Annotated in this window: 54 protein-coding genes and 1 pseudogene (1 of these 55 only partly in view); 22 read left to right on the top strand and 33 right to left on the bottom strand. The window is 68.5% G+C overall.

Features of this window, described 5'->3' with window-relative positions:
* The 3 genes in view from pdhA to AB8K43_RS07980 are tightly spaced (at most 1 nt apart) and all read left to right on the top strand, a layout consistent with a single transcriptional unit that may run on beyond the window.
* Positions 1–117, top strand: the final stretch of a protein-coding gene (gene pdhA / locus AB8K43_RS07990) for a pyruvate dehydrogenase (acetyl-transferring) E1 component subunit alpha (RefSeq protein WP_370893211.1). 1,080 nt of this gene lie to the left of the window's left edge; only the last 117 of its 1,197 coding nucleotides appear in the window; its start codon lies off the left edge, out of view; it ends in the stop codon at positions 115–117.
* A gap of 1 nt (position 118) precedes the next feature.
* Entirely contained in the window at positions 119–1,144 is a 1,026-nt protein-coding gene (locus tag AB8K43_RS07985; protein ID WP_370893209.1) for an alpha-ketoacid dehydrogenase subunit beta, read from the top strand.
* Positions 1,141–2,502, top strand: a complete 1,362-nt coding sequence (locus AB8K43_RS07980) for a dihydrolipoamide acetyltransferase family protein (RefSeq protein ID WP_370893207.1) — start codon at positions 1,141–1,143, stop codon at positions 2,500–2,502. Before AB8K43_RS07985 ends, AB8K43_RS07980 begins: the two co-directional genes overlap by 4 nt.
* On the opposite strand, the gene AB8K43_RS07975 is transcribed toward AB8K43_RS07980, so the two are convergent.
* Both AB8K43_RS07975 and AB8K43_RS07970 read right to left on the bottom strand, forming a co-directional pair.
* Complete coding sequence (locus AB8K43_RS07975) at positions 2,499–5,624, bottom strand: AAA family ATPase (RefSeq protein ID WP_370893205.1); 3,126 nt, start codon at positions 5,622–5,624, stop codon at positions 2,499–2,501. The genes AB8K43_RS07980 and AB8K43_RS07975 overlap by 4 nt on opposite strands.
* Positions 5,621–6,799: an exonuclease SbcCD subunit D gene (locus AB8K43_RS07970; protein ID WP_370893203.1), complete on the bottom strand. Its 1,179-nt coding sequence runs from the start codon at positions 6,797–6,799 to the stop codon at positions 5,621–5,623. The genes AB8K43_RS07975 and AB8K43_RS07970 overlap by 4 nt, the downstream gene beginning before the upstream one ends.
* Before the next feature lie 117 nt (positions 6,800–6,916).
* Here AB8K43_RS07970 and AB8K43_RS07965 point away from each other — a divergent pair, with 117 nt between their 5' ends.
* The 4 genes from AB8K43_RS07965 (at position 6,917) to AB8K43_RS07950 (ending at position 10,683) form a co-directional block, all read left to right on the top strand.
* Positions 6,917–8,398, top strand: coding sequence for a glutamate--cysteine ligase (locus AB8K43_RS07965; protein ID WP_370893201.1), 1,482 nt, complete (start codon positions 6,917–6,919; stop codon positions 8,396–8,398).
* 91 nt (positions 8,399–8,489) lie between these two features.
* The gene (locus tag AB8K43_RS07960; RefSeq protein ID WP_370893199.1) at positions 8,490–8,945 is read left to right on the top strand and encodes an OsmC family protein; all 456 of its coding nucleotides are present in this window, start codon (positions 8,490–8,492) and stop codon (positions 8,943–8,945) included.
* Between the two features lie 12 nt (positions 8,946–8,957).
* On the top strand, positions 8,958–10,037 hold the full coding sequence (locus AB8K43_RS07955) for an ArsO family NAD(P)H-dependent flavin-containing monooxygenase (protein WP_370893197.1): 1,080 nt from the start codon (positions 8,958–8,960) through the stop codon (positions 10,035–10,037).
* Positions 10,038–10,059: 22 nt separating this feature from the next.
* Entirely contained in the window at positions 10,060–10,683 is a 624-nt protein-coding gene (locus AB8K43_RS07950; RefSeq protein ID WP_370893195.1) for an L-threonylcarbamoyladenylate synthase, read from the top strand.
* On the opposite strand, the gene AB8K43_RS07945 is transcribed toward AB8K43_RS07950, so the two are convergent.
* The 3 genes from AB8K43_RS07945 to tdh are packed head-to-tail and all read right to left on the bottom strand — an operon-like array spanning position 10,680 to position 13,686.
* A complete protein-coding gene (locus AB8K43_RS07945) occupies positions 10,680–11,417 on the bottom strand; it encodes an NYN domain-containing protein (protein WP_370893194.1) in 738 nt (245 codons plus the stop codon). The two genes, AB8K43_RS07950 and AB8K43_RS07945, sit on opposite strands and share 4 nt — an antisense overlap.
* A gap of 21 nt (positions 11,418–11,438) precedes the next feature.
* Entirely contained in the window at positions 11,439–12,629 is a 1,191-nt protein-coding gene (locus AB8K43_RS07940) for a glycine C-acetyltransferase (protein ID WP_370893192.1), read from the bottom strand.
* Positions 12,630–12,648: 19 nt separating this feature from the next.
* Entirely contained in the window at positions 12,649–13,686 is a 1,038-nt protein-coding gene (gene tdh, locus AB8K43_RS07935; RefSeq protein ID WP_370893384.1) for an L-threonine 3-dehydrogenase, read from the bottom strand.
* 116 nt (positions 13,687–13,802) lie between these two features.
* Between tdh and AB8K43_RS07930 the strand changes: the two genes are divergently transcribed.
* Positions 13,803–14,210, top strand: coding sequence for a hypothetical protein (locus AB8K43_RS07930; RefSeq protein WP_370893190.1), 408 nt, complete (start codon positions 13,803–13,805; stop codon positions 14,208–14,210).
* A 19-nt stretch (positions 14,211–14,229) separates the two neighbouring features.
* Here the strand turns inward: AB8K43_RS07930 and AB8K43_RS07925 are convergent, their stop codons facing one another.
* On the bottom strand, positions 14,230–15,096 hold the full coding sequence (locus AB8K43_RS07925; protein ID WP_370893188.1) for a DUF1206 domain-containing protein: 867 nt from the start codon (positions 15,094–15,096) through the stop codon (positions 14,230–14,232).
* A gap of 10 nt (positions 15,097–15,106) precedes the next feature.
* The gene (gene arfB, locus AB8K43_RS07920; protein WP_370893186.1) at positions 15,107–15,559 is read right to left on the bottom strand and encodes an alternative ribosome rescue aminoacyl-tRNA hydrolase ArfB; all 453 of its coding nucleotides are present in this window, start codon (positions 15,557–15,559) and stop codon (positions 15,107–15,109) included.
* Between the two features lie 54 nt (positions 15,560–15,613).
* On the opposite strand from arfB, the gene AB8K43_RS07915 reads away from it, so the two are divergent.
* Positions 15,614–16,123 (top strand): acyl-CoA thioesterase, encoded by a 510-nt coding sequence (locus AB8K43_RS07915; protein WP_370893184.1) that lies wholly within the window; start codon positions 15,614–15,616, stop codon positions 16,121–16,123.
* Between the two features lie 59 nt (positions 16,124–16,182).
* A complete protein-coding gene (gene ppk2, locus AB8K43_RS07910) occupies positions 16,183–17,034 on the top strand; it encodes a polyphosphate kinase 2 (RefSeq protein WP_370893182.1) in 852 nt (283 codons plus the stop codon).
* A 351-nt stretch (positions 17,035–17,385) separates the two neighbouring features.
* On the opposite strand, the gene AB8K43_RS07905 is transcribed toward ppk2, so the two are convergent.
* The 5 genes from AB8K43_RS07905 to AB8K43_RS07885 form a co-directional block, all read right to left on the bottom strand.
* Entirely contained in the window at positions 17,386–18,585 is a 1,200-nt protein-coding gene (locus AB8K43_RS07905) for an MFS transporter (RefSeq protein ID WP_370893180.1), read from the bottom strand.
* Positions 18,586–18,832: 247 nt separating this feature from the next.
* Complete coding sequence (locus tag AB8K43_RS07900) at positions 18,833–19,618, bottom strand: GNAT family N-acetyltransferase (protein ID WP_370893178.1); 786 nt, start codon at positions 19,616–19,618, stop codon at positions 18,833–18,835.
* A 15-nt stretch (positions 19,619–19,633) separates the two neighbouring features.
* Entirely contained in the window at positions 19,634–20,158 is a 525-nt protein-coding gene (locus AB8K43_RS07895; protein WP_370893176.1) for a glycine cleavage system protein R, read from the bottom strand.
* Positions 20,159–20,192: 34 nt separating this feature from the next.
* A complete protein-coding gene (locus AB8K43_RS07890; protein WP_370893174.1) occupies positions 20,193–20,534 on the bottom strand; it encodes a single-stranded DNA-binding protein in 342 nt (113 codons plus the stop codon).
* 95 nt (positions 20,535–20,629) lie between these two features.
* Positions 20,630–21,955 (bottom strand): MFS transporter, encoded by a 1,326-nt coding sequence (locus AB8K43_RS07885; protein WP_370893172.1) that lies wholly within the window; start codon positions 21,953–21,955, stop codon positions 20,630–20,632.
* A gap of 323 nt (positions 21,956–22,278) precedes the next feature.
* Here AB8K43_RS07885 and AB8K43_RS07880 point away from each other — a divergent pair, with 323 nt between their 5' ends.
* Positions 22,279–22,635, top strand: coding sequence for an RNA polymerase-binding protein RbpA (locus AB8K43_RS07880; RefSeq protein WP_370893170.1), 357 nt, complete (start codon positions 22,279–22,281; stop codon positions 22,633–22,635).
* An 87-nt stretch (positions 22,636–22,722) separates the two neighbouring features.
* On the opposite strand, the gene AB8K43_RS07875 is transcribed toward AB8K43_RS07880, so the two are convergent.
* Genes AB8K43_RS07875 through AB8K43_RS07860 form a run of 4 tightly spaced genes read right to left on the bottom strand, consistent with a single transcriptional unit; the run spans position 22,723 to position 26,101 of the window.
* Positions 22,723–23,280 (bottom strand): FxsA family protein, encoded by a 558-nt coding sequence (locus AB8K43_RS07875; RefSeq protein ID WP_370893168.1) that lies wholly within the window; start codon positions 23,278–23,280, stop codon positions 22,723–22,725.
* The gene (locus tag AB8K43_RS07870) at positions 23,277–24,053 is read right to left on the bottom strand and encodes a polyprenol monophosphomannose synthase (RefSeq protein WP_370893166.1); all 777 of its coding nucleotides are present in this window, start codon (positions 24,051–24,053) and stop codon (positions 23,277–23,279) included. Before AB8K43_RS07870 ends, AB8K43_RS07875 begins: the two co-directional genes overlap by 4 nt.
* A 9-nt stretch (positions 24,054–24,062) precedes the next feature.
* Positions 24,063–25,688: an apolipoprotein N-acyltransferase gene (lnt, locus tag AB8K43_RS07865; protein WP_370893164.1), complete on the bottom strand. Its 1,626-nt coding sequence runs from the start codon at positions 25,686–25,688 to the stop codon at positions 24,063–24,065.
* Entirely contained in the window at positions 25,679–26,101 is a 423-nt protein-coding gene (locus AB8K43_RS07860) for an Lrp/AsnC family transcriptional regulator (RefSeq protein WP_370893162.1), read from the bottom strand. The genes lnt and AB8K43_RS07860 overlap by 10 nt, the downstream gene beginning before the upstream one ends.
* A gap of 42 nt (positions 26,102–26,143) precedes the next feature.
* Here AB8K43_RS07860 and AB8K43_RS07855 point away from each other — a divergent pair, with 42 nt between their 5' ends.
* On the top strand, positions 26,144–27,073 hold the full coding sequence (locus AB8K43_RS07855) for a 5'-3' exonuclease H3TH domain-containing protein (protein WP_370893160.1): 930 nt from the start codon (positions 26,144–26,146) through the stop codon (positions 27,071–27,073).
* Here the strand turns inward: AB8K43_RS07855 and AB8K43_RS07850 are convergent.
* From AB8K43_RS07850 to AB8K43_RS07830, 5 genes are all read right to left on the bottom strand, one after another.
* Positions 27,070–29,784, bottom strand: coding sequence for a DEAD/DEAH box helicase (locus AB8K43_RS07850; RefSeq protein ID WP_370893159.1), 2,715 nt, complete (start codon positions 29,782–29,784; stop codon positions 27,070–27,072). The two genes, AB8K43_RS07855 and AB8K43_RS07850, sit on opposite strands and share 4 nt — an antisense overlap.
* Positions 29,781–30,551, bottom strand: a complete 771-nt coding sequence (gene tatC, locus AB8K43_RS07845) for a twin-arginine translocase subunit TatC (RefSeq protein ID WP_370893157.1) — start codon at positions 30,549–30,551, stop codon at positions 29,781–29,783. The genes AB8K43_RS07850 and tatC overlap by 4 nt, the downstream gene beginning before the upstream one ends.
* A 62-nt stretch (positions 30,552–30,613) precedes the next feature.
* Positions 30,614–30,901: a Sec-independent protein translocase subunit TatA gene (gene tatA / locus AB8K43_RS07840; RefSeq protein ID WP_370893156.1), complete on the bottom strand. Its 288-nt coding sequence runs from the start codon at positions 30,899–30,901 to the stop codon at positions 30,614–30,616.
* A gap of 68 nt (positions 30,902–30,969) precedes the next feature.
* Positions 30,970–31,941 (bottom strand): helix-turn-helix transcriptional regulator, encoded by a 972-nt coding sequence (locus tag AB8K43_RS07835; protein ID WP_370893154.1) that lies wholly within the window; start codon positions 31,939–31,941, stop codon positions 30,970–30,972.
* Positions 31,938–32,933, bottom strand: a complete 996-nt coding sequence (locus AB8K43_RS07830) for a helix-turn-helix transcriptional regulator (RefSeq protein WP_370893152.1) — start codon at positions 32,931–32,933, stop codon at positions 31,938–31,940. The genes AB8K43_RS07835 and AB8K43_RS07830 overlap by 4 nt, the downstream gene beginning before the upstream one ends.
* Positions 32,934–33,014: 81 nt before the next feature.
* Here AB8K43_RS07830 and AB8K43_RS07825 point away from each other — a divergent pair, with 81 nt between their 5' ends.
* Positions 33,015–34,121, top strand: coding sequence for a DUF3866 family protein (locus AB8K43_RS07825; protein ID WP_370893151.1), 1,107 nt, complete (start codon positions 33,015–33,017; stop codon positions 34,119–34,121).
* Here the strand turns inward: AB8K43_RS07825 and AB8K43_RS07820 are convergent.
* The 3 genes from AB8K43_RS07820 to AB8K43_RS07810 all read right to left on the bottom strand — a co-directional run bounded on the left by AB8K43_RS07820 (position 34,118) and on the right by AB8K43_RS07810 (position 35,991).
* Positions 34,118–34,504, bottom strand: coding sequence for an FKBP-type peptidyl-prolyl cis-trans isomerase (locus AB8K43_RS07820; RefSeq protein WP_370893149.1), 387 nt, complete (start codon positions 34,502–34,504; stop codon positions 34,118–34,120). The two genes, AB8K43_RS07825 and AB8K43_RS07820, sit on opposite strands and share 4 nt — an antisense overlap.
* A 49-nt stretch (positions 34,505–34,553) precedes the next feature.
* The gene (locus AB8K43_RS07815; protein ID WP_370893147.1) at positions 34,554–35,522 is read right to left on the bottom strand and encodes an FKBP-type peptidyl-prolyl cis-trans isomerase; all 969 of its coding nucleotides are present in this window, start codon (positions 35,520–35,522) and stop codon (positions 34,554–34,556) included.
* A gap of 121 nt (positions 35,523–35,643) precedes the next feature.
* Positions 35,644–35,991, bottom strand: coding sequence for a hypothetical protein (locus AB8K43_RS07810; protein WP_370893146.1), 348 nt, complete (start codon positions 35,989–35,991; stop codon positions 35,644–35,646).
* Positions 35,992–36,054: 63 nt separating this feature from the next.
* Between AB8K43_RS07810 and AB8K43_RS07805 the strand changes: the two genes are divergently transcribed.
* Positions 36,055–36,678, top strand: coding sequence for a maleylpyruvate isomerase family mycothiol-dependent enzyme (locus AB8K43_RS07805; protein WP_370893144.1), 624 nt, complete (start codon positions 36,055–36,057; stop codon positions 36,676–36,678).
* 45 nt (positions 36,679–36,723) lie between these two features.
* Here AB8K43_RS07805 and pafA read toward each other — a convergent pair whose 3' ends face one another.
* From pafA to dop, 5 genes are read right to left on the bottom strand one after another with little or no spacing between them, the layout of a single operon-like run.
* Positions 36,724–38,112, bottom strand: a complete 1,389-nt coding sequence (gene pafA, locus AB8K43_RS07800) for a Pup--protein ligase (RefSeq protein ID WP_370893142.1) — start codon at positions 38,110–38,112, stop codon at positions 36,724–36,726.
* A 5-nt stretch (positions 38,113–38,117) separates the two neighbouring features.
* Entirely contained in the window at positions 38,118–38,819 is a 702-nt protein-coding gene (gene prcA, locus AB8K43_RS07795) for a proteasome subunit alpha (RefSeq protein ID WP_370893140.1), read from the bottom strand.
* Positions 38,816–39,619 (bottom strand): proteasome subunit beta, encoded by an 804-nt coding sequence (gene prcB, locus AB8K43_RS07790; RefSeq protein WP_370893138.1) that lies wholly within the window; start codon positions 39,617–39,619, stop codon positions 38,816–38,818. The genes prcA and prcB overlap by 4 nt, the downstream gene beginning before the upstream one ends.
* Positions 39,616–39,816, bottom strand: coding sequence for a ubiquitin-like protein Pup (locus tag AB8K43_RS07785; protein WP_370893136.1), 201 nt, complete (start codon positions 39,814–39,816; stop codon positions 39,616–39,618). Before AB8K43_RS07785 ends, prcB begins: the two co-directional genes overlap by 4 nt.
* 32 nt (positions 39,817–39,848) lie before the next feature.
* Positions 39,849–41,387, bottom strand: coding sequence for a depupylase/deamidase Dop (gene dop, locus AB8K43_RS07780; RefSeq protein WP_370893134.1), 1,539 nt, complete (start codon positions 41,385–41,387; stop codon positions 39,849–39,851).
* A 34-nt stretch (positions 41,388–41,421) separates the two neighbouring features.
* Between dop and AB8K43_RS07775 the strand changes: the two genes are divergently transcribed.
* The 4 genes from AB8K43_RS07775 (at position 41,422) to AB8K43_RS07760 (ending at position 44,842) form a co-directional block, all read left to right on the top strand.
* Entirely contained in the window at positions 41,422–42,405 is a 984-nt protein-coding gene (locus AB8K43_RS07775; protein ID WP_370893132.1) for an alpha/beta hydrolase, read from the top strand.
* Positions 42,402–43,397 (top strand): alpha/beta hydrolase, encoded by a 996-nt coding sequence (locus tag AB8K43_RS07770; protein WP_370893130.1) that lies wholly within the window; start codon positions 42,402–42,404, stop codon positions 43,395–43,397. Before AB8K43_RS07775 ends, AB8K43_RS07770 begins: the two co-directional genes overlap by 4 nt.
* Before the next feature lie 66 nt (positions 43,398–43,463).
* The gene (locus AB8K43_RS07765) at positions 43,464–44,453 is read left to right on the top strand and encodes a ribose-phosphate diphosphokinase (protein ID WP_370893128.1); all 990 of its coding nucleotides are present in this window, start codon (positions 43,464–43,466) and stop codon (positions 44,451–44,453) included.
* Positions 44,450–44,842: a DUF3054 domain-containing protein gene (locus AB8K43_RS07760; RefSeq protein ID WP_370893126.1), complete on the top strand. Its 393-nt coding sequence runs from the start codon at positions 44,450–44,452 to the stop codon at positions 44,840–44,842. Before AB8K43_RS07765 ends, AB8K43_RS07760 begins: the two co-directional genes overlap by 4 nt.
* 3 nt (positions 44,843–44,845) lie before the next feature.
* Here AB8K43_RS07760 and arc read toward each other — a convergent pair whose 3' ends face one another.
* Genes arc through AB8K43_RS07745 form a run of 3 tightly spaced genes read right to left on the bottom strand, consistent with a single transcriptional unit; the run spans position 44,846 to position 48,659 of the window.
* Positions 44,846–46,501, bottom strand: a complete 1,656-nt coding sequence (gene arc, locus AB8K43_RS07755; RefSeq protein ID WP_370893124.1) for a proteasome ATPase — start codon at positions 46,499–46,501, stop codon at positions 44,846–44,848.
* Between the two features lie 26 nt (positions 46,502–46,527).
* Positions 46,528–47,511: a tRNA (adenine-N1)-methyltransferase gene (locus tag AB8K43_RS07750; protein ID WP_370893122.1), complete on the bottom strand. Its 984-nt coding sequence runs from the start codon at positions 47,509–47,511 to the stop codon at positions 46,528–46,530.
* Between the two features lie 11 nt (positions 47,512–47,522).
* Positions 47,523–48,659: a site-2 protease family protein gene (locus tag AB8K43_RS07745; protein ID WP_370893120.1), complete on the bottom strand. Its 1,137-nt coding sequence runs from the start codon at positions 48,657–48,659 to the stop codon at positions 47,523–47,525.
* A 171-nt stretch (positions 48,660–48,830) separates the two neighbouring features.
* Here AB8K43_RS07745 and metH point away from each other — a divergent pair, with 171 nt between their 5' ends.
* Together metH and AB8K43_RS07735 are read left to right on the top strand one after the other, a co-directional pair.
* Positions 48,831–52,478, top strand: coding sequence for a methionine synthase (gene metH / locus AB8K43_RS07740; RefSeq protein ID WP_370893382.1), 3,648 nt, complete (start codon positions 48,831–48,833; stop codon positions 52,476–52,478).
* A 34-nt stretch (positions 52,479–52,512) separates the two neighbouring features.
* Positions 52,513–53,358: a RecB family exonuclease gene (locus AB8K43_RS07735; protein WP_370893118.1), complete on the top strand. Its 846-nt coding sequence runs from the start codon at positions 52,513–52,515 to the stop codon at positions 53,356–53,358.
* A gap of 27 nt (positions 53,359–53,385) precedes the next feature.
* On the opposite strand, the gene AB8K43_RS07730 is transcribed toward AB8K43_RS07735, so the two are convergent.
* A complete protein-coding gene (locus AB8K43_RS07730) occupies positions 53,386–54,024 on the bottom strand; it encodes a winged helix-turn-helix transcriptional regulator (protein ID WP_370893116.1) in 639 nt (212 codons plus the stop codon).
* Between the two features lie 69 nt (positions 54,025–54,093).
* On the opposite strand from AB8K43_RS07730, the gene AB8K43_RS07725 reads away from it, so the two are divergent.
* On the top strand, positions 54,094–54,480 hold the full coding sequence (locus tag AB8K43_RS07725) for a hypothetical protein (RefSeq protein WP_370893114.1): 387 nt from the start codon (positions 54,094–54,096) through the stop codon (positions 54,478–54,480).
* A pseudogene (locus tag AB8K43_RS07720) lies at positions 54,477–54,660 on the top strand (hypothetical protein); the annotation flags it as partial. The gene AB8K43_RS07725 and the pseudogene AB8K43_RS07720, both read left to right, overlap by 4 nt.

Raw genomic sequence — 54,660 nt, 5'->3', positions numbered from 1 at the left:
GTGGCCCCATCGAGCCTCTTCGAGCATGTGTACGCCGAACCGACCGCTCAACTGCGCGAGCAGCAGGAGATGGTCGATTCCGAGATCGCCGCCGAGGCCGAGGCGGAGGAGAACTGACATGGCAGCGGTGACCTTTGCGTCCGCCCTCAACCAGGCCCTGCGCGACGCCTTGACCGCCGACGAAGGGGTCTCGATCTTCGGCGAGGATGTCGGCGTCGCCGGCGGCGTCTTTCGGATCACCGACGGGCTCGCGCGCGACTTCGGCGACGACCGCTGCTTCGATACCCCCTTGGCCGAGTCCGGGATCGTGGGCCTTGCGATCGGGATGTGCATGACCGGTCTGCGCCCGGTGGTGGAGATGCAGTTCGACGCCTTCGCCTATCCGGCCTTCGAGCAGATCACGAGCCATGTCGCGAAGATGCGCAATCGCACGCGCGGCGCCATCGGTCTTCCGATAGTGATCCGCGTCCCCTACGCCGGCGGGATCGGTGGGGTCGAGCATCACTGCGACTCGTCCGAGGCGTACTACGCGCACACCCCGGGCCTGCGGGTCTACGCGCCGGGCACCGTCGAGGACGCGTACTCCCTCCTGCGGGCGGCAATCGACGACCCAGATCCAGTGGTCTTCTTAGAACCCAAACGGCTCTATTGGTCCAAGGCGGAGGTCGATCTGGCCGCGCTCGCCGAGGGAAGGGGGGTCACCGCGCCTGGGCAGGCCGTGGTGCGTCGTCCCGGCGAGGATGTCACGCTCGTCGCCTATGGCCCGAGCCTGTCGGTGGCGATGGATGCCGCCGAGGCCGCGCAGGACGAAGGGTGGTCGGTCGAGGTCGTCGACCTGCGGACGATCAACCCCTACGACGATGACACGGTGATCGAGTCCGTGCGGCGGACCGGACGCTGCGTCGTGGTGGCCGAGGCCCAGGGTTTCGCGAGCGTCGGCTCCGAAATCGCCGCCCGGGTCCAGGAACGAGCCTTCCATTCCCTCGCCGCGCCGGTCCTGCGCGTGAGTGGCCTGGACATCCCGTACCCGCCGCCGAAGGTCGAGCACCTTCACCTGCCGAGCGTCGAGCGGGTGCTCGATACGATCGCCCGACTCCAGTGGGATGACACCCCGGACCTGCGCTATGTCGGGGGTGCCCGATGAGCGAGCGCACCTTCCTCCTACCAGACCTTGGCGAGGGGCTGACCGAGGCCGAGGTCGTCTCCTGGGAGGTCGCCGAGGGCGACACCGTGGTCGTCGACCAGATCATCGCGACCGTCGAGACCGCCAAGGCGCAGGTCGAACTCCCGTGCCCGTTTGCCGGGGTCGTCGCCAGTCTCCATGGGGATCCCGGCGAGACCATGGACGTCGGGGCCCCCTTCATCACCGTGCTGGTCGCGGATGAGGCCACCGATGCCGACCTCGACCCATCCGGTGAGGGCAAGCCCCGCGACTCGGCGACGACCGAGCGGATGATTGAGGAACAGGCGGGCTCGGGCAATGTCCTGATCGGCTATGGCACGTCCGAGGCGAAGCGGGGACGACGCCGCCGGGTGCAGCGGGCCGCGCGCGAGGCGACGCCGGTCGGCTCGCGACCCGGCCAGGCGGTGCGAGTCATCGCGCCGCTGGTGCGCAAGTTGGCTGCCCAGCACGGGCTCGATCTGCACCAGATCACCCCGAGCGCTCCGGGCGGGATCATCGTCAAGAAGGACGTCGAGGCCGCCATCGAGAACGCCTCGGGGGGTGCGACCGAGGTGAGTTCGCCGCCCACGCCCGCGGAGGGCGATGGCGCGGCGCGGCCCTCCCGCCTCGTCGACGAACGGATCCCGATTACCGGCATCCGCAAGGTCATCGCCGAGCGGCTCGCGACCTCCCGCCGCGAGATCCCCGACGCGACGACCTGGGTCGATGTCGATGCGACCGGGCTGCGCTCGCTCAAGGCCGACCTCGCCCATGTCCTGCCCGACGCGCGGATTGGCTACCTGGCTCTGCTGGCCCGAATCGTCACCACGGGCCTGATCCGCTACCCGGAGCTCAACGCCCGGGTAGATCTGACGGGGGTTGACGAAGGGGGTCCGGCGCACATCGTGCGGATCGGCTCGGTCAACCTCTCCTTCGCGGCTCAGGGCCCGCGCGGCCTGGTCGTTCCGGTCGTGCACGGGGCCGACACCATGAGCACCGAGGAGTTGTCGGTCGCCCTCCGGGGCCTCGTCGAACGAGCCAAGCTCGGCACGCTCGCGCCCAATGAGATGACCGGCGGCACCTTCACGCTCAACAATTACGGCGTCTACGGCGTCGACGGGTCGACCCCGATCATCAACCATCCGGAAGCGGGGATGCTCGGCGTGGGTCGCATCGTCGACAAGCCCTGGGTGGTCGATGGCTCCCTGTCGGTGCGGCCGGTCACTCAGCTGAGCCTCACCTTTGACCATCGGGTCTGTGATGGTGGGGTCGCTGGCGGGTTCTTGCGTTATGTCGCCGACTGCGTCGAGCGCCCGGGTGCCCTCCTCGCCACCCTCTAGCTCGCGACGACCTCAACGGATGAGCCGCGCGGGGTCTTGGTGACCCTGACCTGCGTCGGAATCCGCCCGCGCATCTCCGCGACGTGGCTCACCACACCGACGGCTCGACCGCCATCGCGGAGGCGGTCGAGCAGGTCAAGGACCTGATCCAGGCTGTCCTGGTCCAGGCTCCCGAAGCCCTCGTCGACGAAGAGGGTGCCGAACTCGATCCCGCCGGACTCCTCCCGCACGGCGTCGGCGAGCCCAAGCGCCAGCGCGAGCGACACCGCGAAGGACTCGCCGCCGGAGAGGGTCCCGGTCGGGCGGTGCTGACCGGTCCACCGATCCTGGACGAGCAGGCCGAGACCCCCCTTACGGCCGTGGCTGGCTCGGCTGTCGTCATGGACGAGCTCGTAGCGGCCATCGGCCATCGACTCGAGGCGTTCGTTGGCGAGCTCGACGATCCGCTCCAGGCGAGCGGCGAGCACGTAGGTCGTGAGCGGCATCCGGCGATCGTTGTCGCCGCCGGAGCCATTCACCAGATCGGCGACCCGGCGCACCACATCGGCTCGTTCGGTCGCCGGACCGATGAGCGCGCATTCGGTCAGCACGCGTTCGCGGGCCTTGGAGAACTGAGCGAGGACTGCCTCGGCCTGCGCGTGGCGCCGCGCCGCGCCGTCACGGTGGGCTCGAGCCTCGGCGGCAGCGGCCTCCAACGCATCGAGGTCTGGGGGCTCTGCTGCGAGCGCGGCACGGATCTCGGGTTCGGCGAGAGTGGCCGTCGCAGTGGCGTGGGCCCGCTCATAGGCGGCGCACTGGTCGCGGAGCTCCTCCTGCTGCTCCCCACTGCGATAAGCGGAGGTCGCCTCGAGGGCGTCAGCGAACCCGCGCTCACCGAGGGCGCGGTCTCGAACGGTCTCGGCATCGGCGGCAGCGAGGCGCGCCTCGTCCACCTTGTGGTCTGCGTCGAGCAGCGCCCGCACGGCCGCGACGGCCTGCTCATGCGCGGCGGTGGTCGCATCCAAGGTCGCGACGAGGGTCTCAGCGGGGATCTCGTCGTCGCCATCGCGCTCGGTCCCGAGGCAGCCGCACCTCTTGGCGTGCGCCCGCAGCGCATTGGTCAACCGGGTGGCCGCGGCGTCGACCTCGTCGGTAAGGCCCTCCTTCGAGGTTCGGGCTCGGGCCACCTCGACTCGCGCGTCCTCGCTCGCTTCGGTGAGCTCGCCCAGGCGCACGCGAGCCCGCTCGACTCGCTGCTCGGCCTCGGGGCGGTCCTTCGCCACGGGGCGTAGCGTCGCCTGGTCGGTGATGAGCCGCGCGGTCTCCTCGCGCAGTTCGCCGATCGCTTCCTCATCGATCGGCCCGTCCTGCTCGGCGGAGGGCATCGCCGTCGTCACTAGGTCATCGAGGCGGGCGGTCAGCTGGTCGATGCGCCCTTGGAGGCCATCACGCCGGGCTCGCCGCTGCGCATGGGTGGCGGCGGCCGCATCGACTCGGGCTTGCGCGCTCGCAATCTCCGCCGAGGTGACCGCCTGGGCGGCCTGCGCCGGTGCCGGATGCTCCAGCGCTCCGCAGACCACGCAGGGTGCGCCGTCGAGGAGCGATCCCGCCAGCTCACCGGCCATATTGTCCAGCCGGGCCTGGACGAGCCCGAGATGGTCCTCACGCGTGGCCAACTCCTCATCGTGAGCGACCCGGACCGCATCGGCGGCCTCGTCCAGTGACGAGCGGAGGTCCGCGCGCTGCTCATAGGTCTCGACGAGATCGGTGAGCAGGGCCAGTCGGGGGCCGATCTCGGCGAGGCGCCGCTCGGCGTGGCGGGCGCGATGAAGGCTCGCCTCCGCGGTCGCGACGGCAGCTGAGGCATCCTCGCGCTGGTCCGCGATGGCCGCGACGGCGGCCTGCGCCCGGTCGACTCGCTCGCTCGCCGCCGCCACCGTGGCCTGCGCGCGGGTGAGGTTTGCCAGCTCATGGTGGGCCCGCCGAAGATCCTCGCTCGCCTCGTCGGCCTCATCCGCCCAGGCGGCGAGGTCGGCGCCAGTCTCGATCACCTCCGGCAGGGCAGCACGCGCGAGATCACGCGCCGCGTGAACCGCCTGGACCTGCGTGCGGGAGCGCTCGGCGAGCCTCACGACGTCGATCACGGCATCGGCGTCGCGGGCCCGATCGGCCTCGCGACGCCGGCTCTCGTGCTGGGCCTTCGAGGCGGCGAGATCGTTAAGAGTGGCTTGCGCTGCCTCGGCGCGTCGACGCGCCGTCGCGAGGGCGAGCGCCTCCTCACGCCGGGCGGCGGCGGAGCGGTCCGCGCGCTTGGCCTCATCGGCCCGGCTCATGCACTCGGTGGCCCGATCGAGCAGCACCGCGGCGATGTCGTCGACTGCCGCGGGGAGCAGGCTCGGCTCCGCGGCGAGCCACGGCTGCTCGCCGCCGACGAGATCGACCTCCGGCAGATCGACCTCGGGCAAATCGACCTCGGAGCCAGCGAGGATGTCGCTCAGGTGCGCGAGGTGCTGTTCGAGGCGCTCCCGGCTTGCGCGCACGCTCGCCGAGGTGCGGCGCGCCTCGTCGGCGAGCCAACGCTCGACGGCCGCGTAGTCGCTGATATCGAAGAGCTTTTCGAGCAGTGAGCGACGCGCGGTGGCGTCCGAGCGCAAGAAGGCGGCGAACTCACCCTGGGGGAGGAGCATGACGCGACGGAACTGAGCCAGGCCCATCCCGAGGATGTCGTGGATCGTCTCGGCCGTCTCATCGAGTCGGGTACTGAGGGTGGTCCAGGCGTGATCGACCCGCTCTTCGAGGACCACCCTCGCCTGCTGGGTGGTGGTACCAGTGCCGCTCTTCTTCGCTCGGGCGTAGGCCGGCGAGCGGGTGATCCGCAGGTGCCGCCCGGCGGCGGTGAGTTCAAGGACGACCTGCGGGTGAGCCCCTTCGGCAGCGTGGTGGCTGCGCAGAGAGTCCTTGGTGCGATCCCCGGGGACTTCGGCAAAGAGCGCGAAGCACACGGCGTCGAGCAGGCTCGTCTTCCCGGCACCGGTCGGGCCGTGGACGAGGAAGAGCCCGGACTGGCCGAGGGCATCGAGGTCGATCTGCACCGGCTCGGCGAAGGGGCCGAAGGCGGTGATCGCGAGATGGTGGAGCTTCATGCCGCGCCCGCGGCCGATCCGCCGCGGACACCCCCTTCGTCCGCCTTCTGGTCACGCCGCCCCGCCTCCAGGGCGAGCCGCAAGAGCTCGCGCTCGGCCTCATCGGCGACCGCTCCGTGGCGGACCTCGGCGACGAAGTCACAGCAGACCTCGAAGGGCTCCCGGCGGGCGAGCTTGGCGGCGTAACTGCGGATCGCCGTCGTGGCGCCCTGCGGATCAAAGTCGAGGTCGACCAGGTGCGGGAAGCGGGTGCGCAGGCGGTCGAGGGCCGCGCGCGGCCGGACCGGATCAGTGAGCACCGCGCGAACCCACGCGCCCTCGGCCTCGGTGAAGGCGTCATCGGTGAGCAGCGTGTCGATCTCCCCACGGATCACCCGAAGGGGGCGCAGCACCGGTGCTGCCAGGTGCTCGACGGTGAGCGAGCCATCCTCGGCGAGATCGACCACGAGCGAGCCCTTGGTGTACCCCGCCTCGGAGAAGGACATCGCGACCGGAGAGCCGCTATAACGCACCCGCTCGCTCACCTGCTGCGGTCGGTGGAGGTGGCCAAGGGCGGCATAGGCCACACCGTCGAAGGTCGTCGGAGCGACGATCTCGACGCCTCCGGTCGAGATGCTGCGCTCGGAATCGCTGCTCGCGCCACCACCGGCGAAGCAGTGGGCCATCACGACCGTGCGCGGCCCACGGCCAGCGGCGTCGGCGCGCACTCGATCCATCGCCGCCGAGAGGACGGCGGCGTGCGAGCGCTCCTCAACGCCGAGGGCCTGAAGGACACTGGTCGAGGTCGGTTCCAGATAGGGAAGAGGGTAGATCGCGGTATCGGCGAGGAGCACGGGCGTGCCGATCGAATCCAGGTCGGAGCGGATATGCAGACCGGCCCGAGCGAGCAGGTCCGCGGCGAATCCGAGACGAATCGCGGAGTCATGGTTACCGCTGGAGATCACCACCGCGGCGCCGGCGTCGATCAGACGAGTGACGGTGCGCGAGAGCAGCTCGACCGCATCGGGCGGGGGCAGCGCCCGGTCGTAGACGTCCCCGGCGATCAAGACCGCGTCCACCTGCCGCGCGGCGACCTCTTCGACCAGATGATCCAGGTACGCGGCCTGGGCAGGGAGCAGTCCGACGCCGTGGAAGGAGCGCCCGAGATGCCAGTCCGAGGTGTGGATCAACCGCATGCCCACCACGGTAGGAGCGAGGACCGACAACCCTTGAGATTTCCCCCCGCGAGCCGGTGACCTTCTGCTCCTTCGACGGCTAGCCTGACCGCAGACCGCGACAACGAGGAGGTCACGATGGGCAAAGAGGTGGCCGCGCAGAGTTACAGCCGCGAGGAACGCCAGCAGTATCGCGAGAAGGTCCACCAGGACCTGGACGTTTTTGAACGGATGCTCGCCGAGGCTCACTTCGAGGCCGAACGGCCCCTCACGGGACTCGAGATCGAACTCAACCTCGTCGACGACTCCTATGACCCGGCGTTCGCCAATGACACGGTCCTCGACGCGATCGCCGACCCCGAGTACCAAACCGAGCTCGCGCAGTTCAATATCGAGCTCAACGTCGCACCGCGCCCCCTTCCGGGCGATGAGGCGCTCAAGCTCGAAGAGGCGCTGCGCGATTCGCTCAACGACGCCGAGGCCAAGGCCCGCGGCGCGGGCGCCCGCATCGTCCCGATCGGGATCCTCCCGACGATCCGCCCTGAGCACTTCGAGGGCGACTGGATTAGCAAGAACAACCGGTACACCGCCTTGAACGACTCGATCTTCGTCGCGCGCGGCGAGGACATCGTGCTCGACATCGAGGGCCCGACGGGGGAGCGGCTCCACACCTTCGCCGAATCGATCGCTCCGGAATCGGCCTGCACCTCGGTGCAACTGCACCTGCAGGTCTCGCCGAGTGAGTTCGCCGATCACTGGAACGCCGCCCAGGCGGTCTCGGCGGCCCAGGTGGCGCTCGCCGCGAACTCGCCCTTCTTCTACGGTCGGCGCCTCCACGCCGAGACCCGCATCGCCCTCTTCGCGCAGGCCACCGACACCCGCCCGATCGAACTGAAGAATCAAGGGGTCCGTCCGCGCGTGTTCTTTGGCGAGCGGTGGATCACCTCGATCTTCGACCTCTTCGAAGAAAATGTGCGCTACTTCCCGGCGCTGCTCGCCGAATCGACCGACGAGGACCCGGTCGCGATGCTCGATCGCGGCGAGACCCCCGAGTTGCCGGAATTGAGCCTGCACAACGGCACCGTGTATCGCTGGAATCGCCCGATCTACGCGGTCGTCGACGGCAAGCCCCATGTGCGGGTCGAAAACCGCGTCCTGCCAGCCGGGCCGTCGATCCTCGACACCCTCGCCAATGCCGCCTTCTATTACGGCGTGGTGCGGACCCTCACCACCGAAGACCGCCCGGTGTGGACGCGGCTCTCCTTCGCCGCCGCGCATGCCAACTTCCGCGAGGCCTCGCGCCGCGGGATCGATGCTCGGCTGTACTGGCCCGGGATCGGGGAGGTCGGTGCCGATGAACTCGTCCTGCGCCACCTCCTGCCGATGGCGGAGGCGGGCCTCACCGATTGGGGCGTCGCCCAGTCGGTGCGGGATCGCTACCTGAGCGTCATCGAAGGGCGCTGCACGACGGGGATGAATGGCGCCACCTGGCAGACCGAGGCCGTGCGACGCTACGAGGAGAAGGGGGAGGACCGCGCCTCGGCTTTGCACCGGATGCTCGCCGACTACGTCGAGTTGATCCACGACAACCAGGCGGTCCACACCTGGCCCCTGCCGTGACCTCGCCTGGCGCGGCGGCGGACGTCGAAGCCTGCAATGATGTCCCACGACCATCGCCCACCGTTGCTGGAAAGGCTGTGCCGAAGCGAGCATGACGACGACCGAACCAACGGGCGGAACCGGCCAGGGTCCGCGCAGTGTCGAACTGGTGCGGACCGACCTCGGCCACTACACCGCGCGCAATGAACGCGGCGGGGTCATCTCGATGGGAAGCGGTGAGGGCGAGGACTTCACCCCCGTCGAGCTGCTCCTCGCGGCCCTCGCCGGCTGCAGCGCCGTCGACGTCGACCACATCACCTCCCGGCGCGCCGAACCCGAGGTCTTTGAGGTCGTGGCCTCGGGGGAGAAGGTCCGCTCCGATGCCGACGGCAATCACATGAGCGACCTCGAGGTCACCTTCCGGCTGCGCTTCGCCGATGGCGAAGACGGCGACCGAGCCCGCGAGGTGTTCCCGCGCGCGGTGGCGCAGTCCCGCGACCGGCTCTGCACGGTCTCGCGGACCGTGCAACTAGGCACGCCGGTCCAGATGACCGCCGAAGACGTCTAAGAGTTCCTGCGCGTGCCCGACCGCGAGCGTCCCAGCCTGCCCGAGCGCGCCGATGTGGTGGTCATCGGTGGTGGTCAGGCGGGTTTGGCCTGCGGATACTGGCTCGAACGCCAGGGCGTGGACTACCTGATCCTCGACGACCAGTCGGGACCCGGCGGCGCCTGGCAAAGCACCTGGACCTCGCTTCGCCTCTTCTCACCGGCGAGCTTTTCCTCCCTTCCCGGTCGGCCCATGCCGGCGCACCCGGATACCTTCCCTCCGGTCGAGCACGTCCTTGACTACCTCGCCGATTACGAGCAGCGCTACCGGCTCACGATCGCGCGACCGGTCCGAGTTCTCGATACGACGGCCGATGACGAGGCGGTTCGAGTCCGAACCGATGCCGGGACGATCGCGGCGCGCTACGTCATCAACGCGACCGGGACCTGGCGCGCCCCCTTCGTCCCGCAGATCGAAGGCCAGGATCGCTACCGGGGGCGGCAACTCCACAGTGCCCACTACCGCGGGCCGGACGACTTCGCGGGGGAGCGGGTCGCGGTCGTCGGCGGCGGGAACTCCGGGGTGCAGATCGCTGCCGATCTGATCCAACAGGCGAGCGCGGTGCACCTCGTCTCGCTCACCCGGCTGCGCTACCTGCCCGACGATGTCGATGGGCGCCACCTCTTTAAGTCCGCCACCGAGCGGATCGCCGGCAATGCCGCTGAGCAGGAGAACCAGCTGGCCGGCAAGATCGTCGCGATGCCGGCAGTCCGCGACGCCCGGGAGCGCGGCGCGCTACGGCTCCGAGCGATGTTTGACCGGATGACCCCCGAGGGGGCGGTGATCGGTCGGAGCCAGATCGAGGTCGACTCGATCATCTGGTGCACCGGCTACCGGCCGGCGCTGCGCCACCTTCGGTCGCTGAAGCTCCGGACCAAGGACGGCGTCCCGGCGGTCGAAGGCCAGCGATCAGTCAAGGACCCGCGGGTCGCCTTCGTCGGCTACGGGGATTGGACCGGTCCGGCCTCGGCGACGATCATCGGCGTCGGTCGCACGGCCAAGGCGGTCGTCCGCGAGATCAGCGCGGAGCTTGGACACGCCGAAGGGGGATAGCCGCGGACGTACCCTGGACCTCATGGCCACCTTCCTTGAGGTTCACCCGGTCGACCCCCAGCCGCGCACCGTCCGTCAGGTCGTCGAGCGGATCCGCGAGGGGGCGCTCGTCGTCTTCCCCACCGATTCGGGGTGGGCGCTCGGTGGGCGCCTGGACGACCAGCACATCAAGGACCGGATCCGCGAGATCCGCCGTCTCGATGCGCATCACCACTACACCCTGCTCTGCCACGATTTTGCCCAACTCGGCCAGTTGGTCCAGGTCGACAACCACATGTTCCGGGCGATCAAGGCCGCCACCCCCGGCCCGTACACCTTCATCCTCCCCGCGACGAAGGAGGTGCCACGGCGGCTACTGCATGCGAAGAAGCGAACGGTCGGCGTGCGGATCCCCGACAATGCCGTGGTCCAGGCGCTGCTCGCCGAACTCGGCGAGCCGATGCTCTCAAGCACGCTCATCCTGCCGGGCGATGAGGAGATTCCGACGTACGGCTGGGATGTCAAGGAGCGGCTCGATCACGTCGTCGACATCGTGATCGACGCCGGCGATGTCGAGATGCGTCCGACGACGGTCGTCGACTACTCGAGCGGTCTGCCCGAGATCGCCCGCTATGGAGCAGGCGACCCCGACCCCTTCGAGGCCTAAGAGCGCCGGCGCGAGCGGAGCCGAACCTCGCTCCGCGGGCCCTCGCTGCGGGTCTGCAGATAGGGCTGCTCGGCAACGAGAGCGGAGAGCTTTTGGTGGCCGAAGTCGCGGGGGTCGAAGTCGGCGTGCGCGCGGCTCAAGTGCTGCCCGACGGTCCCGAGGCTCGCCCACCCGTCGTCATTGGACGTCGCGTTGATCGCCTTGGTGAGGGCGCTTTGCAGGTTGATGGTGGGGGAGTCAGCCGCGTCGACGGAGCGCTGCGGTGGTGGGCTCGCGTCGTTGGCCTGGTCCTGGAGGATCTCCAAGAAGATGAACTGGTCCACGGCGCGCCGCAAGGACTCCGGGGTCTTACGGCGGCCGAGGCCGTAGACCCGCTTGCCGGATTCGCGCAGCCGGGTCGCGAGGCGGGTGAAGTCCGAGTCCGATGAGACGAGCGCGAAGGCCTCGACATTGCCCTGCCAGAGCAGGTCCATCGCATCGATAATCAGGGCCGAATCGGAGGAGTTCTTCCCGACCGTATAGGCGAACTGCTGGACCGGTTGGATGGCGTGCCGGTGGAGCTCGGCCTTCCACCCCGCGAGGTGCTGGGTGGTCCAGTCACCGTAGGCGCGCTTGACGGTCGGGGTGCCGTACTTGGCGAGTTCTTCCAAGACGTCCGCGGCATGCTTGGCCGAGACGTTGTCGCAGTCGATGAGCACCGCGATCCGGGTGGTGGTGCGCGCGTCGGTATCCACGATTCCCCAGCCTAATGACGGTTAACGGACCTGATCGCGGGCGGTCACGAAGGCCGCGACGCAGGCCCGCACGTCGTCCTCGCTGTGGGCCGCCGAGAGCTGGACGCGGATGCGCGCCTCCCCGCGCGGGACGACCGGGAAGCTGAACGCGATGACATAGATCCCGAGCGCGAGCATCGCATCGGCGATCTGCGCGGCCTGGCGCGCACCGTCCTCGCCGGGGAACATCACCGGGACGATCGGGTGATCGCCGGGGAGGAGGGTGAACCCTTCGGCTTCCATGAGTTCCCGGAAGAGGGTGGAGTTCCGAGCGAGGCGCTCGCGAGCCTCACCCGACTCACGCGCGAGCTCCAGAGCGCGCAGGGATCCCGCCACGGTGCTCGGGGCGACCGCATTGGAAAAGAGGTAGGGCCGCGCGCGCTGGCGGAGCAGGTCGACGATCTCTTTGGTGGCGCTCACATAGCCGCCGGAAGCCCCGCCGAGTGCCTTGCCGAGGGTGCCGGTGATGATGTCGACCCGACCGAGGACGCCGCAGGCCTCCGGGCTGCCGCGCCCATCGGCGCCGACGAAGCCGACGGCATGCGAGTCGTCGACGAGGACGAGCGCGCCGTATTCGTCGGCCAGATCGCAGATCTGCTCCAGGGGAGCGAGGTACCCATCCATCGAAAAGACCCCGTCGGTCACGATGACCGTGCGGCGGGCCCCCTTCGCAGCCTCCAGCTGGGCCCGCAAATCGTCCATATCGGCGTTGGCGTAGCGATAGCGGGAGGCTTTCGAGAGGCGAATGCCGTCGATCAGCGAGGCGTGGTTCAGCGCGTCGGAGATGATCGCGTCCTGCTCGCCGAAGAGGACCTCGAAGACTCCGCCATTGGCATCAAAGCAGGACGAGAAGAGGATCGTGTCCTCCATCTGCAAGAAGTCACTGAGCGCCGCCTCCAGGTAGGTGTGCAACTCCTGGGTGCCGCAGATGAAGCGCACGCTCGCCATCCCGAAGCCCCAGGTGTCCAGGGCGTCGCGAGCGGCCGCGAGCACCTCAGGGTGATCGGCGAGCCCGAGGTAGTTGTTGGCGCAGAAGTTGATCACCTCACCGGTGGTCTCCGCGGTCGAGATGTGGGCGCGCTGCGGGCCGGTCAGGCGGCGCTCGCGCTTGGTGAGTCCGGCCTGCTCGATCGCGTCGAGCTCGGCGCGCAGGTCCTCGCGGATGGTGCTCATGAAGGGGGTCCTTCCTCTCCTAGCTGAAGTCGATGATGACCTTGCCGTGGTGACCGGAGCGCACGGCGTCAAATGCCTGGCGCCAGTCCTCGGCAGGGAAGCGGCCGGTGATGACCGAGGCCACGGATTCCCGCAGCGTGGGGGAGGTCGCGAGCATGGCGCTCATCGCGTACCAGGTGTCGTACATCTCGCGCCCATAGATGCCCTTGATCGTGATCATGTGCGTGATCACCTTGGACCAGTCGATCGCGTAGGGCGCGGACGGCAGACCCAACATGGCGACCCGGCCGCCGTGATTCATGTGCTGCAGCATGTCGGCGACCGCTGGGGGAGAGCCGGACATCTCCAGGCCGATATCGAAGCCCTCGCGCATCTTCAGCGCCGCGATCGCGTCTCCGAGGTTTTGCCGGGTGGCGTTGATTGCGAGATCGGCTCCGGCGCGCTCGGCGAGCGCGAGTCGCTCGTCGTTGATATCGGTCGCGACGATGTAGCGGGCTCCGACATGGCGGGCGATGGCGACGGCCATGACCCCGATCGGGCCCGCGCCGGTGACGACGACGTCTTCCCCCGCGATGGGGAAGGACAAGGTGGTGTGCGTCGCGTTGCCGAGGGGGTCAAAGACCGCACCGAGGTCGGGATCGAGATCGGGCGGTTGCACCCAGACGTTTTGCGCCGGGATCACGACGTAGTCGGCGAAGGCTCCATCGCGGTGCACGCCGATGCCCTCGCTGCGGATACAGAGGTGCCGTCGGCCTGCCCGGCAGTTGCGGCAGCGGCCACAGACGACATGGCCCTCGCCGGAGACGCGGTCGCCGACCGCGATGTCCGCGACGGCGCTCCCGATCTCGGCGACTTCGCCATAGAACTCGTGGCCGGTGATCAAGGGGGTCTTGACGAAGGAGGCCGCCCAGTCGTCCCAGTCGAGGAGGTGCAGATCGGTCCCGCAGAGCCCCGCGCGCAGCACCCTGATCTTGACCTCGGTCGGACCGGGGGAGGGTTCGGGGACGTCGATTAACTCCAGGCCGGGGCCGGGGGCGGTCTTTACCAGGGCGCGCACGTCGGTGGGGCCTCTCGCTTCCTTGTCGATCGTCGTGATGGTCGTTGTGACGATCATCACCGCAGCCCCCAACGTACTATCTGCCAGCTCACGACCAACGACGTACGCTGTCGCTCATGACGACGCCACCGGTCGGCCCCTCCTCGGACGCGTTCCCCTCGGCAGAGGTCCCGCCCGCAGACCGGCCGGGACCAATGTCCGGTGGCTACCCGCAGCAGCCCTACCCGCAACAGCCGTATCAACCATCGCCCTACCTCGTGCCGCCGACCATGGATCACCCCCAAGGCACGACGATTCTGGTCTTGGGGATCCTCTCTCTGGTAGCGGTCCAGATCCTCGGCCCGGTCGCCTGGATCATGGGCAGTAAGGCGCTCGCCGAGATCGACGCCGATCCGACGCGGTACCGCAACCGGGGCACCGTCCAGGCCGGACGGATCATGGGGATGATTGCGACGATCTTGGGGGCCGCGGTGATCATCTTCTTCGTCGTGGTCTTCGGGGCGCTGCTGGCGGCCGGTTCCTAACGGCTGCTCGGGGCGAGCCCTACGCGTGCTTGGCGTGCTTGGCCCAGTAGAAGCACCAGATGCCAAAGCAGCCGATGCCGAGCGCGATCGCAAACAAGATCACGACACCGAAGGGCTGACCGCGCAGGGCCTGCAGGGCCTGATCCATCCCGCCGGCCTCATCGGGGTTGTGCCGGATCGCGGCAAGGACGAAGAGGCCGCCGATCGCGACGAAAGCGGCCCCCTTACCGATGTGACCAGCCGTGGCGAAGGCTCGGCCGGCGCCGCGCAACTCGGTCTCGAGCTCCTCGTTGAACTTGGCCTTCACGCCCCGGTAGCCCTGATAGATCCCGTAGCCGATCACCGCGAGGCCCGCGATCCCGACGAGGAAGACCCCACCGGGTAGCCCGAAGAGCCCCTTCGCGGCCTCTTCTTCGGTCTCGCCACCGCCGCTGCTGCTCGCGCCCTTGATCGCGGCCATGATCGCCGAGGTCCCGAGAGCTCCATAGATGACGGCGCGGCCGACGGCACTGATCCGCTTGCGCAGGCGCTTGCTCTCCTCGAACTCGGGGAAGCCGACGATGGCGGCGATGACCTGCCAGACGACGAGGGCATAGAGTCCGACGCCGATCACGCCGAGGAGGATCTCACCGCCGGGAGCCTTGGCGACTTCGGCGATGGCGCCCGTGTTGGAGGTCTCGCCCGAGGAGTCGCCGAGCGCCAACTTCACGATCAGCCCGGCGACGAGCAGGTGGATGATGCCGTACGCGGTGAGGCCGACCTTGACGAGGACTTGGTAGGCCTTGGAGGACTGGACATTCTTGGCCGCGTCCTGCGCTCCGTCCTTGGCCTGACCAGCCGCATCGCTGGCCTTATCTGCTGCCTTGCTCGCCGTGCCGTCTGTCATGTGCGCGATGTTAGTCAGTTGTCTCGCCGCGCGGTCGCGAACGCTCCCGCTTGGTCTGCGCCCGGCGCTTCTTGGCATCGAGACGGCGCAGTTGCGACCCTCGGGTGCGCTTCGTCGGGCGGCGTCGTGGGGGAGGGGGAGCGAGGGCCTCTCGGATCGCCTCGGCGAGGCGCTCGCGGGCGGCGGTTCGGTTGCGCCGCTGCGACCGGTGCTCGGAGGCATCGATCGTCAGGGTGGTACCGATCAGGCGGGGACGAAGGGCGGCGAGCGCCCGCTCGCGTTGGGTGTCGGTCAGGGCGGTTGTCGCGGCGAGATCGAGCGAGAGCTGGACGCGCGAATCGGTCGTGTTGACGCCCTGCCCGCCGGGGCCGGAGGCGCGCGAGAAGCGCTCGGTGAGGTCGGAGGCGGGGATCGTGAGGCCGGTCGGGATCCCCGGACCCGGTGGCACTCGCACATCGCTCACCGGCCTATTCTCCCTTCCAGTAATCGAAACCGCATGCCAAGGAGACACCACCTGATGACCCACCAGAGCCCCGAGACCGCGACTCCGTCCGAAACCAGCGTGACGCTCGCGCACATCATGGGCGGCAACGACACCAACCTCATGGGGACCGTGCACGGTGGGATCATCATGAAGCTCGTCGACGACGCCGCGGGGGTGATCGCGGCGCGCTACACGAGCGGGCCAGCGGTCACCGCGTCGATGGACGAGATGCTCTTCCTCGCGCCTGTGCGCGTCGGTGACGTCGTGACCGTCAAGGCTCAGGTGAACTGGGCCGGGCGAACCTCGCTGGAGGTGGGCGCACGCGTCGAGACGACCCGGTGGGATGGCCTGAGCGCCCCGGTGCACGTCGCCTCGGCGTACCTCGTGATGGTCGCTGTCGACACCGAGGGGGTGCCCCGCGCCGTCCGCGATCTCGTCCCCGAGACCCCGACCGATCGGCGGCGCTTCAAGGAGGCGACGATCCGCCGCGAAAACCGGCTGGCCCGACGCGAGGCGATCAAGGCGTCCCGCCAGGACGGCTGAGGCGTGATCGGCGCCTCCGCTTCGCGCCCGGCGTGGCCGGGGGAGTAGATTCCGGAGCCATGGGCAAGGGCAAGAAGCACGGGTCAGGCGGCCATAAGAAGCTCGCATCCGGTTTGGAAAAACTTCCGAAAGAGGCGTACGAGAAGGAACTCGAGCGACTCCAAGCCGACCTGGTCGAGATGCAGGCCTGGCTAAACCGCACCGGCAACCGTCTCGTCGTCGTGTGCGAAGGGCGGGACGCGGCCGGTAAGGGTTCGGCGATCAAGCGGGTCATGCAGTACCTCAACCCGCGCTCGGCGCGCGTGGTCGCCCTTCCGGCGCCCTCGGAGCGCAACAAGACCCAGTGGTACTTCCAGCGCTATATCGAGCACCTGCCCGCCGCGGGGGAGATGGTGATCTTCGACCGCTCCTGGTACAACCGCGCTGGGGTTGAGCGGGTCATGCGCTTTTGCACCACCGATGAGTACCGCCGCTTCTTGCACCAGGCACCGATCTTCGAGCGGCTCCTCGTGGAGGACGGGATCATGCTGCGCAAGTACTGGTTCTCGGTCTCCGATGAGGAGCAGGAGCGACGCTTTAAGTCCCGCGCCGGCGACTCGATGCGCCGGTGGAAGCTCTCGCCGATGGACCTGCAGTCGATCACCCGGTGGGAGGACTACAGCCGCGCCAAGGACGAGATGTTCGTCCACACCGACATTCCCGAGGCGCGCTGGTACACGGTCGAGTCCGAGGACAAGAAGCGCTCGCGGATCAACATGATCTCGCACCTGCTCTCGACCGTCCCGTGGGAAAAGCTCGACCCGCCGGAGATCGAGATCCCGAAGCGTCCGGCGGCGATGAACTACGCGCGCCCGCCGCGCGATGAGTTCAAGTACGTCCCGGACGTCGCCTCGAAGCTGCTGGGGGACTAGGGGAGCTTTTTGCGATCCGTGCTGGATACCCACTGAGGGGACCAGGGCGGGGCGCAGACCTTCGGGTCTTTGAGTTAATCGGACATAATGTAGATTATCGGCGTTAAACCAACGGGAGTTGCAACAGATGCAGGAACTCCCGTGCAGCGACAACTTCGACGTTTGCGCTGGGCCCGTGCCGATCATCGCGGACGCGCTTGGTTATCACCCCGCGACCATTGAGCGCCATGCGGTCGGCTCCGCCAGCGTGTACGCGCAATACGTCGCGACCCGGCGCGAAACGCAATGAGCCGAGCGACCAGGTGTCTTCTGCTGCAACTAGCGACCAGTGGCAGAGTCGTGCGGGTCACTTCAGCGCGAGGGCGGCCCTGGGCGGTGGGCCATGGTGGCCGCGAGGGCGAGCAGGGCTGCTGAGCCGGCGATCGCTGCGGCGAGGGTGACGGGTGCTGTGGGGCGGTTTGTGGCCGCGAGCAGACCTGCCAGGGCTGTGCCTCCAGACCCGCCGAGGTTGGCCATGGTGGTCACCCAGGTACTGGCTTCGGTGCGCGCCGAGGGCTTGACGGCTCGGTCGGCTGCCTCGTAGGTGATAACCCACAAGGGTGAGCCTGCGGCACCGGCGAGCAGGAGCGCGATCAGTGCCCAGCTGTCCAGGTCCACGAGTGTTGAGATGGCGACGAGGACTGCCCAGCTCCCCAGCAGTGCGATGACGGATCTCTTGGCTGGCCCCATGACCCGTGCGCGTCCCCAGAGCAGTCCACCGGCGACAGCCCCGACCCCGATGACGGTCTCGGTCACCGCGGCCAGCGAGGGCTGATGAAGACTGTCGGCGCGGGCCGCCACTCCGGTGAACAGCAGCGCGCTGGCTCCTCCGAAGGTCGCCATGAGGCCGAGCGCGGGCCACAGGCGTGGTTGTCGTAGAACTCGAGCCGCGACGCCCGCCTCAGCCTCCGGGAGCGTCCCTTGGACCGGGGACCAGGCTAGACCGAACGACCCGACGAGAATGAGCGCGGGGACGACGAGCAGGCCGTGCTTGGCGTGCCCAAGGGCAAGCAGGAGTCCGGCGACGGCGGGTCCCAGCAGCCACAGCACTTCTTCGGTCACTGCATCGAGCGCGTACGCAGTCCGGGTTGACGCGGGGGCCAGCGCACGCCACTGGGCGCGCATCGCTGGACCCAGAGGTGGTGCCAGCAACCCCTGGGCGACGGCGACCGTCCACCATGCTGCGGGGCTGGTGACCTCGGCTGCCGCCATCCCGGTTGCGGCAACCAAGGCCAGTGCCACGCCGACTCCGAACGGGACTAGTACGCGACGCTGGCCGTGCCGGTCGATCAGCCGGGACTTGACCGGCATCGACAGTGAGGTCAGAGCCACCAGGGACATGGCCGTCGCCGCGACGGCGAATGAGCCAGACGCCTGGCGGACAGTGAAGAGGAAGAGCAGCGGCAGCATCGCGTACGCGCTCCGACCTAGCGAGGACAGCACATACGTGCGTCGCGTGGTCGAGGAGGCGAGAAGCTGGCGATAACTGCCGACACCAGAGGTGCCGGTCATGGGAGGACTCCGCATCAGAACAAGCCCACAGTCAGCAGCGGGCAACGGCTCAGGGACACAAGCGCCGAAGGTCAGCGCCCGTGCGGCCTAGTGCGGAGATGCGGTCATGGCCCCAAAGTAGCGCAGCACCGTGATCACGGTCTTACTCAACTCGGCAGAAGCGTGAAGTCGCGACGGCGTCGATGTGGGCCACTCCCGTCTCATGAACTCCCGTTCCTGCCAGTTTCTCGAGCTGGCCGGATAGGGCTTAGATCGTGAGGACGTACGGCGTGGTCGTCGAGATGCAGACCAGCCCGGCGCGCTCCAGGATCGGGCGCGAGCGCTCCGTCGACTCACTGTGGATCAAGGTCTTGCCGAGGTCGAGCGCGGCCCGGGCCCGCGCCGCGGTCAGCGCACGATAGATGCCTCGTCCGCGCCATGGCGCCAGCGTCGCGCCACCCCAGATCCCCGCGACATCGCTCCCGTCCACCGGCTCCAGGCGGCCCGCGCTCACGATCTCGCCCTCGGCCTCGGCGACCCACACCTGCAGCGGATCTCCCCCGGCGAGCCGCCGAGTGATTTCACCGACCATCCGGTCGGCCAAGTGCGAGCCGAACACCTCGTCCTGCATGACCGCCATCGCGCGAATCGTCGGTTCATCGAGGACCTGGCGCACCGTCACTCCGGGGACGTCCGGAGCGCCCGCGAGACCTCGCGCCTCGCCCAGCATGATCGACTCCGGTGCCTCAGGGACAAACCCCGCGGCGGCGAGGGCGTCGCCGAGCCCCGGGGCCACATCGTGGCCGCGCGTCTTCCACTCGACCTCGACGAACCGCGGGTCCGATCGGTAATGCCGCGCCGCGCCCCGAACCCACGCCGCGATCTGGTCGGCGTCAGCTCCGTCGAGATCGCGATAGGTGACAAACCCGCGCCCGCCCTCGTACCTCGCGAGGTGAAGGGGGCCAAGCCGCCGGACAGATTCCGCCGAGGCGGTCTCGGCGACGGTGCGGAGCTGCGCGTCGTAGGCCGCCAGCAGGTGTTCGGGTGAGGTCATGTGGCGGTTGAGTGCTCAGTCGTCTTCGGCACCGAGCGAGAGGTCGACCATCAGTTCATCGGCGAGGGCCTCGAGCGCGTCCTGGATGGCCTGGTCGGAGACGCCGCCCGGTACTCGCAGGTGCAAGGTGGCCTGGAAGAGTCCCCCTCCATCCCAGGGTGTCGCCGAGGTTGATGTGGTCATCTCATCGATGGTGACGTCGATGTCGGCCAGCGCGGAGGACACGACGGCCACGATGCCCGAGCGATCCTGCCCGACGAGGTGGGCTGTGAGCGTGCGCCCGGTAGGCGCAGGGCGCTCGTCGCCGGGCTTGATCACCAGTTCCAGATCGACGCTGGCGCAGGCGCTGCGCAGGGCGCTCTCGAAGTGGCTCAGGCGATCAGCGGGGAGGTCGACCAGGACGACGCCCGCGAACTGGCCGGCGAGGTGCGCGAGGCGGCTGTCGAGCCAGTTGCCCTCATGCTCGGCGACCACTTGAGCCACCGCGGACACCAGGCCCGGTCGGTCCGGGCCGATCACCGTCAACGCGACATTCGTCATGGGCCTAAGGGTAGGGCTGCGGTGATCGCGACGGCTATGGCGCTCGACGGATCGCGCGCGCCTCCACTTCGTATCGACTCGCCGCTCCCCCGCCGGCGCGGAAGAACCGGCGATGGAGCAGCCCGGTCACCTCCACGCGCTGATCGGTCTGCAAACTCAGGGCCCGCTTGCGCGCGGCAGGCGTCCAACAGGCGATATCGATGGTGTCGACCTGCGCGCGCTCCTCCCCCTTCCTCTTCGACCGGCGCACGATGAGTCGCCAGGTGACGAGTTGATCGCCACTAGGGAGCTCTCGGGTCTGCGGTTCGGCGGCGACTCGCCCGACGAGCCGCACCTCGTTGATATCGGTCTCGGACTGCTCCACATCCACGCTCATGGATTCATCGTGCGCCGCACCCTCGTCGGCCGGGGCCAGGTGACCCGCGTCTGTGGACGAGTGCCCGTAAGCAGCAGGGCCCGGTGGATAAGGCCCTACGAGAAGGAGTGCTCGGTGTGCTCCTTGACCGGGATCATGACGGCGAGGCCCGCCGTGAGGACCAGGGCGATGCCGAGGATCCCCCAGTACTGGGTGTTGTCCTGGCCCGTCACCCACTCACCGATCACGATGAAGGCGGCGAAGGCCGCGGGCGAGAGGAAAGACACGACCCGGCCGGTCGTCGCGTAGAGACCGAAAATCTCGCCATTCTTCCCCTCCGGGATGACCCGCGCGAGAAAGCTGCGCGAGGCGGCCTGGGCCGGACCGACGAAGGCAGTCATCGCCAGGCCGAGGGTCCAAAAGACGCTCTTGCCGCCGCTGTGGAGGACGAAGATCGCAAGGCCCAAGACGACGAGCGCCCCGAGCGAGATCATGATCACCCGCTTCGGGCCGAGCCAGTCGTCGAGCACCCCAAAGGCCATCGTCGACAGGCCCGCGAGGATGTTCGCGACCGCGCCGAAGATGATCACTTCGCCAGCGCTGAGCTTGAACGTCCCGGCGGCGAGGACCGCACCGAAGGCGAAGACCCCCGCGAGGCCATCGCGAAACAGCGCCGACGCCATCAGGAAGAACACCGTGTGGCGCGAGGTCTGCCAGAGGCCCCGGATTGAGGCCCACACCAACTGGTAGGACCGCACGATCCCGACCGCAGGGGCTGGCGGTCGCGGCTTGTCCTTCAACACCAGGAAGGCCGGGATGGTGAAGATCATCGTCCACGCGCCGCAGAGGATCATCGTGAGCCGGATGCCATCGGAGTCGATATCGGCGCTGAAGATCGCGACCATGAGCAGCAGCACGAGGATGCCGCCGAGGTAGCCCATCCCCCACCCGAAGCCCGAGACCCGCCCAACGGTCTGCTGGTTCGCGACCTGATCGATCGTGGCGTTGTAGTTGACGCCCGCAATCTCGGAGATGATCGACCCCACCCCGAGCAGGATCAGCCCAAGCCACAGGTAGGCCGGTTCGGGCTTGACGAAGTAAAGGGACGCAGAGAGCGCCGCGAGCGCCCAGGTCTGGATGCGCAGGTTGCGCACGGTTCGTCCCGACCGGTCGGAGTTCTGTCCAAGGACCGGAGCGAGCAGAGCCACGAAGAGCCCGGCGATGGCGGTCGCGATCGCGAGCCGCTTGCTCGTGTAGTTCTCCGAGCCGAAGGCCGAACTGGTGAGGTACACCGAAAAGACGAAGGTGGTGATCACCGTATTGAAGGGCTGGGTGCCCCAGTCCCACATGGACCAGGCGAGCACGCGGCGCTTCGAACTCGGCGGGGCCTGGTCGAGTGCGGTCGGTCCCGATAGGTCAGGGGCCGGCGGAGTTGTCGTCACGGGAGCAGACGCTATCCACTCTTGCTCGCCGTGTCAGGGCTTTGCCCGACGGGGAGTGTCGGGGTCCTGATCCCCCTTCGGCCAAGTGGCGGGGGCGAAGGGAGGTGCGCTACCCTGCTATGTCCGCTTACGCCGCCCGCTCCCCCAATGTCGTGGGGACGGCAACGTCAGCACCGGGCATGAAGCGGGCGGGGGAAACGCACGTCCACCACGCCGGAACACCCGGCGCCCGATCGACGTTGACTAGATGTGGTTCCGGTCAGCAGGGGACGCGGAACGCTAGAGACGACACGACGGTCCTTTTCGACCCGCAGGGAGTAGTTATGGCAGAGCGCACGTTGCGCGGCACGCGCATGGTCTCGTTCAGCATGGAGACGACCGAAAACGTCGTCCCGAGCGAGCGACAGATCACCACTTATGTCTGTGACCAGGGGCACCGCACCGAGCTCCCGTTCTCGGTCGAGGCCGACATCCCGTCCACCTGGGAGTGCCGCTGCGGTCTGCTCGGCAAGCTGCTCGATGGCCCCGAGCCGGAGCCGAAGAAGGTCAAGCCGGTCCGCACCCACTGGGACATGCTGCTCGAGCGCCGCTCGGTCCCCGAGTTGGAGGAGTTGCTCGAAGAGCGCCTCACCCTGCTGCGCGAGCGTCGCGGCGAGAAGCCGCGCAAGCGCTCGGCCTGAGCACGACGACGAAGGGGGTGGACGACCAGTTGGTCGTCCACCCCCTTCGTCATGCGCGATACCGGTCGACCGGCGTCCGCTGCGGTGCTACCGGTCGTCGACGATCTCGCCTTCGATGACATCGTCACTGGGCGCGTTCGGCGGCGCCGGCTCCGACGGGGTCCACCCGAGGTTGGTCTCCGTGGTCCGGGTGGTGCGGGTCGTGCGCGTGGTCGACACGCCCACCACTCCCCCGAGCAGACGTCGGGCGACGATCGCTTCGAGGAGGCGCCTGGTGATCGGGCGGGTGATCGGCAGGATGAGGAAGAAGCCGACGATGTCGGTGACGAATCCCGGGGTGAGGAGCAGCACGCCGCCGATCAGCACGAGCGCGGCGTCGGCGAGTTCACGGCTCGGCATCCGACCGGACTGAAGGGCGCCAGCGAGAGCGCCCCACGCGCGGCCCCCTTCGTGCTTGAGGATCCATGCCCCGAAGGCGGACTCCACGATCAGCAGGATCACGGTCGGCCAGGTACCGATCACCCTGCCGACACCGATGATCACCGCGATCTCGATGATCGGGACGATGAGCAGCGCGAGAGCGAAGAGGCCAAGGACCCGCCGCGCACCGAACCGGCGCGGGGTGGGCTGAGGGGGGATGCTCACAGCCGGTGCCAGCGGGGCTCGCGCCGGGCGAGCTGGCCCAGTTGATGCCGGCGATAGGTGATGCCCCACCCGGTGATCCGCTTCATCGACTCCGAGACGACGTCTCCATCCATCTTGGAGTCACCGATTTCGCGCTCGATGAAGGTGATCGGGACCTCCTTGACCGTCATCCCGGCCCGCACGGTGCGCACGGTGAGATCGGTCTGGAAGACATAGCCGGCGCTTTCAACCTGGTCGAGGCCGATCTGGCGCAAGGTCTCCGCGCGGTAGACGCGGTACCCGGCGGTGGCGTCGTTGACGGGCATCCCGAGGATCATCTTGATGTAGATATTGCCGCCCAGCGACAGAGCCTTGCGGCTGAGCGGCCAGTTGACGACCTTCCCCCCGCGGACATAGCGCGAGCCGATCACGAGGTCGGCGTCGCGGGCAGCCTCCAGCATCGCCGGGAGGTGCTCCGGGCGGTGCGAGCCGTCGGCGTCCATCTCGACCATCGCGTCGTAGCCGTGCTCGAGGCCATACGCGAACCCGGCGAGATATGCGGCGCCTAACCCCTCCTTGCCCGCGCGGTGTACGACGTGGATCTGCGAGTCGGCGGCGGCGAGGTCGTCGGCGACCTGACCCGTGCCGTCTGGAGAGTTGTCGTCGAGGACCACGATGTCGGCGCTCGGCACGGCGGCGCGTACGCGCTCGACGATGAGCGGAAGGTTCTCGCGCTCGTTGTAGGTCGGAATGAGTACGGCGACCCGCTCGATCGGTGGTCGAGTCTGAGACAACGGGCGTCCTTAGTTCGTCGGGGCCGATGCGCGACCGGCCGGTGTCTTGACCGCCCAGGATACCGGGCGGCGCCTCCACGATCGCCGAGCCACCAGTGCGAGAAGCCCGAGTGTGGCGACGATCTCCACCCACGGCCCAAGCCGATCAGATGGCGAGAGCGGGGCCCGCGCTTGGACCGTCCCGACGACCTGCTCGGCAGTGAAGAGTCCGGTGAGGGGCGTGTGCGTCCCATCCGGTCCAATGAGTCCGGAGACGCCGACCGTCGAGACGTGGGCGACGGAGCGGCCGTGCTCGATGGCCCGAATCCGAGAGATCGCAAATTGCTGGGTGGATTCAGCGGTGTACCCGAAGGTGGCGTTGTTGGTCTGGACGATCAGCACACTCGGCAGGTCGCCAGCGGCCCGCGTCGAATCGCGCATCAGCCCGTCGTAGGCGACCTCGAAGCAGATCGTGGGGATCGCCGCCCACTCTCCGTTAGGCGAGCCGAGGCGATAGGAGACGGGGTGATCCCCCTTCGCAAAACCCGCTCGCACGAGGTCGACCTTCTGCGAAAACATGCGGTAGAAGTCGCGGTGCGGTACGTACTCCGCGAAGGGGACCGGGTGCTGCTTGATGTAGCGCTCCGGGGTCGTATCACCTGGCTCGCGGTAGAGTAGGCTCGCGTTGGACACCTCGGGCAGTGGCTCGTCGAGGACGGCCCCGATGAGCAGCGGCGCGGGGACGGCGCGCAGCGCACGCTGGACCTGTTCGGCGGCATCAGGGTTGCGCAGGGGGTCGATGTCCGAAGAGTTCTCCGGCCAGACGACAAGGTCGACGTCCTCCCCCTTCTCCCCCACGAGTTCGGAGCCGACGACGTGGTTGTCGAGGACTTTGCGGCGCTCGGCGTTGAAGTCCAGACCGGCGCGCGGCACGTTGCCTTGCACCATCGCGATCCGCACGTCCGGCCCGTCGGAGGGAAGGGGGATCAGCCGCGCGGTGACGATGACGGCGGCCCCGACGGCGAGGATCGCAAGACCCCGCCGCAGCGTGCCGATCGGGAGGATCAGCAGCAAGGCACCCAGCGCGGCGACCGCCGCGGTGACCAGCGGCGCTCCGCCGAGGAAGGCATAGCGGGCGAGGCCACTGTCGGCTTGGCTAAAGGCGAGGCGCGCCCAGGGGAACCCCCCATAGGGCCAGCTGCCGCGGACGAGTTCCTGCAACACCCAGCCCGCCGGGATGACGGCAGCCGCGAGGAGCACCCGGCCCGCGCGGATCCACGGACGCTGAGCCCAGCAGATGAGCGCCCCCATCGCCGCGACGTAGAGGGCCTGCACGACGGCGAGGGCAAGCCAGGGGAACGCGCCGACATAGATCCCGGTCCAGTTAAGGACCGGCACGAAGCAGCCGAGCCCGGTGAGGAAGCCCAGCCCCGCGCCAGCGAGCGGCCGAGCGCCCCAGAGCGCCAGGGCCGACAGCGCCACGCCGATCGGAGCGGTCGGCAGATTGTGGTCGGGGAAGGCGAGCCAGAGCGCCAGTCCCCCGGCCACCGCGAGAGCGGCACGCGCCCACCAGGTGAGGTGGCCGAAGAGGTGCTCGCGGGCTTGGTCGGGCGAGGTGCTCGGGGCCTCGCGCGCCTCGGTCGTGCCTACTCCCATGGGGTGGAGAGGACGACCGTGGTCTTGGTCGAGACCCCGGCGTTCGCGCGGAGCACCCCGAGGAGGTCCTCGAGCGCGTTGGGGGTCGCGACGCGGACCTTCAGCAGATAGTTCTCATCGCCGGCGACCGAGTAACAGGCCTCGACCTCAGAGACTTCGTGTAAGCGCTCGGGGATGTCGTCGGGGGCGCGGTGGTCGAGCGGGGTCACGGCGACGAAGGCTGTGAGGGACCGGCCGAGCGCTTCGTGATTGACCAGGGCGGTGTACCCCGTGATCACGCCGCGTTCTTCGAGCCGTCGGACCCGCTGGTGGACCGCCGAGGTCGAGAGTCCGACCGCCTTGCCCAGGTCCGTATAGCTCATGCGCCCGTCCTGGCGCAGGAGCTGGACGATGCGACGATCAGCGTCTTCCATGCCGCCCACTGTAAGCGTGGCTGCCCCCTAGGCTTGGCTTCCATGCCCTCGCTGCTGCTGCTGGACTCCGCATCGTTGTACTTTCGTGCCTTCTACGGGGTGCCGCCGCGGGCGTCCTCCCCCGCCGGCATTCCGACGAATGCCTTGGCCGGCTTCCTCGACATGGTCGCCACGCTGGTCACCCGCCACCGGCCTACCCACTTCGCCGCGTGTTGGGATGACGATTGGCGGCCCCAGTGGCGGGTCGACGCGGTCCCGTCGTACAAGACCCATCGCGTCGCTGAGGACCCGGCGGAGGGTGAAGAGGTCCCGGACGAGCTCTCGCCGCAGGTCCCCGTGATCGCGCGGACTCTCGAAGCGTTGGGCCTTGCTCGGGTCGGCTCGCCGGGTTATGAGGCCGATGATGTGATCGGCACCCTCGCCGACCACTACCGCGAGTCGATGCCGGTCGGGGTCGTGACCGGCGACCGCGACCTCTTCCAGTTGGTCAATGACGCAATCGGTCCGGTGCGGGTCCTCTACACCGCGAAGGGCGGAGTGCGAGACCCCGATGTCATCGATCAAGGCGCTCTGGAACAGCGATACGGGGTCCCGACCGGTGATGCCTATGCCGATATGGCCGTCCTGCGGGGCGATCCCAGCGATGGTCTGCCCGGCGTGCCCGGCATCGGCGAAAAGACTGCCGCCGCGCTGCTCGCGACCTACGGCGACCTGGCGGGCATCCGGGCCGCGATCGCTTCCGGTGACCCGGCGCTGAAGGGGGCGCGCCGCAAACGCCTCGAAGAGGCGAGCGCCTGGTTGGACGCCGCGCCCGCCGTCGTGCGGGTTGCCCGCGATGTACCAGTCACCGACATCGATCTGACCTTGCCGTCGGCGCCCGCCGATCCAGCGGCGCTGGACGTGCTCGCGCGCGACCACGGCATCCAGGGCCCGATGATGCGCCTGCGCGACGCCCTCTGGCCCGGACGCTAGTCCAGGCGGTCGGCGGCGACCACGCCGCGCATCACGCTGTCGCCGGCGCGGCGGGCGGTGGTGCGCAGGTGCGGGTTGGGCGCCGCATCGGCGATCTGCCCGAGGAGGTCCACGACCTGCTTGCAGCGCCGCACGAAATCGCCGGCAGTGAGGTCGGAGTCGCGCAGGACCTCTTCGAGCCGGCGCCCACTCGCCCAGCGGTGCACCGCCCAGGCGATGCCGGCGTCGGGCTCACCCGTAAGCGGCAAGCCCTGGGATTCTTCGAGGTCCTCGAGCGCGCTCCAGCGCTCGAGCATCAGGGCCCACGCGTCGGCGACCTCGGTGGTCGGGAGGCGCGGCTCGGGGGTGTCATCGCGCCGCGGCTGGTGGATCAGCATGGAGACCACGGCGGCGAGTTCGGCCGGGTCGAGTCGGTCCCAGTCCCCCGCCCGCAGGCACTGCGCCGCGAGCAGATCCTTTTCGGTATAGAGCCGACGCAGCCGGGCCCCGTCCTCGCTCACCTCGTCATCGGGTAGCAGATAGCCGAGGTCCTCAAGGACGGTGCAGATGCGCTCGAAGGTCTTCGCGACCGAACCGGTCTGTCGGTCGACCGTGCGCTGCAGGGCCGCGGTCTCGCGCTTCAGCTTCCACCACCGCGCCGACCACCGGGCGTGCTCCTCGCGGTCCGGGCAGGCATGGCAGGGGTGTGCCTTCAGTCGTTGGCGCAGCTCGACGAGGCGCTGGTCCTCCCCCTTCGCCGTGACCTTGGCGTGCTTGCGGACCGACGGCGCGCCCTCGTCGGGGGCCTTGATCCGCAGGGTGGTCGCGAGATCGGCACGGGACTTCGCCGACTTGGGGTTGAAGTGCTTCGGCACCGGGAGTTTGCCGAAGGGGGTGAGCGGCTCGCGGACCTCGTCGGGAGTAAGGCGCCGGACCTGCTTGTGCTCGGTCAGCACGACCGGCGCGCTCAGTTGGCCCTTGTAGGTGCGCGCGGGCGCAACAACGACGGCGAGGCCGGACTTGCGACCGCCGGCGAGGCGCACGATGTCGCCGATCCGCAGCTCTTCGAGCGAGACGGCGACCTCGGCGCGGCGGTTCGCCGAGCGGCGACGCGCGCCCTCCTTCTCGATCTGGGTGATCTGGTGGCGGATCGCGGCGTACTCGCGGAAGTCCCCGAGCTCGCAATGCATCGCCTCGGCGTAGGCCTCGAGCGACTCCTCTTGGTCGCGGATCCGAGTCGCGATGCTCACCACCGAGCGGTCCGCTTGGAACTGGGCGAAGGAGGTTTCGAGGACCTCACGCGCGGTCTCGCGGCCGACCTGCGCGACCAAGTTGACCGCCATGTTGTAGGTCGGCCTAAAGGACGAATGAAGGGGGTAGGTGCGCGTCGAGGCGAGGCCTGCGACCGCCGCTGGGTCCAGCCCGCGCGACCACACGACGAGGGCGTGCCCCTCGATGTCGATCCCGCGCCGTCCCGCCCGACCGGTCAGCTGGGTGTACTCGGCCGGGGTGATCTCGACATGGCTCTCACCGTTGAACTTGACCAACTTCTCCAGCACGACAGTGCGCGCGGGCATGTTGATGCCAAGGGCCAGGGTTTCGGTCGCGAAGACCGCCTGGATCTCGCCGCGGGTGAAGAGTTCCTCGACGATCTCGCGGAAGGTCGGGAGCATCCCGGCGTGGTGGGGCGCGTAGCCGCGGGTGATCCCTTCGACCAACTGGTGGTAGCCGAGCACGTCGAGGTCGCCCTCGTCGAGCGACGCCACGCGCTCCTCGACCAGGCGCCGGTTGCGGCGGCCGTCGGCGTCGGAGATCAGGCGCACGTCGTTGGCGATCAGTTGCCCGACCGCGGCCTCGCAGCCGGCCCGGCTGAAGATGAAGGTGATCGCGGGCAGCAACCCGTCGCGCTCGAGCTCGCGGATTACCTCGGTCCGCGATGCTGCTCCGCCAAAGCGTCCACCGCCGCGTTGGCCGCGACCGCGTCCACGGTCATCGCGGCCCCGCCGCCCGCGCCGGTCGCGTGGATCGTCGCCCATCCCCCGCACCTGCTGGCGGATGGCCTCGACGAGGTGCGGATCGACCCGAGGGGTCCCGCCGTCGAGGCTGCTCTCGGCGAAGAGGTCGTAGAGCCGCCGCCCCACCTGCATGTGCTGCCAGAGCGGGACCGGGCGTTCCTCCGAGAGCACAATCTCGGTCCCACCGCGCACCTCGTCGAGCCAGGCGCCGAACTCCTCGGCATTGCTGACGGTCGCCGAGAGGGCGATCAGCTGCACCGAGCGCGGAAGGTGGATGATCACCTCTTCCCAGACCGCGCCCCGGAAGCGGTCGGCGAGGTAATGAACCTCATCCATCACGACGAAGGCGAGTCCGTCGAGCGTGGTCGAGCCGGCGTAGATCATGTTGCGTAGGACCTCGGTCGTCATCACGACGACCGGAGCCTCGCCGTTGACCGAGACATCTCCGGTCAGCAGGCCCACCTGGTCGCTGCCGTGGCGAGCGACGAGGTCGTGGTACTTCTGATTCGACAACGCCTTGATGGGCGTGGTGTAGAAGGCCTTTTGACCGCGCTGGAGCGCGAGGTCGACGGCGAACTCCCCGACGATGGTCTTCCCCGCGCCAGTCGGGGCGGCGACGAGGACGCCCCGACCCGCTTCGACGGCCGCGCAGCCGTCTACTTGGAAGGGGTCGAGATCGAAGTCGAGGGTGGCGGCGAAGCGGGCGAGTTCGCTCACAGCGTCGACGCCTGATCCTCGGGGGTTTTGAGCCAGTCCGGTTGGTTGTCCGCGCGGCGCTTGTCGTTCAGCATCGCTAGCCCGACAGCGCCGAAGTACAGCACGACGAGTGGCCCGGCCATGAGGAACATCGTGAAGGGGTCCGGTGTCGGGGTGATGATCGCGGCGGCGATGAAGATCATCAGCACCGCTGGTCGCCAGCCCTTGAGCAGCGTGCGGCCGGGGAGCATGCCGATCGCGTTCAGACCCATCAGGAAGACCGGGAGCAGCCACGCCGCGCCGAAGGCGAACATGAAGCGGGTGACGAAGGTGAAGTAGGCACTCCCCTGCTGGATGTTCGACCCCTCGGGTGGGGTAAATCCATAGAGGATGATCAGGGCCTTGGGGAGGGTGAGGTAGGCCATGGTGACACCGGCGAGGAAGAGCGGGATCACGGCCGCGACGACCGCGAGGGAGGTGCGCTTCTCGCGCTTGGTGAGGCCGGGCGCGATGAACGCCCAGATCTGGTAGAGCCAGATCGGGCTGGCGAGGATGAGGCCGCTGAAGATGGACAAGTTGATCATCACCGAGAACGCCGCCGTGGCGTTATCGAAGTTCAGTGAGATCAGGGCGCCCGGGTTCTGCCGTTCGTAGGTGTGGAAGGGCGCCGCCAGCTTGTCGTAGATCTCGTTGCGGTAGATCCAGCCGACCACCGCGCCGACGACGATGGCGCCAGCGCTGATCATCAGGCGACGACGAAACTCAAGGAGGTGCTCCTTCAGGGGCATCCTCCCCTCGGGATCCTTGGGGGTGCGTCGCCGTAGCATCGAGGTCGCGAAGGGGGGAAGACCTAGGCCTTCGGACCGTTATCGGTCTTCGGGGAGCCGTCGTCGATCATCGCGCTACCGGTCGTGGTCTCGCCGGGGGCAGCGGTGTTCGGGCCGACGGACCTCTCCGCCTCCCGCTTGGCCTTGGCCTCCTCCCGAGCGCGGTCCTCCTCCTGCATCTCGTTCACCTCGGCCTTAAAGACACGGGCGGATTTGCCCAGGCTGCGCGCGGCGTCGGGCAGTTTCTTGAAGCCAAAGAGGAGCAGGATGACGAGGGCGATGACGATAATTTCGCCGGGGCCTGGAGCCATGAGACGAGCCTTTCGGGAGTCCGGGTTCTCAAGTAACGAGTGTACGTGCCTGATCCGTTGGCGGCGTCCTAGCCAGGCTGCTCGCTCTGGTAGAGGCTAAGGGCGGCTTGTGCGCGCTCGGCGACTGCGGCAATAGCCTCAGGTGGGGCGAGGATTTGGGCCTGATCGCCGAGGCCCACGATGAGCCGAGCGAGCCAATCAAGATCGCTCGCCGGGAGCGTCACGACGAGGTCGTCCCCCTCTTCGCGGCTATCGGTCACCGGGTAGTAGTCGGCGACCCAGCGCGCTCCGGGCGCGAGGCGCACGACGGCGTGGACGTCCTGATCGGAGCCCTGGTAGAGACCAGCGCTGAGATCCCGTGCGACCGCCTCGGCCGGTGGGGTTCCAGGGACATCGAGCACCTCGACCTCTTCGATCCGGTCGGTCCGGAACAACCGGACATCCTGCGCGCGGTGACACCACCCCTCGAGATACCAGTGCCCGTCGTAGGCGACGACCCGCATGGGGTCGACATCGCGCTCAGTCCGTTCGTCGCGGCTGGAGACCAGGTAGGTGAGGTGCACCCGGCGCGAGCGGGTCACAGCATCGCGCAGCGCCGCGAGGACCTCCCCGTCGACGGACCCATCGGGCGCGACGACCACGCGTTCGACCCCGGCGAGCCCCGCCGTGGCGGCATCGAGCTTGGCGAGGGCAGAGTCGATGGCCGGGGAATCCAAGCCGGGCGTCGCGGCGAGCGCGCGCAGCCCCACGATCAACGTGATCGCCTCGTCCAGGCCGAGCCGCAGGGGCCGCTCGATCGTCTCGGCATTGGCGATGCTGACCTTGCCGTGCTCATAGGACGTCTCGATCATCTCGTCCGGCATCGTCCCGTGCCCGACGAGCAGGAGCAGGTCGAGGTCCTTCTTCAACTGCGCCTCATCGATCCCGAGCCCACGAGCGGCTTCGGGGAGGGAAATCCCCTGCCGCCGGACCAGCCACGGGACCATGGTGAGCAGGCGCTGCATGCGAGCGGTTGCCGACTCCGGGGGCGTACGCGTCATCGGGCGTTCTCCTCATGGACCCGCAGGCTCGCCGACAATCGGCTCACCAACGCTTCGACGAGCTCGGGCGGGGCGAGGGCCTTGACGTCTCCCCCGTAACTCGCGAGTTCTCCCGCGAAGGCGTCGAGATCGCCGACCTCGACCGCGATCCGTTCCCACCCTTCCCCGGCGGGCTCGGGATCGCTTAGTGCCCGCCGCCGAAGGGCGAATCCCGCCCCCATCCGGACCTGCACCTCAGCGTGGTGGGTCGCGGCATCATCGGGGAAGGCGGTGCTGATCGCCGCGCGCGGGTCGTGATCGACCGGAGGGGTGACGGCCCCTGCCCGCCCGCGGGCCGTGACCGCGGACGAGATCCGAGAGAGCCGGTAGACGCGTTCGGCCGCCCGGTCGAGGTCGTATCCGGTGAGGTACCACCGGCCCCGCCAGGACAGCAGCCGCCAGGGCTCGACCCGCCGGGTCGTCGAGGAGGTGCTCCCCGATCGCTGGTAATCGAAGGTGACGGCGCGTCCGGCGAGCACCGCATCCTTCAAGGCGGCGAAGGCCGGTTCGGTGCCGCCGAAGCGTGGCTGCAGCGCGACGAAGGGGTCCTCGGTCCCGAGATCTTCGGAGGTGAGCTTTTGCCAGGCGGTCGCCGCGGGGGTCGCGAGCGATTCGTGCTGCCAGGCGCGGCTGGCAAGGCCAATGACCGCGAGTTCGTCCGGGGCAAAGTTCAGGTCCGGCAGCGCGTAATCGCGCTGGTCGATCCGGTATCCGTCCTCATCGTCGAAGAAGGGGTCGATCGGTTCGGTCACGATGGGGATGTTCAGGGCCCGCAACTCGTCCTTGTCCCGCTCGAACATCCGGTCGAAGGCCTCGTCGGACGCCGTGACCGCGTATCCCGGCACCGACCGGCGAATCTTGGCCTTGGCAAGCGGGCGTCGAGTCGAGAGCAGCAACATGGTGAGGTTCATCAGCCGCTCGGTCTTCTCCTCGGGCGACCGCGACGCACTCATCGTGACTCCAATCGCTGGTGAAGGGGGGGATCGGCTTGCCCGAGCGACGCTACTACGAGCGAGCGTGGCATATTGCGGCACATGATCCATTGGCGCGCCGGGACCGTCATCGACGTGGGGCGCTCCTCGCCGGGCGCGCAGGAGTGCTCGGTCCAACCCGACGGCGAGACCGATACCCGCTGGTCCGCCCTGGCCCTGACCGACCTGGTCGGCGCACCCCGGCCGGGCGATCGGGTCCTGCTCAATGTGTCGGCGCTGCGCAAGGGGCTCGGGACCGGCGGCCAGGCGCTCATCGTGGCCCGGCCCGACGCACTCCCCAGCGATCCGCCGGCCGACGCCCCGGGGCACATCATGAAGGCTCGGTACACCCCCCTTCAGACGATGGTGTGCGCTCTCGAGGAGCAGGAGTCCCCCTTCCACGAGGCCCTGCGGACCGACCCCAAGGTGGTCGCCGGCGACCTCGACGGCACCCCGGTCATCGTGGCCGAACTTCACTCGGCGCTCCCGGCGATCCTTGCCGGGATCCGCGCCGAGCGCCCGGACACCCGCGTCGCCTATGTGATGACCGACAGCGGCGCGCTGCCGATGGCCTACTCCCGCACCGTCGCCGGACTCGTCGAGGGCGGGTGGCTCGACCTTACGGTGAGCGCCGAGCAGTCCTTTGGGGGGCAGTACGAGGCAATCACCGTCCACTCGGCCCTGCTGGCCGCGTGCTGGGTGCTGGACGCCGAGATCATCGTCGTCGCCCAGGGACCCGGGAACGCCGGCTCGTCGACCGCATGGGGCTACTCGGGGCTCTCCAGTGGCGAGGCGCTCAATGCCGTTCACACCCTGCGCGGCCGGGCGATCGCCGCCCTTCGCGTCTCCGGAGCCGACCCCCGAGCGCGCCACCGCGGCCTCTCTCACCACGCTGACACAGCGCTCGGCCGAGTCGTGCTGGGCTCGGCCGATGTGGTGATCGCCGACCTCCCCGGTGATTTCGGTGCCCTCGTGCGCGATCAGGCGCAGGCCCTGGTCGCCGAAGCGACCGGGAACCTGCGCCTGATCGAGGTGCCGTCAGCGGGCCTGCGTGAGGCCCTGGCGGCGAGCCCAGTGCCGCTCGGGACGATGGGCCGCGGCGTCGAGATCGACGACGCTCCCTTCGTCACCGCGGCGGCAGCGGGCCGGTATGCGGCGGGTCTGCTCTAGCCGACGCTCACGAGGTCGACGACGAAGATCAGCGTCTCGCCGCCCTTGATGACCGCGCCGGCGCCGCGATCGCCGTAGCCGAGGTGCGGCGGGATCACGATCTTGCGCCGTCCCCCTTCACGCATCCCGAGCAGGCCGGTGTCCCAACCCTGGATGACCTGGCCGACGCCGACGGTGAAGCCGAGCGGAGCGCCGCGGTTCCAGGAGGCATCGAACTCCTCGCCGGTCGACCAGGCGACCCCGACGTAGTGAGCCTCGATCCGCGAGCCGGGGGTGGCTTCCGCGCCGTCACCGACCGTGATGTCCTCGACGACGAGTTCGGCGGGCGGGTTGTCTCCGGGGAAATCGATCTCCGGCTTGGTGGTGTTCGGGTCGAAGGCCATGAATCTCTCCTTAGCGGTTCTTGGGGCGAAGGGGGTGAAGCGGTGCGCCTCAGGCGGTCCCGAGGATGTCGATCACGAAGACGAGGGTGTCAGTCCCCTTGATGCCGCCCTGGGGCTGACCTTGCTTACCGTAACCATCCTTCGGCGGGACGACGGCGATGACCCGGCTGCCGACCTTCTGACCGATCAGACCCTCAGACCAGCCCTTGATCACCTCGTTGCTGCCAGCGGTGAAGGCAAACGGGCCGCGCCCTTCCTGCAAGCTGGAGTCGAAGACCTCGCCGTTGCGCCACAGAGCGCCGGTGTAGTTCACGTAGACGACATCACCCTTGGCGACCTTCTTCCCCTCGCCGGTGATGAGCGGCTTGACGGTGAGCTTGGTCGGCGCCTTGACCCCCTTCGGGATCGTGATCTTCGCCGGAGCGTCGGCGTTGTAGGTCACCTTCGGCAGCTTGGGGTCGGCCTTGGCGGCCTTGCCCTTGGCCTCGCTGGGGAAGACCGAGCGCACCGAGTAGACGAGGATCAGGTTGTCGGTCGCGCCGACACCGAACTGGGGCTGGCCCTGCTCCCCGAAGGCATCGGCCGGCGGGATGATGGCGAAGCCTTCCTGCCCCTGCTTGGCGCCCTTTAAGGACTTCGCAAAGCCCGGGAGGGTGTTCTTATCGCCCAGGGGTACGGGGACCGGCTTGGACGAGTAGGTCTCGGAGTCCTTGATCGCCTTGCCGTCCTTGCCGTTGAACATGGCGAGGTCGACGGTGATGATGCTCTGGTCGCTGGCGGCGGATCCCGAGCCCTCCTTGACCACCTTGCTCGCGGTCGTCTCGGCGGTCACGGGCGCGTCCTTGACGGCGACCGTCGGCGCCTTCTTGTCCTTGTTGAAGGTGACCTTGACCTGGTCGGTCGCGCCCTGGGCGGCGGAGTCGCTCGTCGGGTCCGAGTCGGCATCGGAACTGCAGGCAGTCAGGAAGAGCGCGCTGGCGGTCATGGCCGCGACGAGCGCGCCGGTAGTGCGTCGCACAGGGGTTACCTCGAGATCGAAGGGGGAAATGTTCGCCCACCACACTAACCCGGCCGACCTGAGGAGGTGCTGGGAAGCCGCTAGGGATACCGACCAAAGGGAGTGTTCGAGGTCGCGTTCCTTAGACGTGAGCGGCAAGCCGAGTGGCGGCGATGAGCCATTGCGCTGCGACAGGGTCGCCCATTGTCGTGATGCCCGGGGTGCTCGCCGCGTACTCGATCTGCCCGAGAACGACGGCCTTTAAGGCTCGGGTGTCGGTGATCAGAGTGGCGGTCGGCTCGCTCGGGCTGTCCGTGCGATCGATCGTCGTCTGCGTTGGCGACAGGGAGGCGAGGTAATGCACGGGGTCGCCCGCTGTGGCTTGGCGCGAATCAGTGAGGCGCAGTGCGACCGTTGCGGGCTGCGTGACGAGGTCCGGGCGCGGCTCCGCGTGGGCGCGCATGGTCAAGATCAGGGTGTCCGGGCTCATGTCGGCTCCCCAGGGAAGGGCGGGGGACGCCACAGCCCACTCGGCCATTAGTGAGGGGTCGAGATGAACGACGTCATCACCTGGACCCATGAGGCTCGCCGTGCCCTAGCGGACGACCTCGCGGGTCTCGCGGCCAGCGATTGGGCACGACCCACGTTGTGCGGTCGCTGGGACGTCGAGCAGGTGGTGGCGCATCTGACTGCCGCGGCGTCCACGTCCCAACTCGCCTGGCTTCGCAGCATCGTGTTGTCTGGGTTTCGACCGGCGGTGCACAACGAGCGGCGCCTTCGGAAGCATCTGGGCGAGGACCTTGCGCAGACGCTGGCCCGCTTTCGGGCGGTGATGACCTCAACCGTCGCCCCGTCGAAGGATCTGGCCGCATACCTCGGCGAGGTCCTGGTCCACGGCGAGGACATCCGCCGCCCCCTTGGGATCGGGGGCACGGTCGACATCGATGCCGCGACGCAGGTCGCTCACTTTTATGCGCGACGCGATTTCGCCGTCAACAGCAAGACGGTCGCGGCCGGAGTGCGCTTGCGAGCAACCGATGGCCCGTTCGAGTACGGCGACGGGCCCGAGGTTTCGGGACCTACTCTCGCTCTCCTCATGGTCATGGCCGGGCGCCCGACCCACCTCGCGCAGCTCACGGGAGACGCAGTGCCGGTCATCGCCTCTCGCATCGCGTGAGGGGTGACCTCGGGCCGCGCTCGGCTGCCGCCGAGGCAGGACCGCTTAAGGACCGGGTGGAGGCGGTGGGTGCTCGATCGAGTCGATGAGGCGTTCGACGCGCTCGTCGACGGCGCGGAAGGGGTCCTTGCACAAGATCGTGCGATGAGAGTCATCGTTGAGCTTCAGGTGCACCCAGTCGACGGTGAAGTCCCGACCATGCTCGCGTGCGGCCCGCACGAAATCGCCACGCAACCGGGCCCGGGTGGTCTGCGGCGGGGTATCGACCGCGGTTGCGATCTCGTGATCGGTGACGACGCGAGCAATCCGACCGGCCCGTTGGAGCAAATGGTGGACGCCACGCTGGGGGTCGATGTCGTGGTACGCGAGGTCAAGTTGCGCCAGGCGCGGGTCGTCGGGCGCGAGATCGTGCTTGTCCGCGTAGCGGCGGAGGAGTTCTCGCTTGATCACCCAGTCGATCTCCGTCCCGACATCACCGGTCCGGTCCTGCTCAATCGCGCTCAGCGTTCGTCCCCAAAGGTCGAGGACCTGACGGCTCGTGGCATCGTCGATCCCGGCGTGCTCGGCGTAGTCGCGCACGCGCTGGAGGTACTCGGCCTGGATCGCGAGCCCACTCACGCTGCGCCCATCGGCCAGGCGGACAAGGCGCTGCCCAGTGGGGTCGAGGCTGATATCGCGGATCGCCCGGATCGGGTTTTCCAAGGTGAGATCCGAGACGGTCATGCCGTCTTCGAGCATCCGCAGGACGAGGTGCGCGGAGCCCACCTTCAGCAAGGTGGTCGTCTCGGTCATCGTCGAATCCCCGACGATGACGTGCATCCGCCGGTAGTGCTCGGCGTCGGCATGGGGCTCGTCGCGGGTGTTGATGATCGGGCGCGAGCGGGTCGTCGCCGAGGACACGCCCTCCCAGATGTGATCCGCGCGCTGGCTGACCGAGTACTGCACCCCCTTCGGCCCGCGCATCACCTTGCCGGTCCCGGCGATCAGCTGCCGGGAGATCAGGAAGGGCAGCAGCGCCGAGGTGATCCCGGCGAAGTCACCGCTGCGCTCGACGAGGAAATTCTCGTGGCACCCGTAGGAGTTGCCCGCCGAGTCGACGTTGTTTTTGAAGACGTAGATCTCGCCCTCGACATCTTCGTCGCGCATCCGGCGCTGGGCATCGTCAACGAGGTCCTGGACGATCCGCTCCCCCGCGCGATCGTGGGCGATCAGTTGGCGAAGGTCATCGCACTCGGCCGTCGCGTACTCGGGGTGCGACCCGACATCGAGATAGAGCCGGGCGCCGTTGGTGAGGAAGACATTGCTGGATCGGCCCCACCGCACGACCTTGCGGAAGAGGTAGCGCGCCACCTCGTCGGGGGTGAGACGCCGCGTGCCGTCGCTCACGCTCGTGATCCCGAATTCGGTCTCGATCCCGAAGATCCGCCGCTCCATGACCGTTACCCGGCCTGCTCGAGATGGGCGCGGACCGTCGCGCTCGGGAGACGGGTAAAGCAGCGGCCCTCGCGCGCACGCTCCAACAGCGCGGCCTCGAGATCATCGGCGTCTAATGGCTCGGTCCGCTCCCCCGACTCGGCGAGCGCCTGCGTGGCGAGGGCAAGCGCGGCGGGGGTGGTGAGCTCGGCGCGCCAACGCTGATCGAGCACCTCGTTGATCGCCTCGGCATCCCCGCCGATCGCCACGTGACAGCGAGCATCGGCGATCGAGCCGTCATAGGAGATCCGATACAGCTGGTCGCGGGCGGCGCTTCGCCCGACCTCGGCTACGACGAGCTCGACCTCGTAGGGCTTGTGATCTTGGGTAAACACCGTCCCGAGCGTCTGGGCGTACGCATTGGCGAGTCCGCGCGCCGTGACATCGCTGCGGTCATACGAGTAGCCGCGCAGGTCGGCGTAGCGGATCCCCGCAACCCGGAGGTTTTCGAACTCGTTGTACTTGCCCACCGCGGCGAAGCCGATGCGGTCGTAGATCTCGCCGACCTTATGCAGCGCCGGGCTGGAGGGGTTGTCGGCGACGATCAGGATGCCGGCCGCGCAGCCGATTACGACGACGGAGCGTCCGCGGGCGATGCCCTGCCGGGCAAAATCTGCCCGGTCCTTCATGACCTGCTGCGGGGAAACGTAGAAGGGGGCCTCGCTCATCGCGGTGCCTCCCGCCGGGTGACGACCTCGGCGACAACCGCTCCGACCTCGGCCGACGGGATGAAGCGGGCCCCGTCGGCATCGGCGATCGCGACGGTCGGCCAGACGCCGCGAGCGAGGTCGGGGCCGCCCGTCGCGGTGTCGTCATCGGCGGCGTCGTAGAGGGCTTCGATGGCGACGGCCAGGGCCTCAGCGGTGGTCAGGCCCGGACGCCAGAGCTTCTTTAGCGCGCCGCGCGCGGCGAGAGATCCGGAGCCGATGCTGTGATGCTCCCGCTCGGCGTAGGACCCCCCGGTCGCATCGAAGGACCACAGCCGGACCTGCTCGCGCTCGTCGTCGTAGCCGCCGAAGATCGGGACCGCGGCGAGGCCTTGCATCGCGAGGGAGAGGTTGGCGCGGACCATCGCGGCGAGCCGATTGGCCTGGCCCTGAAGGGACATGACGACGCCCTCTAGCTTTTCGTAGTGCTCGAGCTCGACCCGAAACAGCCGGATCAATTCGATCCCGACGCCCGCGGACCCGGCGATACCAGCGAGCGAGCGCTCGGCCGTCACGAACACCTTCTCCATATCCCGGCTGGCGATGAAGTGGCCCATGGTGGCCCGCCGGTCCCCCGCCATCACCAGCGCGTCCGCGCTCGCGAGCGCCACGATCGTGGTGCCGTGCGGGGCCAGGTCACCCGCCGCGTGGGGTAGCGCCTCCGCCCGCGGGAGCAGGTCGGGGCGAACGGCCTGAAGGAAGGCCGTAAAGGAGGTCCCGCCCGCGCTCAGATAGGCCGCGGGTAGACGGGCGTCGGTCACTCGCCGCCCTTTTGGACGAACCCGCGGACGAACTCTTCGGCATTGGATTCCAGGACCCCGTCGATCTCGTCGAGGACCGAGTCCAGATCGGCGTCGCGGGCCGCGTTGGACGCGCTGACCTGACCAAACGAGTCGTCGGTGGGCTCGTCGTCGCCACCGCCGCCGCCTTGGGGACGAATCTGCTCCTGGCCGCCCATATCGGCTCCTTAAAGGTCGATTGCCCGTGAGCCTACGCGTGCTCGGCGAGGGCGTCGACGAAGGCCTCGACGCTCCGATCAGGGCCAAGGTGGGCTGCGAGCGCGTCCTTGGACCCGCTGAGCGGATCGGGCAGGGTGACCCGAGCGACGCCGCCGCGGGCCGGCTGATCGATGACCAGAGAATCCCAGGAGGCCGAGATGACCTCGTGCGGGTAGGTCGTGACGGCATGCCCTCGAGCCCAGGCCCGCGTATCTGTCGGCGGCGTCGTCATCGCGGCGCGCACCTCGTCCTCGGTGGTCAGCCGGGTGATCCGGCCCGCGGATTCCAGCCGGTAGTGCAGGCCGCGCTCCGCCCTGACATCGGCCCATTGGATGTCGATGGCCCGAAGGCGGGGGTCGTCCCATTCGAGCCCATCGCGCTCGCGGTACTGATCCAGCAGGGCGAGTTTGGCGACCCAGTCGATATCGGACCGGGCGAGCATCGGATCGCGCTCCAAGAGGGTGAGGACACGCTCCCAGTGGGTGAGCACCTCGGCCGTCGCCTCGTCGGCGCCACCCCCCTTCGCCACCATGGCGCTCGCGGCCTCGAAGTATGCCCAAAGGACCTGCACCGCGGTGAGCGAGCGCCCATCGCGCAACTCGATGAGAGCGCGGCAACTCGGGTCGTGCGAGATCTGCTGCAGCGCGGCGATCGGGTAGCGCGGCATCAGCTCGACTGCGAGGTCGTCGCGCTCGATCAGGGCGAGCACGAGGCTCGTCGCGCCCACCTTGAGCAGACCGGCGACCTCGGCGAGGTTGGCGTCGCCGATGATGACGTGGAGGCGTCGCCACCGCTCGGCGTCGGCGTGCGGCTCGTCGCGGGTATTGATGATCGGCCGCTTAAAGGTGGTCTCCAGGCCAACCTCGGCCTCGAAGAAGTCGGCCCGCGAGGAGATCTGGTAGCCGGCGCGCTCACTCTCGCGGCCGATGCCGACGCGCCCGGCCCCGCACATCACCTGCCGGGCGACGAAGAAGGGCAGCAGCTGCGCGACGATCCGGTCGAAGGGGGTGTCGCGGGTCACCTGGTAGTTCTCGTGGGTGCCGTAGGACGAGCCCTTGCCATCGGTGTTGTTCTTGTAGAGATTCACGCCCGGGCCGCGGTCGGCGAGGCGGGCGACGACGTCGCGGGCCACGAGATCTCCCGCGCGATCCCAGATCAGCGCATCTCGAGGAGTCGTGACCTCGGGTGAGGAGTACTCCGGATGGGCGTGATCGACGTAGAAGCGCGCGCCATTGCCGAGGACGACATTGGCAAGGCTCGGGTCGTCCTCATCGGTCAACTGGCTCGGGTGGGCGCTTGCGCGCGGCAGCGCAAACCCGCGGGCATCGACCAAGGGCGACTCGTCGCTGTAATCCCAAGCGCCATGGGTGGCGCGGTGGCCGTGCGCTCGGGCGTAGGTCGTCACGACGAGGCCCGAGAGCTGCATGGGGTTCGCGTACGGCTCGCCCGGGACCGCGATCCCAAACTCGCTCTCCAGGCCCATGACCCGGCGCACGCTCGCCGGACCGATCGAATCGCTGGGGACGCTCATGTCCGCCAGCCTAGTTCTGGGTGATGATGGGCCTATGGCCACCACCGGTTGGATGCCCCTGCGGACGCGCGCCCTCGCCACCTTCTCTCGCCTGACGAGCACGCCCGTCGATGCGCTCACGCCGCGCCAGATCAAGAAGGTCCGCGCGGCGACGGTACCGCTCACGGCCCCCTTCACCTGGGTGACCGGACCGGTCGGGGACAATGTGGCCTCACACACCCGCTATGTCACCGTCCGCGACGGCCACCGGGTCCGGATCCGTGTCCACCGGCCGCTCGATGCGACCGAACCTTTGCCGCTGCTCATGCACTTCCACGGCGGAGGTTTCGTGATCGGGAATCTGCAGACCTACGAGCCCCTCACGACCCGGATCGCCGCGCAGGCCCGCGTCGTCGTGGTCACCGTCAACTACCGCAAGGCCCCGGAGTACCGCGCTCCGCTCGCGGCCTACGACTGCATCGATGTGACCGAGTGGGCGATCGATAACGCCGCCGATCTCGGGGCTCGATCGGACTCCTTCGGTGTCACCGGGGATAGCGCGGGTGGCAACCTTGCCGCGGTCGTGGCCCAGACGATGCGCGATCGAGGCGAGTCGGGGCTGCGGCACCAAGCGCTGGTCTACCCGGCGCCCGACCTGACCGAGCACGAGCTCGAGCACCTCGACCGGGTCTTTCCGATCCTCACCCCGCAGATGATGCTCGCCTTCCGCGCGATGTACCTCGGCAGCGATGACATCGATGGGGCCGATTGGCTGCTCTCCCCCGCCCGGGGACGCCTCGATGGACTGCCGCCGACACTGCTGCAGACCGCCGAGCATGACCCCCTTCGCGACGACGGTCTGGCCTATGGGCTCGCCCTGAAGGACGCGGGAGTCGAGGTCCGGATGACGACCTACCGCGGCGCACCTCATGGGTTCCAGACCTTTACCGGTCTCACCAGCGCCGGCTCCCCTGCGTTGGAGGAACTCGTCGGTGAGGTCAGCCACTATCTCCACGCACCGACCGGAGCAACCTCATGAAGCGTCCCTATCCCGGTCTGGCGCTGCGCACCGCCGCCTTCGTCGCCCTGCTGGGCTTGCAAAAGAAGCCCATCGAGGAGTCGACCCTGGCCGAGATCCAGGCCAGGCGAGCCTTCGTCTTCCCCACGCGGCCGCCCTTCACCTGGATCACCGGTCGCCTCGATCCGACCGTGCGGATCAGCGATGGCGCGGTGCCCGTGCGCGATGGCTCGAGCATCCCGATCCGGTGGTACCGACCGTCGGGCGAAGAGGGCCCGCTCCCCCTGGTCGTCTACTTCCACGGTGGTGGCTGGGTCCAAGGCTCGACCCGGATGTATGACCCGCTCTGTACCGCCCTCGCAGCGCGCGTGGGGGCAGTAGTCGCGAGCGTCGACTACCGGCTCGCGCCGGAGTTCGCGGCGCCCACGGCGGCGCACGATGCGATCGACGCCGTCCGCGCGCTGATCGATGGCTCCGAACAACTCGCGATCGCCGGGATCGACCGCACCCGGGTGGGCCTGGCTGGGGATAGCGCCGGAGGCAATCTCGCGGCGGTCGTTGCTCAGCAGCTGGGTGACCTCCGGGGCCCCGATGGGCGGCCCGTGATCCGCCACCAGGCGCTGATCTATCCGGCGACCGACCAGACGCTGGGTTCACCCTCGATCGAGGAGCACGCGGAGGCCCCGATCCTCACCAAGGCCGGAATCATGGCCTTTCGCGATCTCTATCTCGGTCCGTCCTGGACGACCGAGCAGCTCCACGATCCGCTGCTCTCCCCGCTCTATGGGGATGTGGAAGGGGTGGCTCCTGCCCTGATCCAGACCGCTGGCCTGGACCCGATCCGTGATGACGGCAGCCGCTACGCCGAGCACCTGCGGGCGGCCGGCGTCGAGGCGCGGCTCACCTGCTATCACGGCCTGCCGCACGGATTCGCCTCCTTCCCCGGAGCATGTCCAGCGGGCCCGGCGGCCCGCGACGAACTCGTCGACGAGATCGCCCGCCACCTCTCCTGATCGCCGCCGGGGCTCGCTACGCTGGTCTCGCCGAGCGCTGGAGCAAACGAGAGGCCCGCCACTGCTATGCGCGACATCGTCGTCTTCTCCGGGTCAGCCCATCGCGGCCTGGCCCGCCAGATCTGCCAGGGCCTTGGAGTTCCTCTCTCGGCCGCGCAGGTGACGCGCTTTTCCAACGATTGCCTGCAGGTCCAGTTGCATGCCAACTGTCGTCAGCGCGACGTCTATCTCGTCCAGCCGCTCGTCCCGCCGACGCAGGACATGTTGATGGAGTTGCTGCTGATGATCGACGCGGCCCGCCGGGCGTCGGCCGCTCAGATCACCGCCGTCATCCCCCACTTCGCCTACGCCCGCTCGGACAAAAAGGACGCCTCGCGGATCTCCCTCGGCGGCCGGCTCGTCGCCGACATGCTCGTGGCCGCGGGCGTCGATCGAGTGCTCACGATGACCCTGCACGCGCCGCAAGTCCACGGCTTCTTCTCGGTGCCGGTCGATCACCTCACCGCCCTCGGTGTCCTCGCCGAGCACTTCCGCGGGACCGACCTCACCAATTCGATCGTGATCTCCCCCGATCTCGGCAATGCCAAGGAAGCGACCCAGTTTTCCCGCCTGCTCGGACTGCCGGTCGCCGCCGGGAGCAAGCAGCGTAAGGCCGATGACCGGGTCGTGATCGACTCGATCGTCGGTGACGTCGCGGGTAAGCGCGCGATCATCCTCGATGACGAGATCGCGACCGGCGGGTCGATGATCGAGTTGCTCGACAAGCTCGCCGAACTCGGGTGCCCCGAGGCCGCGGTGGTCTGTACCCACGGGCTCTTTGCGGGCAAGGCGGTGGAGCGGCTGCGGAATCACCCGCTCATCACCCAGGTCGTGACGACCGACACCGTCCCGGCCCCGAGCGACTGGCCCGACCTGCAGGTGCGCTCGGTCGCCGAACTCTTCGCCGTCGCCATCGAGCGCATTCACGCCGGTGAGTCGGTCTCATCCCTCTTCGACGGGGTCGACCCCACCCACGCCCCACCCCAGCCCTCCCTCTTCGAGGACGTTTCGGCGTGAGCAGGCAAGCGACGCCGCCCGTCGCGCTGGCGGTGGTGGCGATCCTCGATGTGGTCGTCGTGGCGGGCTTTGCGCTCGCCGGTCGCCGCTCGCATGCCGAGGCGATGACTCTCGCCGGGTGGTGGAGCACCGCGTGGCCTTTCCTAGCCGCCCTGCTCATCGGGTGGATCCTCGCGCTGGGCACGCGACGTCATCCGGGGACCGTGCGCGCCGGAATCCTGATCTGGATGGTGATCCTCGCCGGCGGGATGGGTCTGCGCTCCGTCGCCGGGCAGGGCACGGCCGCCCCCTTCATCGCCGTCGCCGCTGGAGTGCTGCTCCTCGGCCTCGTCGGGTGGCGGCTCGTCGCCGATCTGTTGCGGCGCCGGAAGAGCGCCTCGCGCGGGTAGCGCCTAGAGGTACTGGCCCGTGCGCGAGCCGGTATCGATGCTGCGGCCCGGTTCGGTACCTCCGGCCTTGCCCCCAATCAGGGTGCGGATGTAGACGATCCGCTCTCCCTTCTTGCCCGAGATCCGCGCCCAGTCGTCGGGGTTGGTCGTATTCGGCAGGTCCTCGTTTTCCTTTAGCTCGGCCATCGCGCTCGTCAGCAGATGCTCGACGCGTAGGCCCTTGTGGCCGGATTCCAGCAACTCCTTGATGGCGAGCTTCTTGGCCCGATCGACGACGTTTTGGATCATCGCGCCGGAGCTGAAGTCGCGGAAGTAGAGGATCTCCTTGTCACCACCGGCGTAGGTGACCTCGAGGAATTGGTTTTCGGCGGACTCCGAGTACATCCGCTCAACGACGGCGTCGATCATCGCTTCGACCGTCGCCTCGGGATCGCCGCCGTGCTGGGCGAGGTCGTCGTCGTTCAGGGGCAGATCGGCCGTGAGGTACTTGCCGAAGATGTCGCGGGCGGCCTCGGCGTCCGGGCGCTCGATCTTGATCTTCACATCGAGCCGGCCGGGGCGCAGGATCGCCGGGTCGATCATGTCCTCGCGGTTCGTGGCGCCGATGACGATGACATTTTCCAGGCCCTCGACGCCGTCGATCTCGGCGAGCAGCTGCGGCACCACGGTGGTCTCGACATCGGAGGAGACACCCGAGCCACGGGTGCGAAAGAGACTGTCCATCTCGTCGAAGAAGACCACAACTGGGGTCCCCTCCCCCGACTTCTCGCGGGCCCGGTGGAAGATCAGCCGGATGTGACGCTCGGTCTCCCCGACGTACTTGTTGAGCAGCTCAGGGCCCTTGATGTTGAGGAAGTACGCGGTGTGGTCCTCGTGCCCGTCGCGCTCGGCCACCTTGCGCGCGAGCGAGGATGCGACGGCCTTGGCGATCATCGTCTTGCCGCAACCGGGAGGACCGTAGAGCAGGACCCCCTTCGGCGCCTTGAGGTGGTGCTGCTCGTAAAGGTCGGCGTGGAGGAAGGGCAGCTCGACGGCATCGCGGATGGCCTCGATCTGTCCGGCCAGGCCGCCAATATCGGTGTAGGCGAGGTCGGGCACCTCTTCGAGCACTAGGTCGGCGACCTCGGCCTTCGGGATCTTTTCCAGCGCGATCGAGGTCTTGGACTCAATCAGGACGGCGTCACCGACCCGCACCTTGGCCTGTTTCAGCGGCCCGGCGATCCGCACGACCCGCTCCTCATCGGCGCGCGCGACGGTCAGCAGCCGGTCGTCTCCGAGGAGCTCCTTGACGAGCGCGATCTCTCCGGCGCGTTCCATGCCGTGGACGGAGACGACGTTCATTGCCTCGTTGAGCAGCGCCTCGCGCCCGACCTCGAGATCTGCGGGCTCGACGTTTGGGCTCACCGCGACGTGCATCTTGCGGCCCCCGGAGAGCACGTCGACGCTGCCGTCGTCGTGGGTTCCGACGATGACGGCGTAGGCCGACGGCGGCTGGGCCAACCGGTCGATTTCGGTCCGCAGGCCCACGATCTGCTCTCGGGCGTCCTTGAGGGTCCGCACGAGGCGTTCGTTCTGGGAGGACACCGTCGCGAGCTGCGATCGCTGGTGGACGATCGTCTGCTCCAGCTCACGGACGTGGGGGTCGCTCGGCTCGGTCATGTCCCCATTGTGCGCGCTTCGTCCAGTCAGCGCTGCTCCGGGTTCACGACATCGCGGGTCAATTTGCGCATCTTCTTCTCCGAGGCGACCCGCTCACCGAGCGCCTCCGGGCTCCATTGCTCGGGCACTTCCTCGCCGGTATCGCTGACGTATCCGCGGCCCGGGCGCCGTTTGCGAAGCGGCGGCGTGGTCCCGGGGGCCAGCCGGCGGGTCGTGATGAGGAAGCCGGTGTGCCCATGCATCCGGTGTTGTGGGCGCACGGCCAGGCCCTCGAGATGCCAACCCCGGACTAATGACTCCCACGCCTCCGGCTCGGTGTAGGCGCCGTAGTCCCGCATGGCCTCGGCGACCTTGCTGAGCTGAGTTGCCGTCGCGACATAACAGATTAGGACTCCGCCGGGGGCGAGGGCATCGGCGGCGACCTCCAGGCACTCCCACGGTGCCAGCATGTCGAGCACCATCCGGTCGACGCTGCCGGGCTCGACCGCGTCGGGCAACGCCTCGACGAGGTCCCCGACGGTGACGCTCCAGGCGGGGTGGTCCTCGCCGAAGAAGGCGCGCGCGTTGGCCTTGGCGATCTCGGCGAAGTCGGCGCGGCGCTCGAAGGAGAGCACCCGCCCTTCTTCACCGACGGCCCGCAGCAGCGACATCGAGAGGGCGCCGGAGCCGACGCCGGCTTCGACGACGGTCGCGCCGGGGAAGACGTCGGCCATCGTGACGATCTGGCCCGCGTCCTTGGGGTAGACCACGGCGGCTCCCCGCGGCATGGACATCACGTAGTCGGAGAGCAGGGGGCGCAGCGCGAGGTATTCGACCCCGGCGGTGTTGGTGACCGTCGAGCCATCCGGCGAGCCGATCAGCTCGTCGTGCTTGATGTGGCCGCGGTGGGTGTGGAACTGCTTGCCCGGCGTGAGAGTGATCGTGTGGAGCCGCCCCTTGGGGTCGGTGAGTTGGACGCGGTCGCCTTCACGGAAGGGGCCGCGGCGGTACTGGGAGCCGGTCGCCGTCATGAGGGCGGAGTCTAGTTCCGTCGCCGGGGCGCCCGGTCCACGGAGGCCAGCGCGGCGTTGATCCGGTCGGCGTTGGCGATCCCAAGGACCGTCGGGCCCGCCACCACCGCGAGGATCGGGCGCCGAGTCGTCTGGAATCCCCGGATGATGTCCAGCAACTCGCTCCCCGGGGTGGCCTCGACGACCCAGTCCTCGGGCTGGCGGGTGAGCACCGCGGAGATCGGAGTGCTCCCGCGGACCTCGACGGGGACACCGCCGGCAGCTGCGAGGCTCACCAGGCCGATCGGCGTCCCGGAGGCATCGACAACGATCGGGGTGGCGTGGTGATCGGTTAGGGCCGTGAGCGGCGCGTCGATCGGGATGACGAAGACCGGTTCGAGCACCGAACGGAGGTCGACCTGGTCCAGCAAGCGCATCGCGCGACCCTGCTGGATCGAACTGCTCGCGCCCGACCACATGAAGACCCCAATGAGCGCGATCCAGATCGTGGTCACCATGCTCCCCTGGTCGCCGCGCGCCATCGGGATTCCGATGGCGATGACGATCAAGGCGACGACGAGGGCGCGGCCGCTCCAACCGGCGGCAATGCGCGCGCTGGCCTTGCGTCCGGTGGCCTTCCAGACCGCGGCCTCGACCAGTTGGCCGCCATCGAGGGGCAGCCCGGGCAGCAGGTTGAAGACCATCAGCGCCCCATTGATAAAGGCGGTGGCGGTGATCAGGCCGCTCGTCACCCCGGGCGGGGAGGTCGGCGCGAACGCGAGGGCCACCAGGGCGAGCACGCCGTTGGTGAGCGGTCCCGCGACCGCGATCGCGGCCATGCTGCCGGGGCGGGCCCGCGAGGGGTCGTACGCGGTGTGCCCACCCCACAGATTGGCGACCACTTGATGCACGCGGTGACCGAAGGCCCGCGCGACGGCGGCATGGGCCCCCTCATGGGCGAGGACCGCGACGAGCAGGATGAGGGCGTAGCCGACCGCGACGAGGTAGGCGAGGGCGCCGAGATCGGGGCGGCTGGCGGCGATATTCGGGCCGATCAGGGCCACGACGACCGCGGCCATGAGGAGCCACGACCAGCCAATGTAGACGGGGACACCGCCGAGAGTAGCGAGGTGGATACCGCGAGGCTTCGGGTCGGCGGGGTGGGCCATGAGCAGACCCTAACTGGCCGCCGCCTGACGCCGGTGCCTCGGCCAAGGGCGCGGCACGTGATAATGGGTACGCTTTGCCCCCTTCCCTCTTAAGGACATCCCACGGTGAACGCGCCTGCCCTGCGCCCCGATGCCTCCGCTGAGCTGACCGACCTGCTGCGCCGCAAGGTGATGCTGCTCGACGGCTCGATGGGGGTGTTTATCCAACGGCGCAATCTCAGCGAGGCCGAGTTCCGCGGCGAGCGCTTCGCGGACTGGGCGAGCGATCTGCGGGGCAATAACGACCTCCTCTCGATCACCCAGCCCGAGGTCATCACCTCGATTCACCGGGATTACCTCGACGCCGGCGCGGACATCATCGAGACCAATACCTTCAGCGCGCAGCGGATCTCGATGGCCGACTACGACATGGAGGACCTGTCGTACGAACTCAACTACGCCTCGGCGCAGTTGGCGCGCGCGGCGGCCGACGAGTTCAGCACGACGGACAAGCCCCGGTATGTGGCCGGGGCGCTCGGCCCGACCAACCGGACCGCGTCGATCAGCCCGGATGTCAACGACCCCGGGGCGCGCAATATCACCTTCGTCGAACTCGTCGACGCCTATGTCGAGCAGGCCCGCGGTCTCGTCGACGGCGGGGCGGACCTGCTGCTCGTCGAAACGATCTTCGACACCCTGAACGCCAAGGCCGCCATCTTCGCCCTGGAGACCCTCTTCGAGGAGTACGGGCGGCGCTGGCCGGTCATCATCTCGGGCACGATCACCGATGCGTCCGGGCGCACTCTCACCGGGCAGACCACCGAGGCCTTTTGGAACTCGGTGCGCCACGCGCAGCCCCTCGCGATCGGCCTGAACTGCGCGCTCGGAGCCGAAGACATGCGGCCCTACGTCGCCGAACTCTCCCGCGTCGCCGACTGTTTCGTCTCGGTGTACCCCAACGCGGGTCTGCCCAATGCCTTCGGGGAGTACGACGAGACTGCCGATCAGATGGCCGCGATCGTCGGCGGCTTCGTCGACGATGGGCTGGTCAACATCATCGGCGGCTGCTGCGGGACGACCCCGGACCACATCGCTGCGCTAGGTCGGGCGGCCGAAGGGAGGACGCCGCGCGTCCCCCCGACGATCGAGCCCGCGATGCGGCTTTCGGGTCTGGAACCCTTCACGATTGGGCCGGACTCCCTCTTCGTCAACGTCGGCGAGCGGACCAATGTCACCGGCTCGGCCCGCTTCCGCAAGCTGATCCAAGCCGAGGACTACCCGGCGGCGCTCACCGTCGCCCGCCAGCAGGTCGAGGCCGGGGCGCAGGTCATCGACATCAACATGGACGAGGGGATGCTCGACGGCGTCGCCGCGATGAGCCGCTTCGTCAATCTGGTCGGCTCCGAGCCCGACATCTCGCGCGTGCCGCTGATGATCGACTCCAGCAAGTGGGAGGTCATCGAGGCCGGGCTACAGCGCACCCAGGGCAAGGCGATCGTTAACTCGATCTCGCTGAAGGAAGGCCATGACCTCTTCGTCGAGCACGCCCGCGCCTGTCGCAAGTACGGCGCCGCGATCGTCGTCATGGGCTTCGACGAGGACGGTCAGGCCGATGACCTGCCGCGGCGCAAGGAGATCGCCGAGCGCGCGTACCGGGTGCTCACCGAGGAGGTGGGCTTCCCGGCCGAGGACATCATCTTCGACCCCAATATCTTCGCGGTCGCGACCGGGATCGAGGAGCACGCGGCGTACGGGACCGACTTCATCGAGGCGACGAGGTGGATCAAGGACAATCTCCCGCACGCGCTGATCAGCGGTGGCGTCTCCAATGTGTCCTTCTCTTTCCGCGGCAACAACCCAGTGCGTGAGGCGATCCACGCGGTCTTCCTCTACCACGCGATTCACGCGGGCATGGATATGGGGATCGTGAACGCCGGCGCCCTCGTCCCCTACGACACGCTCGACCCGGAGCTACGCGAGCGGATCGAGGACGTGATCCTCAACCGGCGCGAGGACGCAACCGAGCGCCTGCTCGAGATCGCCGAGGAGCACCGCGGGACCGGCGAGGTGGCCGAGGCCGCCGCGCAGGAGTGGCGCTCACTCCCCCTTCGCGAACGCATCACTCACGCGCTCGTGAAGGGGATCGACGATCACGTCGTCGAGGACACCGAGGAACTCCGCCAGGAGATCGCCGCCGCCGGTGGCCGCCCGCTGGAGGTCATCGAGGGCCCGTTGATGGCCGGGATGAACGTCGTTGGTGACCTCTTCGGCGACGGCAAGATGTTCCTGCCCCAGGTCGTGAAGTCCGCACGTGTGATGAAGAAGGCCGTCGCGCACCTCATCCCCTTCATCGAGGCCGAGAAGGACCCGAACGAGGCGGCGCGCAGCAATGGCCTGGTCGTCCTCGCGACGGTGAAGGGGGATGTCCACGACATCGGCAAGAACATCGTCGGAGTCGTCCTGCAATGCAACAACTACGACGTCGTCGATCTCGGCGTCATGGTGCCCGGCGCGAAGATCCTCGACGAAGCGCAGCGTCTCGGCGCGGACATCGTGGGCCTCTCGGGCCTGATCACCCCGTCCCTGGACGAGATGGTGCAGGTCGCGAGCGAAATGCAGCGGCGTGGGATGGACCAGCCGCTGCTCCTTGGCGGAGCGACGACCTCGCGCGCGCATACGGCCGTGAAGGTCGATGGCAAGTACGACGGCCCCGTTGTCTGGGTCAAGGACGCCTCGCGCTCGGTGCCCGTCGTCGCCTCGCTGCTCTCCGACGAGCAGCGCGCCGATCTGATGGAGCGCACCAAGGCCGACTACGACTCGATCCGTGCCCGTCACGCCGCGAAGTCCGAGCGCCCACTGGTCTCCTACGACGAGGCCAAGGCCGCTGCGCCGCACCTCGATTGGAGCGAGCCGCTGGATCACCAGGAGGCGACCCCCCTTCGCGAGGTCTTCGTGGACTACCCGCTCGCCGAACTGCGCGAGTACATCGACTGGCAGCCCTTCTTCAATGCCTGGGAGATGAAGGGGTCCTTCCCGGACATCCTCAACACGCCCGGCAGCGGCGAGGCCGCGCGCAAGCTCTACGAGGACGCGCAGGAGATGCTCGACCGGATCATCGCCGAGAAGTGGTTGGAGGCGCGTGGCGTCGTCGGGATCTTCCCCGCGAACTCGGTCGGTGATGACATCGAGGTCTATACGAGCGAGGAGCGCGATGAGGTGCGTGAGCGTCTCCTCACCCTGCGGCAACAGGGCAAGCACCGCGAAGGGGTGGCCAACAAGGCTCTCGCCGACTACATCGCGCCGGTCGACTCGGGCCTGACCGACTATGTCGGCGCCTTCGCCGTGACCGCGGGCATTGGCTCGGGCGAGCGGGTCGCGGCCTTCAAGGCCGAGCACGATGACTACTCGGCCATCCTGCTCGAGTCCCTGGCCGATCGGCTCGCCGAGGCCTTCGCCGAGCGAATGCACGAGCGCGTCCGTCGGGAGATCTGGGGCTACGCCGCCGATGAAGCACTGGACAACGACGCCCTGATCAAGGAGCGCTACCAGGGCATTCGGCCCGCTCCCGGCTACCCGGCGTGCCCGGAGCACACCGAGAAGGAGACGCTCTGGCGCCTGCTCGACGTCGACGAGATCGGGATCGACCTCACCGAGTCGATGGCGATGTGGCCCGGGGCGTCGGTATCGGGCTGGTACTTCGCGCATCCGGAAAGCCAGTACTTCGTCGTCGGGCGGCTCGGGCGCGACCAGGTCGAGTCCTACGCCGAGCGCAAGGGGTGGAGTCTCGCCGAGGCCGAGAAGTGGCTCGGTCCCAACCTCGGCTACCACCCCGAGGACTGATGCGTCGTCGGTACCCGCTCCTAGGGTTGAGCGCATGACGCCAGCGCTCTCCCCCAGCCGGGCGGCGGACTTCAAGCAGTGTCCGCTGTTGTACCGGTTCCGCACGATCGACAAGATCGAGGCGCCCCCGTCGCCGGCCGCGGCGCGCGGGACGCTGGTGCATGCGGTGCTGGAGCACCTCTTCGAGTTGCCAGCGGCCGAGCGCACGCCCGAGGCGGCGGTGGGGCTCCTCCCTTCGCGGTGGGAGGCTCTGGTCACCGAGCGGCCCGAGCTCGCCGAGATGATCGAAGAGTCCGAGAGCCTCAACGAGGCAGGGTGGTTTGCCGATGCGCAAGCCCTGGTGGAGCGGTGGTTCACCCTCGAGGACCCCACTCGACTCGAGCCGGCCGAGCGCGAGCTCTACGTCGAGACCGAGGTGGACGGGCTCACCCTGCGGGGATATGTCGACCGCCTCGATATCGCACCGACCGGGCAGGTGCGCGTGGTTGACTACAAGACCGGGCGGTCCCCATCAGAGCGCTTCGAGGGCAAGGCGCTCTTCCAGATGAAGTTCTACGCGCTGGTGCTCTGGCGGATGCAGGGGCGCATCCCGGATCTGCTTCAACTCGTCTATCTCGCCGACGGCGAGGTCGTGCGGTACGTCCCCGACGAGGGTGAGTTGCGCGGTCTGGAGCGCAATCTGAAGGCGGTCTGGCAGGCCGTCGCACGGGCGGCCGAGACGGGTGACTGGCGCCCGCGCACCTCGCGCCTGTGCAACTGGTGCGACTTCCAGCACCTCTGCCCCGAGTTCGGCGGCACTCCGCCGCCCCTGCCCGCCGGAGCCGCCGAGCTGGCCGTCGCTCCGTCCCGGTCCGCCGAAGTGGACCCGACCGACGATTAGTTGTACTGACCGGAGACGTTGATTGAGTCAGCGGGCGGGCGGCAGGATTCGGGTCAGGGCGCTGGCATCGCCGTCGATGCGAACACCATTGGCGAGTGCGAGCTCGAGGGGCATGGCTCCTTGTAGGAGCGCGACTAGGACTGGGCCAGGTCCTGTGACGCCTGCGTTGGGATTCGTGTCGCTTCCGCAGGGCCGGACCGCCACGGCTCCCTTCGCTGCGGTGAGGTCAAGACCGTCGTCAAGGGTGCCGAAGCGGATGATGACGGCTGGCTCGCTCGGTCGGTGATCCTGGAGCAGGAACCGGGCTGGCTGGCTGAGCCAGTGCATCTGGAAGATCGCCTCGGGCGGGGCCTCTGGAACCGTGGGTGCGCCCCACTTCAAGAGTTCGCGCAACACCCCGTCCAGGGCCATGCCGCGCTCGGTGAGCCGGTATGTCGGCGCGCCCGTTGCGCTCGGGGATGGTTCGCGTGTGACGACCCCGTTCGCCTCAAGGTCGCGTAGGCGCTGAGTGAGAAGGTTCGTCGCGATCCCCGGCAGGCCGCGCTGCACCTCTCCGAAGCGCGACGGCCCCTGGATCAACAGCTCGCGCACGATCAGAAGAGTCCAACGGTCGCCGACCACATCCAGGGCGCGGGCGATCGAGCACAGCTGCCCATACGACTTCACCTAAAACCCCTTGACTTTCTCAAGTGACTGCTTGAAAGTTTCAAGCACATTCTCACATCGAGGAGAGCCATGCCCGCCGTCCTGTCGCCCGACGCCCCGCAGGTCCTCAGGGACTACTACCGGATCCTTGAGTCCGGCACCGACGACTATCAGGACGGGGCCACCCTTCGGCCTCTCCTGAGTGACCACCTCGACTTCACCGGCCCGCTGGCCGGCCACCGCCCCGACGCCACTGACGGTTTCCTGCGCGGGGTGGCCGGATTCATCGCGACGGTCACGCGGATCGATGTCATCCAGGACGTGCACGCTCCCAGTGGCTCGGCCGTGCTGTACGCAGCGACCATGCCCGGCGGTCCCATGACCTTCGCGGAGTTCTTCACATTGAACGACGGGGTCATCACGTCACTGAACCTGCATTACAACGGCCCCGAGTACCTCGAGAAAGGCGGCCGATGACGCCTCAGCAGGATCTCGTCGAACGGGTGCGTCACGCTCTGAGCGACCGCAGCCCTCGTGAGGTGCCGATGTTCGGGGGCGTGTCCTTCATGGTGGACCGCCGCATGGTCGCCGCGGCGCGCCGCGAGGGGGAACTCTTGCTGCGCATCGACCCCAAAGACGCGGCAGACCTGCTCAGCC

The sequence above is a fragment of the Janibacter sp. GXQ6167 genome, from assembly GCF_041365945.1.
Taxonomy (GTDB): Bacteria; Actinomycetota; Actinomycetes; order Actinomycetales; family Dermatophilaceae; genus JBGFSK01.
This window is presented reverse-complemented; position numbering and strand designations above follow the sequence as displayed.

Excerpts from the sequence above, each read along its gene's own strand:
- ppk2 (WP_370893182.1), top strand. The coding sequence starts at position 16,183 with ATGGGCAAGGGCAAGAAGCACGGGTCAGGCGGCCATAAGAAGCTCGCA.
- dop (WP_370893134.1), bottom strand. The coding sequence starts at position 41,387 with ATGAGCGTCCCCAGCGATTCGATCGGTCCGGCGAGCGTGCGCCGGGTC.
- AB8K43_RS07830 (WP_370893152.1), bottom strand. The coding sequence starts at position 32,933 with ATGAGTGCGTCGCGGTCGCCCGAGGAGAAGACCGAGCGGCTGATGAAC.
- AB8K43_RS07895 (WP_370893176.1), bottom strand. The coding sequence starts at position 20,158 with ATGACGAATGTCGCGTTGACGGTGATCGGCCCGGACCGACCGGGCCTG.
- AB8K43_RS07970 (WP_370893203.1), bottom strand. The coding sequence starts at position 6,799 with ATGCGGTTGATCCACACCTCGGACTGGCATCTCGGGCGCTCCTTCCAC.
- AB8K43_RS07890 (WP_370893174.1), bottom strand. The coding sequence starts at position 20,534 with ATGAGCGTGGATGTGGAGCAGTCCGAGACCGATATCAACGAGGTGCGG.
- AB8K43_RS07855 (WP_370893160.1), top strand. The coding sequence starts at position 26,144 with ATGCCCTCGCTGCTGCTGCTGGACTCCGCATCGTTGTACTTTCGTGCC.
- AB8K43_RS07925 (WP_370893188.1), bottom strand. The coding sequence starts at position 15,096 with ATGACAGACGGCACGGCGAGCAAGGCAGCAGATAAGGCCAGCGATGCG.
- arc (WP_370893124.1), bottom strand. The coding sequence starts at position 46,501 with ATGACCGAGCCGAGCGACCCCCACGTCCGTGAGCTGGAGCAGACGATC.
- AB8K43_RS07805 (WP_370893144.1), top strand. The coding sequence starts at position 36,055 with ATGAACGACGTCATCACCTGGACCCATGAGGCTCGCCGTGCCCTAGCG.
- AB8K43_RS07980 (WP_370893207.1), top strand. The coding sequence starts at position 1,141 with ATGAGCGAGCGCACCTTCCTCCTACCAGACCTTGGCGAGGGGCTGACC.
- AB8K43_RS07915 (WP_370893184.1), top strand. The coding sequence starts at position 15,614 with ATGACCCACCAGAGCCCCGAGACCGCGACTCCGTCCGAAACCAGCGTG.
- AB8K43_RS07905 (WP_370893180.1), bottom strand. The coding sequence starts at position 18,585 with ATGACCGGCACCTCTGGTGTCGGCAGTTATCGCCAGCTTCTCGCCTCC.
- AB8K43_RS07940 (WP_370893192.1), bottom strand. The coding sequence starts at position 12,629 with ATGAGCACCATCCGCGAGGACCTGCGCGCCGAGCTCGACGCGATCGAG.
- AB8K43_RS07765 (WP_370893128.1), top strand. The coding sequence starts at position 43,464 with ATGCGCGACATCGTCGTCTTCTCCGGGTCAGCCCATCGCGGCCTGGCC.
- pafA (WP_370893142.1), bottom strand. The coding sequence starts at position 38,112 with ATGGAGCGGCGGATCTTCGGGATCGAGACCGAATTCGGGATCACGAGC.
- metH (WP_370893382.1), top strand. The coding sequence starts at position 48,831 with ATGCTGCTCGACGGCTCGATGGGGGTGTTTATCCAACGGCGCAATCTC.
- tatC (WP_370893157.1), bottom strand. The coding sequence starts at position 30,551 with ATGCCCCTGAAGGAGCACCTCCTTGAGTTTCGTCGTCGCCTGATGATC.
- AB8K43_RS07930 (WP_370893190.1), top strand. The coding sequence starts at position 13,803 with ATGACGACGCCACCGGTCGGCCCCTCCTCGGACGCGTTCCCCTCGGCA.
- AB8K43_RS07825 (WP_370893151.1), top strand. The coding sequence starts at position 33,015 with ATGATCCATTGGCGCGCCGGGACCGTCATCGACGTGGGGCGCTCCTCG.
- AB8K43_RS07770 (WP_370893130.1), top strand. The coding sequence starts at position 42,402 with ATGAAGCGTCCCTATCCCGGTCTGGCGCTGCGCACCGCCGCCTTCGTC.
- AB8K43_RS07775 (WP_370893132.1), top strand. The coding sequence starts at position 41,422 with ATGGCCACCACCGGTTGGATGCCCCTGCGGACGCGCGCCCTCGCCACC.
- AB8K43_RS07960 (WP_370893199.1), top strand. The coding sequence starts at position 8,490 with ATGACGACGACCGAACCAACGGGCGGAACCGGCCAGGGTCCGCGCAGT.
- AB8K43_RS07745 (WP_370893120.1), bottom strand. The coding sequence starts at position 48,659 with ATGGCCCACCCCGCCGACCCGAAGCCTCGCGGTATCCACCTCGCTACT.
- AB8K43_RS07985 (WP_370893209.1), top strand. The coding sequence starts at position 119 with ATGGCAGCGGTGACCTTTGCGTCCGCCCTCAACCAGGCCCTGCGCGAC.
- AB8K43_RS07880 (WP_370893170.1), top strand. The coding sequence starts at position 22,279 with ATGGCAGAGCGCACGTTGCGCGGCACGCGCATGGTCTCGTTCAGCATG.
- AB8K43_RS07900 (WP_370893178.1), bottom strand. The coding sequence starts at position 19,618 with ATGACCTCACCCGAACACCTGCTGGCGGCCTACGACGCGCAGCTCCGC.
- AB8K43_RS07950 (WP_370893195.1), top strand. The coding sequence starts at position 10,060 with ATGGCCACCTTCCTTGAGGTTCACCCGGTCGACCCCCAGCCGCGCACC.
- AB8K43_RS07810 (WP_370893146.1), bottom strand. The coding sequence starts at position 35,991 with ATGAGCCCGGACACCCTGATCTTGACCATGCGCGCCCACGCGGAGCCG.
- tatA (WP_370893156.1), bottom strand. The coding sequence starts at position 30,901 with ATGGCTCCAGGCCCCGGCGAAATTATCGTCATCGCCCTCGTCATCCTG.
- prcA (WP_370893140.1), bottom strand. The coding sequence starts at position 38,819 with ATGAGCGAGGCCCCCTTCTACGTTTCCCCGCAGCAGGTCATGAAGGAC.
- AB8K43_RS07735 (WP_370893118.1), top strand. The coding sequence starts at position 52,513 with ATGACGCCAGCGCTCTCCCCCAGCCGGGCGGCGGACTTCAAGCAGTGT.
- AB8K43_RS07835 (WP_370893154.1), bottom strand. The coding sequence starts at position 31,941 with ATGACGCGTACGCCCCCGGAGTCGGCAACCGCTCGCATGCAGCGCCTG.
- AB8K43_RS07750 (WP_370893122.1), bottom strand. The coding sequence starts at position 47,511 with ATGACGGCGACCGGCTCCCAGTACCGCCGCGGCCCCTTCCGTGAAGGC.
- AB8K43_RS07785 (WP_370893136.1), bottom strand. The coding sequence starts at position 39,816 with ATGGGCGGCCAGGAGCAGATTCGTCCCCAAGGCGGCGGCGGTGGCGAC.
- AB8K43_RS07965 (WP_370893201.1), top strand. The coding sequence starts at position 6,917 with ATGGGCAAAGAGGTGGCCGCGCAGAGTTACAGCCGCGAGGAACGCCAG.
- AB8K43_RS07860 (WP_370893162.1), bottom strand. The coding sequence starts at position 26,101 with ATGGAAGACGCTGATCGTCGCATCGTCCAGCTCCTGCGCCAGGACGGG.
- lnt (WP_370893164.1), bottom strand. The coding sequence starts at position 25,688 with ATGGGAGTAGGCACGACCGAGGCGCGCGAGGCCCCGAGCACCTCGCCC.
- AB8K43_RS07820 (WP_370893149.1), bottom strand. The coding sequence starts at position 34,504 with ATGGCCTTCGACCCGAACACCACCAAGCCGGAGATCGATTTCCCCGGA.
- AB8K43_RS07725 (WP_370893114.1), top strand. The coding sequence starts at position 54,094 with ATGCCCGCCGTCCTGTCGCCCGACGCCCCGCAGGTCCTCAGGGACTAC.
- AB8K43_RS07975 (WP_370893205.1), bottom strand. The coding sequence starts at position 5,624 with ATGAAGCTCCACCATCTCGCGATCACCGCCTTCGGCCCCTTCGCCGAG.